Genomic DNA, 57,671 nt, shown 5'->3' on the forward strand with positions numbered 1-57,671 from the left:
GCGAGGGCACGGATTCCAGATGCACCACTACCAGGGAAATGCCGCGGGGCCCGCTTAATGGTTAGCGGTTTGAGCCCGCTTTCTTTTGCCTACTTTTCTTTGCGGCGGCAAAGAAAAGTAGGTGCCCCCCCGCACAGGGGGAACGCTAATAGACCACTAAGAAAACAAGGAAAGGCCAAAAGGCAAAAAACGAAAGTGAGAACGAGCACAACCCACGTATTGATCCTGGCGATACCGCCAATTTCAATCTCAAGCTTAGCGCCGCTAATCGACCCCCTAACGTTAGCAAACGAGATAGACGGCCACGCGCTCTACAGCGTGCAAACCTGCACACCCGACGGCCGCGCGCTTTCGCTCTCGGCGAACGCCTACTACACCCCAGACACGTCGTTAAGCGAAGCGACAACACCAACCGCAACACCCTGCGACTGGCTCATCGTCCTAAGCGACCGCTATGCCCCACCCCAAAACCCCCAACCGCTACTAGCGGCCCTAAACCAGACAGCCCAACGGGCCAAAACCACAACAGGCATCCACCACGGCGTCTGGTGGCTAGCCCAGGCCGGCGCGCTCGCCGGCTACCGCGTCAGCATGAACTGGCAGAGCTACCAGCAATTCGCCGAACAATTCGATAACGTCATCGTCACCCAGCACATCTTCGAAATCGACCGCGATCGCGCCACCTGTGCCGGTGGCCAGGCCACACTCGACTTCATGCTCGCGATGATCGGCCGCGATCACGGCCCCGATCTCGTAGAACGCATCGCAGATTCGCTAGGCGCAGGCGCACTGCGCAACGGCGAAGAACGCCAACGCATTCCCTTCGTGACCGCCCCTGGCGAGCGCCACCCACGATTGAACGAAGCGCTCCAGTTGATGGAAGCCAACGTCGAAGAGCCACTCACCTCCGATGACATCGCCAACCTCGTCGGCATCTCGCGCCGTCAACTGGAACGGCTGTTCCGTCAATACCTCGGCTCGATGCCGGCCAAATACTATCTCGGCCTGCGCCTCGCCAAAGCACGCGCCCAACTGCAGCGCACCAGCAAATCCGTCGTGCAGATCAGCCTCGCCTGCGGCTTCGCGTCCGCCGCACACTTCTCGAACGCCTATCGCGATCGCTTCGGCGTCACGCCGCGTGAAGACCGCCGTAACTGGATCGACCGGCAGACCGGTGCGACCAGCGTAGGCCCAACCGGCCCCACCGCGACCGGCGCAGGCGCAACCGGCCCCGCTGCAACAGGCGCAGGCGCGGCGAGCCCAACCGCGCCCCATCCCGACGAAAGCCCATAAAAAGCGTCGCGTATGCGCAAGACGGATCGCTCGCGGTTTCCTACACTACCGGTACGCCTTTACCCGTAAGAGGATTCGCCATGAACGACCTGCCTGTCACACGCCAGACCTTCGACGAAGTCATGGTGCCGGTGTTTTCGCCCGCCGCCTTCGTACCGGACCGGGGTCTCGGCTCGCGCGTCTGGGACACGCAAGGCCGCGACTACATCGACTTCGCCGGCGGTATCGCAGTGACCGCACTCGGTCATGCACACCCGGACCTGCTGCAGGTCCTGCACGAGCAGGGCGGCAAACTCTGGCACATCGGCAACGGGTACACCAACGAGCCTGTACTCCGCCTCGCCAGACGCCTCGAAGAACTGACCTTCGCCGATCGCGCGTTCTTCGCCAACTCGGGCGCGGAAGCCAACGAAGCAGCGCTCAAACTGGCCCGCCGCGTCGCGTTCGAACGGCATGGCGCCGACAAGGTCGAAATCGTCTCCTTCACGCAGTCGTTCCATGGCCGCACGTTCTTCACCGTGAGCGTCGGCGGTCAACCCAAGTATTCCGAAGGCTTCGGCCCCGTGCCGGCAGGCCTGCGCCATCTCCCCTACAACGATATCGAAGCGGCCCGCGCGGCTATCGGCGCTCAAACCTGTGCGGTGATAGTCGAGCCGATCCAGGGCGAAGGCGGTGTGATTCCCGCCGATCCGGCGTTCCTGAAAGCGCTGCGCGAAGCCTGCGACGCCCACGGGGCCCTGCTGATTTTCGACGAGGTACAAACGGGTGTTGGCCGCAGCGGCTATTTCTACGCGTATCAGGACACTGGCGTAACGCCGGATATCCTGACCACCGCGAAGGCGCTCGGCAACGGTTTTCCAATCGGCGCAATGCTCACCACCCACGCGCTGGCCGCGCATTTTCAGGTCGGAGTGCACGGCACGACGTACGGCGGCAATCCGCTGGGTTCGGCAATCGCAGAGAAAGTCGTCGAACTGGTCAGCGACCCGAAGCTGCTCGAAGGCGTGCGCTCGCGCAGCGAAGTGCTCAAAGGTCATCTCGCGAAACTCGATGAGCGCTTCGGTCTGTTCAAGGAAATTCGCGGCAAGGGTCTGCTGATCGGCGCCGAACTCAACGACGCCTTCAAGGGCCGCGCCAAAGATTTCGTCACCGCCGCCGGGCAGCACGGCGTGATCATGTTGATGGCCGGGCCCGACGTGCTGCGCTTCGTGCCGTCGCTCGTCATGCCGCTCGACGATATGAGCGAAGGCTTTGCGCGTTTGACCCAGGCGGTCGAACAGATCGCCGGCAGCAAGGCCAGAACCGAAGCGGCCTCGCACTAACGTTCCGGCCCCGGCCGCGCAATCATGCGTCACATTCAACAGGAACGACGATGCTCTTCGTACGCCCCAGTCGCTTAGCCGATCTCGATGCGCTCGAACAGATGGCGCGCACCGCGCAACCGGTGCTGCATTCGCTGCCGCGCGAGCGGAGCGCGCTCGAAGCGCGCATCGCGTTGTCGGAAGACTCATTTCGCGCGGAGGTCGACTTTCCCGGCGAGGAGTTCTATCTGTTCGTGCTCGAAGAATCGTCGACCGGCAAGCTGATGGGCACCGCGAGCATCGTCGCATCGGCCGGTTACTCGGACCCGTTCTACGCGTTTCGCAACGATGCGCTGATTCACGCGTCGCGCGAGTTGCACGTGAACCGCAAGATTCACGCGCTGACCATGTCGCATGAACTCACCGGCAAGAGCCGCCTCGCCGGCTACTACATCGACCCGTCGCTGCGTGGCGACAGCGCCGCGCATCTGCTGTCGCGCGCCCGCATGATGTACATCGCCGCGAATCGCCGGCGCTTCACGCCGGAAGTGTTTTCGCTGCTGCTCGGCGTGACCGACGCGGCGGGGGTGTCGCCGTTCTGGGAAGCGGTCGGGCGCAAGTTCTTCGGGCGCGACTTCGCCGACATCGAAATCGAATCGGGTGGCCGCAGCCGCACCTTCATCGCGGAAGTGATGCCCACCTATCCCATCTACGTGCCCTTGCTGCCGGAAGCCGCGCAGCGGGTGCTGGGCGAACCCGACGAAAGGGCGCTGCTCGCGTACGACATTCACCAGGAAGAAGGCTTCGAGACGGATCGCTACATCGATATCTTCGATGCCGGTCCAGTGCTGACCGCACAGGTGGATCGCATTGCAAGCGTGACGCTCGACGAGACCCGCGTGGTTCACGAAAGCGAAGCGGGCGACAACGGCACGACGACGTATCTGGTCGCGCACAACGGCGCGGGCGGCGCATTTCGCTGCATTCTCGCCGACCTCGCCGATCTTCCCGCCGCGAGTCAAGCCGGCGCGCCATTGCCGCCGGCCGCGCGCGCCGCGCTCGCGGTCGTAGCGGGCGACACGGTGCGCTGCGTGCCGCTCTACCGCCCGCACGCGGCGCTTCGCGACCAGGCCGTTTCGGGAGACGCAGCATGATCGTCGTTCGCGTGGTGCAACGTGGCGACGTGGACGCGCTGATGCGGCTCGCGCTGGAAACCGGCCCCGGCCTCACCACCTTCAAGCCCGACCGCGACGCGCTCGCCGCGCGGGTCGAGCGCGCGCGGCGCACGATGGAAGACCGCGCCGAAGCGCATGAAGCCGGTTATTTCTTCGTGATGGAAGACACCGACACCGGCGATGTCGCCGGCGTGTGCGGCATCGAAACTGCCGTGGGTCTGCAGCAGCCGTTCTACAACTATCGCGTGAGCACGGTCGTGCATGCGAGCCAGGACCTCGGCATCTGGACGCGCATGCATGCGCTGAATATTTCGCACGATCTCACCGGCTATACGGAAGTGTGTTCGCTGTTTCTCAGCCCGCGTTACCGCACGAGCGGTGTCGGCGGTTTGCTGTCGCGCTCGCGCTTCATGTTTCTCGCACAGTTTCGCGAGCGTTTTCCCGAGCGGCTCTGCGCGGAATTGCGCGGACATTTCGACGCGCAGGGCACTTCGCCATTCTGGCGCGCGGTCGGCTCGCACTTCTATCAGATCGATTTCAACGCGGCGGACTATCTGAGTTCGCATGGACGCAAGTCCTTCCTCGCCGAACTGATGCCGCGTTATCCGGTGTACGTCGAGTTGCTGCCCGACGATGCGCAGCGCTGCGTCGGCCTCACGCACGACGACACCATTCCCGCGCGGCGCATGCTCGAATTGGAAGGCCTGCGCTATGAGAATCACGTCGATATTTTCGACGCGGGCCCGGTGCTCGAATGCCATATCGCCGACTTGCGCACGGTGCGCGAAAGCGTCGTGGTGCCGATCGAGATTGCCGAGGTGCCGTCGGGCGCGCCGCAAGATGCGCCGCGTTCGCTGGTATCGAACACCTCGCTCGGCGACTTTCGCGTCGGCGTGGCGAGCGGCGTGCCGCGCGACGGCGTGTTCCGGTTGAACGCGGCGGAAGCGGCCGCACTCGACGTGAGCGCCGGCGGCCTCGTGCGCGTGCTGCCGCTGAAACACAAACAAGGATGATCATGAGCGAGCTTTTTATCGACGGCGAATGGGCCGCCGGCACCGGACCCGTGTTCGCGTCGCGCAATCCGGGAACGGGCGCGGTCGTGTGGGAGGGTCATAGCGCTTCGGCGGACGATGTCGAGCGCGCCGTGCGCAGCGCGCGCCGCGCGTTTGCGAACTGGTCCGCCGCGAGTCTGGAAGAGCGTTGCAACGTCGTGCGCCGCTTCGCCGCGCTCGTCACCGAACGCAAGGAAGTGCTGGCCGAAGCGATCGGCCGCGAGACCGGCAAACCGCTGTGGGAAGCGCGCACCGAAGCCGCGTCGATGGCCGCCAAGGTCGAGATATCGATTCAGGCCTATCAGGAGCGCACCGGCGAACGGCGCTCCGCGATGGCCGACGGCACGGCGGTATTGCGCCATCGTCCGCATGGCGTGGTCGCGGTATTCGGTCCGTATAACTTTCCCGGCCATTTGCCGAACGGCCACATCGTCCCGGCGCTGATCGCGGGGAACACGGTCGTGTTCAAGCCGTCGGAACTCGCGCCGGGCGTCGCCGCCGAAACCGTGCGCATCTGGCGCGACGCCGGCTTGCCCGCAGGCGTGCTGAACCTCGTGCAAGGCGAGAAGGACACGGGCATTGCGCTCGCGAATCATCGGCAGATCGACGGCCTGTTTTTCACCGGCAGTTCGGATACCGGCACCTTGTTGCACAAGCAGTTCGGCGGGCGGCCCGAAATCGTGCTGGCGCTGGAAATGGGCGGCAACAATCCGCTCGTGATCGGACCGGTCGCGGACCTCGACGCCGCCGTGCATCACACGATCCAATCGGCGTTTCTGTCGGCGGGACAGCGGTGCACCTGCGCGCGGCGCATCTTCGTGCCGAACGACGGTTTCGGCGAGCGTTTCATGCAACGCTTCACCGAAGTGACCGCGCGTATCCGCGTGGGCGAATACAACGCCGAGCCGCAACCGTTCATGGGCGCGGTCGTGTCGGCGCGCGCCGCGTCACGACTCGTGGCCGCGCAGGATCGCCTGCTCGCCGACGGCGCCACCGCCTGGCTCGACATGAAACAGCGCGACGCGCAACTCGGCTTCGTCACGCCCGCGATTCTCGACGTGACCGCCGTTCAGGACCTGCCCGATGAAGAGCATTTCGGTCCACTCGCGCAAGTCGTTCGCTATGACAGCTTCGAGCAGGCGCTCGAACTCGCCAACGACACCGAATTCGGTCTTTCCGCCGGCCTGCTGGCCGACGACGAAGCGCTCTGGACGCACTTTCAGCGGACCATCCGCGCGGGCATCGTCAACTGGAACCGGCCGACCAACGGCGCGTCGTCCGGTGCGCCGTTCGGCGGTCCGGGTCGCTCGGGCAATCACCGGCCGAGCGCGTACTATGCCGCCGACTATTGCGCGTACCCGATGGCGTCCGTCGAAAGCGCGCAACTGAACATGCCCGCGAGCGTCTCGCCGGGCCTTCTCTTCTAAGGATCGACGATGCAAGCCACTGAAGCGAATTTCGACGGTCTGGTCGGCCCGACCCACAACTACGCGGGTCTGTCGTTCGGCAACGTCGCGTCGCAGAACAACGAGAAGTCGGTCGCGAATCCGAAAGCGGCGGCGCGGCAGGGTCTGCGCAAGATGAAACAGCTGGCCGATCTCGGTTTTCATCAAGGTGTTTTGCCGCCGCAGGAACGGCCGTCGATGCGTCTGTTGCGCGAGCTGGGTTTCTCCGGCGACGACGCCACCGTGATTGCCCGCGTGGCCCGCGATGCGCCCGAACTGCTGGCCGCGGCGAGTTCCGCATCGGCGATGTGGACCGCGAACGCGGCGACCGTGAGCCCGTCGTCCGATACGCAGGACGGCCGCGTGCATTTCACGCCGGCCAATCTGTGCAGCAAGCTGCATCGTGCCATCGAGCATGAATCGACGCGCCGCAGTCTGCTCGCGTTGTTCCGCGACGAGAGCCGTTTCGCCGTGCATGAGGCGTTGCCCGGCACGCCCGCGCTCGGTGACGAAGGCGCCGCGAACCATACGCGGTTCTGCGAGGAATACGGCACCCGCGGCGTCGAATTCTTCGTGTACGGGCGCAGCGAATACCGTCGCGGACCGGAACCGAAGCTGGAGCCAAAGCGCTTTCCCGCGCGTCAGACATTCGAGGCGAGCCGCGCGGTCGCGCATCGCCATGGACTTGCCGAAGCGGCTACGGTATACGCGCAACAGAATCCCGATGTGATCGACGCGGGCGTGTTTCATAACGACGTGATCGCGGTGGGCAATCGCACGACGCTGTTCTGTCATCAACTCGCGTTCGTCGAACAGAACGCGGTGTACGACGAGTTGCGCACGAAGCTCCTGGGCCTGAAAGCCGGCTTCGACGTGATCGAGGTGCCGGACGCGCAAGTGAGCGTAAAGGATGCGGTGACGTCGTATCTGTTCAACAGCCAGTTGCTCACGCGTCCCGATGGCAAGCAGGTGCTGGTGGTGCCGCAGGAGTGCCGCGAGAATCCGCGAGTGGGCGCGTATCTGGATGAACTCGCTTCGCACGCCGGTCCGATCGACGACGTGCTGGTATTCGACCTGCGCGAAAGCATGAGGAACGGCGGCGGTCCGGCGTGTCTGCGTCTGCGGGTCGTGTTGACCGATGCGGAACGCGCCGCGGTCGCGCCGGGCGTGTGGATCGACGACACGCTGTTCGGGCGGCTCGACGGCTGGATCGACAGGCACTATCGCGACCGTCTTGCGCCGGCCGATCTGACCGATCCGCACCTGCTCGCCGAGTCGCGCACCGCGCTCGACGAACTCACGCAGATTCTGGGACTTGGGTCGCTCTATGACTTCCAGCGCTGAGTACGCGATGCCGCTCGACATGCTCGACGATTTTCTGGCCTTCACGCTGGCGGGGAAGAAGCCCGAGCTGGCGCGGCAGGGCGCGTGTGCGAACGGCGTGCGCTGGTCCTGGCTAGACGACGGCATTCTGCTGCTCGCGCCCTCGGCGGTGCAGGAAGCGTCTGCACCGGCGCTTCGCAGCGTGCTGGTTTCCGCCGGTGTGCACGGCGACGAGACCGCGCCGATCGAATTGCTGAATCGGCTCGCGCGCGACATCGCAGACGGTACGGCGCGACTGAACTGCCGTCTGCTGATCGTGCTCGGCAATATCGACGCGATGCGCGACGCGTGCCGCCATCTCGACGACGATCTGAACCGGCTGTTTTGCGGGCGTCATACGCAAGTGCCGCAGAGCCGCGAAGCACCGCGCGCCATCGCGCTGGAGCGGGCGGCGCAGGCATTTTTCGACGGGGCGCCGAACACGCCGGGCGCGCGCTGGCATATCGACATGCACACGGCGATCCGCGCCTCCGCGTTCGAACAGTTCGCGCTGCTGCCGGTCACCGGGGCACCCGTGTCGCGCGCGATGTTCGAATGGCTCGGCAAAGCGCGCATCTCCGCTGTGCTGTTGCATACGACGCGTGGCAATACGTATTCGCAGTTCACCGCGCAGGCTTGCGGCGCGCTGGCCTGCACGCTCGAATTAGGGAAGGTGAGGCCGTTCGGACAGAACGATCTGACGCGTTTCGCGGGCGCGGACGAGGCCGTGCGACATCTGCTGGCCGGGACGAACGATGCGGTGAACAGCACGGCGAACGCCGCGTTGCCGCGCGCGTTCACCGTGGTCGATCAGATCACGAAGCAGAGCGACGCGTTCGAACTACTGGTCGCGCCCGACGTGGCGAACTTCACGCCGTTTGCACGAGGCACGCTGCTCGCACGCGACGGCGCGTATTGCTACACCGTGCGTCACGACGAGGAACGCATCGTGTTCCCCAACGCGCGCGTCAAACCGGGCTTGCGCGCCGGTTTGCTGGTGATCGACACCACCGCGCAGACGCTGGCCGAGCTGGTCTAAGCCGAGCGCGCCGGTCAGCGGCCTGCGGCGGGCCCGGCTTGCGGTTGCTGGCCGAGATAATCGAACACCACCTCGCCTAGGCCGAGCGTCAGATCCGCGATCAGATGACGCGCCTCGACGATTTCCAGCACCGGCAACCCGGCGACCGGCGCTAACGCATGGGGCGCGAGTTGCAGCGCGGCAGGGCCGGTCCATGCGCCTTTTAGCTCGATATCCTGCAGGTAGTAGCGCACCAGTTCGCAGATGCGCGGCGTGCCGTCCACGTGCGGAATTACCTTGAGCAGAAAATTCGGCGCCGCCAGCCGCTTTGTTTGCTGCGCGAGATCGAGTTGCCGGTGTTTGTAACCCATCGTGCCCGTGGCGATGCGCACGGGACCGTAATCGAGCGTGCCGACCAGCGTGTCGGTATGCACCTCCAGCACCGGCTTCGCCAGCTTCTTCGGAAAACCCCACAACTCGCGTCCGCCGGCGATGGGAGGATGATCGTCGAGGTACATCGCCAGCGTATAGCTGCCCGCCACGCCTTCGTACGACACGGGAATCACCTGGCCGCTTTCGGTGTAGTCGCCGAAACCGGTTGAATCGGGCATGCGGATAAATTCGTAGTGCACCAGCGGTTCGCCGACCTGGAGCGGCTCGGGCACCACCGCGCGCAGTTTGTCCGGGTCGGTGCGATAGGTGATGATCAGGAATTCGCGATTGGTGAACCGGTACGGACCCATCGGAAAAGCCGGGCTCGTAACAGGCATGGCGAAGGCATTCGACAACACGCTTTTGACATCCATGGATTTCCCCTGGTGGTGAAGGCGGACGCGCGTTTGCTGCGCTGCATCCAGCGTAGCGCGTCTCGATGACAGGCAGCGCGTCAGAAAAGTCTCGTTTTGTGTGGGACTCCGCTTGCTCCCGTGCAGGGAAAACCGCTAGAGGCCGCAGCATAGCAGGCATAGTTTGCTAAGCTTCCGGCGACCGCCACCAGAATTTGCCGCCGGCTGCAGGCAGGATATAGTCACCCGCATGAAAGATTCACAACTGACAGAGATCGTCGCGAGTTGCGACCAGGAGCCGATTCACGCGCTCGGGCTGGTACAACCGCATGGCGCGCTATTGGCCTTCGATCCGCAAGGCCGGCTGCAGGCGCACAGCGCCGATGCCACGCGCTGGCTAGGCGCGCTGCCGGAACTGGGGCAGCCGGTCTCGGACAAGCATCTGAGTCCACTGTCGCGCCAGACCATCCGGGCCGCACTGGCCGACCGCCAGATCACCATGGACAGCGTCGAGTGCAATGGCGCGGACGGACATCGCTTCGATCTGGTCATGCATTGGTCCGGCGACCTGTTGATCGTCGAATTCGAGCAGCTCGCTTTCAATACGCCACCGGCGTCACAATTCGCGCTGTATTCGCAGCGCGCGATCCAGCGCCTGCAATCCAGTCCGTTCAACGACGCCGTCGGCCTGCTGCAGGCCGCGGCCGAAGCGATTCAGGGCATGACGGGGTTCGACCGTGTGATGGCTTACCGCTTTCTGCCCGACGGCAGCGGTCAGGTGATCGGCGAAGCGCGGCGGGAAGATCTCGTGCCGTATCTGCATCAGCGTTATCCCGCCGGCGATATCCCGCCGCAGGCGCGGCGCCTGTACGTGCTCAATCCGATCCGCCAGATCGCCGCCGTCGACGCGGCGCCCGTCGCAATTCTCCCGCCGCTCAATCCGCAAACCGGCAGTCCATACGACCTGAGCTATTCGGTGCTGCGCAGCGTGTCGCCCATTCACATCGAGTATCTGAAGAACATGGGCGTGGGTGCGTCCATGAGCGTGTCGATCATCGTCGAGGGCAAGTTGTGGGGCCTGTTTGCCTGCCATCACATGACCGCGCACCGGGCCTCGCATGCGGTGCGTCTGTCGTGCACCGTGCTCACGCAGGTCGTCTCGATTCTGGTGTCGCAAGTGGAAGCCCGGCAGCGCTCGGCGCACGATCAGCGGGTGCACGACCTGCGCACGAAGATCGCGCACGAACTGGCGCATGCCGACGATCCGCTGGCCGGTCTGCTGGTGTCGGCCGACGACGTGGCCGCGCTGGTGGACTGCGAAGCAGTGGTCGCGGTGGTGGACCGCGAAGTCATTGCGTTGCGCGGCACGGAACCGCTCGACAAGACCCCGCTATGGGCGCTCGCCGATCACATGGCCGCGAGCCGCGAAGAAATGCTGGTCACCTCCTGCTGGACCGAAGCGTTGCCGGATATCCCACCTATCCTCACGCCCTCCGGCAGCGCCGCCGGATGCCTCGCCATCCAGATGCTCGGCGACGCCCGCATCACGATCGTCTGGCTGCGCGACGAACTGGTGGAGACCATCAACTGGGCGGGGCCGCCGGACAAGGTCGTGGCACTCGGCCCGAACGGTGCACGTCTGACGCCGCGCGGTTCGTTCGAAGTGTGGAAGCAGACGGTGCGCGGCCGTTGCCGCGACTGGACCGACACGCATCAATCCGCCGCGCGCGAACTCAAGGCCGTGCTGCAGGACATCGCATTGCATCGCATGCGCGAAGGCGAGCGGGCGAGAACCACGCTGCTCGCCACGCTCGGTCACGATCTGCGCAACCCGCTGCAGGCCATCAACATGGCCGTGCAGTTAATGGGCCGCGGGCTCGCCTCGTCGAACGATACCGCACGCCGCGTGGAAGGCTCGACGCGGCGCATGCAATCGCTGATCAACTACATTCTGGACGTGAGCCGGATCCGCTCGGGCGTGGGACTCGGCCTCACGCGCGAGCATGTTTCGTTGAAGGGGCTGCTGGAGTCGATCGTCGAGCAGAACCGGCTGGCTCACCCAGGCGCGACGATCTCCACGTTTCTGCCGGACGATCTCGGCGACGTGTTCGTCGACCCCGACCGTTTCAACCAGGCGCTGACCAATCTGATCAGCAACGCGCGTCAGCATGGCGACGCCACGTACCCGATCGAATTGCTGGCCAGCGTGCATCCCGGCGAGAAGCGGGTCGAACTGCGCAATCGTCTGAGCGGCAAGCCTACGGTGTCGTTCGAGCGGCTCATGGATCCGTTCAAAAGCGGCTCGCTGGACAATCCGAACAATCGCGGCGGTCTGGGTTTGGGGCTGTATATCGCGGGCGCGATTATCAAAGGCCATAACGCGACGCTCGACGGGCAGTTCACCGAGAGCGAAGCGGTGATTACGGTGCGCTTGCCCGACGTGGAGTGAAGGTGTCGAAGGGGCGGGATCAGGGTGCGCTCCACGGTGTCGTCAGGTCCAAAGATTGCTGCCGTTCGACGTCAGCCCTCACCCTGAAGGAGCCACCATGCACCTTGTCATCAACGGCACCGACGTCGATGTCGACTTCGACCCGAGGACGTCGCTCCTCGATCTGCTGCGCGAGCAGCGTCATCTTTTCGGCGCCAAAAAGGGCTGCAACCAGGGTGCGTGTGGCGCGTGCACCGTTCTGGTCGACGGCACCCGGATCAACAGTTGCCTCGCGCTTGCCGTCCAGTATCAGGATTGCGAGATCACCACCATCGAAGGGCTCGGCGCGCCGGGCACGCTTCATCCGCTGCAGGCGGCCTTCGTCGAACACGACGGTTTCCAGTGCGGCTACTGTACGCCCGGGCAAATCTGCTCCGCGGTCGGAATGGTGCAGGAGTTGAAGTGCGGGGTGCCCAGCTACGTGAGCGACGACGTGGCCGCGGCGAGCTTCGCGTTGACCGACGAAGAATTACGCGAGCGGATGAGCGGCAACCTGTGCCGCTGCGGGGCTTACAACGGCATCGTCGATGCAATCCAGGAAACGTTCGGCGAGACGGCCACGACGGACGCCAACGCCAATGCGGACGCCGACGCCAATGCGGACGCCGACGCCAATGCGGACGCCAACGCTAACGCCAATGCCGACGCGCGCGAGGTCGCCCAATGAACCCCTTCACCTATGAACGCGCCGCCGACGCGCAGGCAGCGTTGACGCTCGGCGCCCGCCCGGGCGCGAAGTATCTCGGCGGCGGTACCAATCTGGTCGATCTGATGCGCGAGACCATCGAGCATCCGGTCGTGCTCGTGGATGTCACCAGGCTATCGCGCGAGATCGCAGAGACGGACGACGGCGGTCTGCGGATCGGCGCCGGCGTCAAGAACACCGCCGTGGCGGCCGACCGTCTGGTTCGCGAGCGTTACCCGTTGCTGGCCGAGTCCATTCTGGCGGGCGCATCGGCGCAAATCCGCAACATGGCGACGGTGGGCGGCAATCTGTTGCAACGCACCCGTTGCGGTTACTTCTACGACGACGCTGCGCACTGCAACAAGCGCGCGCCCGGCAGCGGCTGCGACGCCCTCGACGGATTCAACCGCATGCATGCGATCTTCGGCGCGTCCGAGGCTTGCGTCGCCACGCATCCGTCGGACATGGCCGTCGCGCTCGCCGCACTGGATGCGATGGTCACCGTCGAGGGCCCGCAGGGCGCCCGCGACATTCCACTCACCGATTTTCACGTGCTGCCCGGCGACACCCCGCAGATTGAAACCGTGCTGGCGGCGGGCGAACTGATCACCGCCGTCACCTTGCCGCCCGACGTGCGTGGCCGGTCCCGTTATCGCAAGGTGCGCGACCGTGCCTCCTATGCGTTTGCGCTGGTGTCGCTTGCCGCGGTGCTGGAAGTGCAGGACGGCGTCGTGAAATACGTCAGGCTCGCGCTTGGCGGCGTTGCCCATAAACCATGGCGCGCCAAAGCCGCCGAAGCGGCCTTGCTCGGCGCACCGGCCACCGAAGCCGCGTTCCGCCAGGCCGCGCAGGCCGAACTCGCTTCTGCGCGCGGGCTTCAAGGTAACGCGTTCAAGATCGGGCTGAGTGAGCGTCTGATCGTCGACACCCTGGTCAAGCTGGCCGCATTGCAGGAGCAACGCTAATGCCTATCCTCAAGGACGCCATGCAGGCGGTGATGAAAAAAGCCATCGCCCTCGCGCCGGACAGTTTCATCCCCGGCGGTCAACCCGATCCGCTGATTCTCCACAAGCACGGGCTGATCGGCGCAGCGGTGAGCCGTATCGACGGCCCGTTGAAAGTGTCCGGTCTCGCGACCTTCGCGGCCGAGTTCCCGATGGACGGAATGACGTATGCGGCGCTCAAGTATTCGTCGGTGGCCCGCGCTCGCATCGCCCTTATCGACACCGCCGCTGCAGAAGCCGCGCCCGGTGTCGTGCTGGTGATGACCTATCGGAACGCGCCGCGTCTCAAGCCGATGCCCGCGTTCATGTCGAAGCCCAAAGCGGCGGGCGGCGACGACGTGCCGATCATGCAGGACGATCAGGTGCACTGGAACGGCCAGCCGGTCGCGCTGGTGCTGGCCGAAACCCAGGAGCAGGCAGACCACGCGCAGTCCCTGATCGAGGTGACGTACGAGTCGGGCAGCGACGGCGTGACCTCACTGGAAGCGGCCAAGGCCCACGGCTTCGAACAAGGCGTTTTTCAGGGCGAACCGCTGAAGCTCGAAGTCGAGGACGCGGAGACCATGCTGGCCGAAGCGCCGCATAAGATCGACGTGGTCTATACGACCCCACGGCACAACCACAATCCGATCGAACTGCATGCCGCGACGCTCGCCTGGCAGGGCGACACGCTGCGCATTCACGACACCGTGCAGGCGGTGGCCCACGAAGCGTGGACCATTGCGCAGGTGTTCGGCATCGACGAGAAGAACGTGCACGTCACGTCGCCGTATGTGGGCGGCGGCTTTGGTTCGAAGACGGTCTGGCAGCACCAGGTGCTCGCGGCCGCCGCGTCGAAACTCGCGCAGCGCCCGGTACGGATCATGTTGTCGCGCGAGGGTGTGTACCGCATCGTTGGCGGCCGCACGCTCACGGAGCAGCGCGTGGCGCTGGGCGCGCAGGCGGACGGCAGCCTCGACGCGGTGATCCACACTGGCACGGTCGTGATGACGCCGCATAACAACATGCCGGAGCCCTTCATCCTGCCGGCGAAAAGTGCGTATGGGTCGCGCAGCTTTCTGCTCGACGTCGAGACCGTCAAAATGAATATGACGGCCAATACGTTCATGCGTGCACCTGGTGAGGCGGTCGGCACGTTCGGGCTGGAATCCGGCATCGACGAACTGGCGTACGCGATGGGCATGGACCCGATCGACTTACGGATCAAAAACGAGCCTGACCAAGACCCGACCAACGGCCTGCCGTTCTCGCAACGCGGCATCGTCGACGCGTGGCAGGCCGGCCGCGAACGCTTCGGCTGGTCGGCGCGCGGCGCGGCGGGCGGCCGGCGCGAAGGCGACTGGTTCATCGGAATGGGCTGTGCGACCGGCACTTATCCCTACTACCGGATGCCGGGCGGCGCGGCGCGCATCACGCTGACCGACGCCGGGCGCGCCACGGTCTGTATCGCCGCGCACGAAATGGGCATGGGAACCTCGACGGCCCAGACCCAGATCGCCGCCGAGCGGCTCGGGCTGAACATGGATCAGATCGACTTCGAGTACGCCGACTCGCGTTTGCCGGGCGTCGTGCTCGCGGGCGGGTCGCAGCAGACGGCGGCCATCGGCGCGGCCGTGATCGCTGCGCATCACAAGCTCGTGAAGGAACTGCTGCGGGTGGCCGGCAACAGTTCGCCACTTTCGGGGCTGTTGCCCGACGAGGTCGGCGGCCGCGACGGCGGCCTGTGCGCGCTGGAAGACGAAAGCCGGTATGAGAGCTACACGGCGCTACTGGCCCGCGCAAGGCAGAAAGAAATCTCGGTCGAAGCCGACGCGCCGATGCCGTTCGAGCTGCAGCACTGGTCGATGCACAGTCACAGCGCGCTGTTTTGCGAGGTGCGGGTCAACGCGATCACGGGCGAGACGCGCGTCAGCCGCTTTCTCGGCTCGTTCGACTGCGGGCGGATCATCAACGCCAAGACGGCGGCCAGCCAGTTTCGTGGCGGCATCATCATGGGACTCGGTCTCGCGCTCATGGAGGAAACCCAGTTCGACGAGAGAACCGGCCGCATCATGAACCCGTCGCTCGCCGACTATCACGTGCCGGTGCATCTCGACGTGCCGGAGATCGACATCATCTGGAACGACGAAGCGGATCCGCACACGCCGATGGGCGCGCGCGGTGTCGGCGAGATCGGTATTACGGGCGTGGGGGCGGCGGTGGCGAACGCGGTGTTCAACGCGACCGGCAAGCGCATTCGCGATCTGCCGATCACGCTGGACAAGCTGATCGGCACGGCCGCGGACTAACGGATGCTCTGAAACCCGGCGTCGGGCAAACACGGGAAACGGGGACTCGTGAAGCGGCGCGATCAACGATCGCGCCAGGCCTTCACATCGTCTCCATTTCCTGCATCTGCCCCAGGCCGAAAAAACGGCCTAACTCCTTGGCCAGTTCGTTCAGCACGCTCATCTCTTTCTGTGAGATGCGGCGCGGCTCCTGCGTGTGAGACCAGTCGCCGTACAGCAGCGCCACCGTCTGCTCGCTGTCGTCGACGACGGGCAACAGCACGAAAGCGCGCGCGTCGTCGAAGCTGCGGCGAAACCATTCGGGGAGCCGCGCGACCATTTTCGGGTCGCGCGCATTCTCGATGAAGATCCCCACCGAGTTCGCGATGGCCAGATGAAACACGTCGGGTTCGAACGCGGAACTGAACGTGAGGCGGGGCAGCGCGGCGTCGATTTTCGGGCCGAGTCCGAGACGTGCCTTGAAGGTGCCGTTGCTATGCTTGACGAACACCACGGTCCGCGCGAAACCCAGTCCGGCGAGGATGGTTTCCGAGGCCATCGCGAGCGCCGGCGCGAGCGGACTGCCTTCGGGCAGATCGCGCAGATCCTGCACGCCGGCCGCTATGCGCGCCTCCGGATTGAGCGCCTGACGCGCAATCGCATCCGCATTCGCGCGTAACTCGACGATCTCGCGCATTACGCCGTCGCCGCCTTCTTCGCGAGCCAGCGCCACGCTCATCTCGAGCAGCACGTCGGGGTCGGTGTTCAGTACGCGGCTGTATTCGTGCGCGAGCGCTGCGATCGCGTCTTCGCGGTCCCGCTCCGGCGTGTTCTGTTGCGTGAGCACGTCCGCAACCGCGGTCGAATAATTGGTGATGGCGCGCAGCCACTGCACCTGGCGCGGCTGCTCCGTGTCTTGCGGATCGTATTCGCCCATGCCGTCGCGGATCATGTCCGGCAAGCGCCAGCGCACCGCGGCTTCGGCGCCGATTTCGTCGAACGTGACGCCCAGCACCAGCACGCAGGCATCGGTTTCGAGCGTGCCGCTGTCGATATGGCGGCGAATCTGGTCCCACTCCGCGTCGAGATAGAACACCACCAGCAGCTTGCCGATTTGCCGCATCAACGTGCAGACGACGGCCTCTTCGCCGGCCCGCAGATCGCCGCGCTCGGTGAGCTTGCGCGCGACGCAACCCGACAGCAGCGTGCGGTTCAATTCGAGTTTCGCGTCGATCCGGCGCGGTGCGCTGTGATGGAAGTGATCGACGATCTTGAGGCCGACCACCAGATGGCCGACGGCGTCCATGCCGAGCACCATCAGCGCGCGCGATACGGTGGTGATGTTGCCGCCGAACGCCATGTACATGGCCGAGTTGGCAAGCCGCAAGACCTTCTGCGTGAGCGCGAAGTCCGACAGCACCACTTGTACGAGCCCGGTGAAGTCGAGGTCGTCGTTATTCATCGCCGCCATGGTGGTGCGCAGCGATTGCGACAGCATGGGGAAATCGCCGCGCTCGCTCATTCGCGTCCAGAGCCGGTCGAGCACCGCCGCCTTTACCATGTGAGTCCCGCCAAAGCCATACGTGTTCCATTGAATGCCAGGCCGCCAACGGGCGGGCTTATCTGGCTGCGTGAACGCCCGGTTTGCATCGCTTAAGCGGCGTGCAGATGAAGCGTACGCGCTTCGAAACGCTGCGCAAGTTCGTCGGAAGGCAACGCCTTGCACACGAGCCAGCCCTGAATATGATCGCATCCCATCTCGGTCAGCATCGCGCGTTGATCTTCGGTTTCCACGCCTTCGGCCACCAGTTCCAGATTGAGCGTCTGGGCCAGACCGACGACCGCGCTAACGATTGCCTGATCGTTCCGGGAGGTTAGCAGATTCTCGATAAAACTCCGGTCGATCTTGAGTTTGGCCAAGGGGAATCGTTGCAGGTAAGCGAGACTCGAATAACCGGTGCCGAAATCGTCGACGGCGAAGCGGATGCCGGTGGCCGTCAGTTCTTCAAGCAGAATCTTGGCTTGGGCCGGCTCGTGCATCAGCAGCGTCTCGGTAATTTCGAAGACGATGCGGCGTGGGTCGATACCGGTCAGCGCGATCGCCTCGCGCACCGAGTCCTTGAAGCGCGGGTCGCGGAACTGCTGCGGCGACACGTTGATGGCCACGTATTGCAGCGAGATGCCGCGCGCATCCCACTGGATCAGTTGCATGCAGGCGGCCTTCATCACCCAGTTGCCGAGGAAGTTGATCAGGCCGATCGATTCCGCCAGTGGAATGAACATGGACGGCGGCACCAGACCGTGCAGCGGATGACACCAGCGGATCAGCGCTTCGACGCCGACGACGCCATGCGTGCTGCTGCGCGTGATGGGCTGGAAGTGCAGCGAGAATTCGCCGTTGCGCACGCCGTCGTAAAGGTCGGCTTCGAGCTTCAGGCGCTCGGCGTCGGCGGGATTGTCGTCCGGCACGTAGAAGGCCAACGTGTTGCCGCCGGCCGCCTTGGCTTGCAGCAAGGCATGGTCGGCCCAGCGCAGCAAGTGTGTGTCGTGACCGCCGTGGTCGTTGGCGTGACGCACGTCCGGATATAGCGCAATGCCGATGCTCGCTGACAGATGCACCTGCTGGCCTTTGAATACATACGGCTGCTGGATTACCGGCAACAGGCGGCGCGCGAGGGTTTCGGCGGCCGCGGCGGCATCGGTGCGATTGGCGGCGGGCTTGACCAGAATCGCGAACTCGTCGCTGGCGATGCGCGCGACCATCTCGTTCGCGCCCGTCACGTTCAGCAGGCGGCGCGCGATGTCGCGCAGCATCTCGTCGCCGGCGTCGTAGCCGAGCGCGCGATTGACGCGCTGATAGTCGTCGATATCGAGCAGCAACAGCGCGACCGGCGTGCCGTGCGTGTCGGCCTGCTGCTGGGCGTCGAGCAGCGCGGGCACGAGGGCCGACTGGTTGGGCAGGTTGGTGAGGCGATCCAGATTCAGCGCCTGGTTCAGGCGCTCCTCGTTGGCACGCCAGGCCGACACGTCGAAGCCGGCGATCGCATAGCCTTCGATGCCGTCGTGATGACCGCGCACCACGCGCAGTTCGACGGTGATCGGATAGGTCAGCGACTTGATCAGGCTCAGCGTTGCTTTCTCGACATTACCCGACAGCGCTGCGCGTTTGAGCAGCGCATCGAGACGCGCCACGTCGGCGGGCGCCACCAGGTCGTGCAGCGTGATGGTCTCGAGATACTCGCGGTGATAACCGATGAAGCGCAGGCTGGCTTCGGAGACGTAGATGAAATGCAACTGGTCGTCGACGTGCGCCAGCAGGTCGACCGCGCCGACTACCTGTTCCAGTTGTGCCGCCCGGTTGGCACCGGGTTGCGGTTTAACGTCCGCGCGCCGGCCGAACGCACGAAGCCGGTCGACGACCGTGCGCAAGGAGCCCCGGCGGGGCGCGGTGATCCTGTTCGCTTCCATGTTTGTCGCTGGGACCTGTGTTCGTCTGCAGGCGGGGCAGTTCGCTCGGCCGCCCGGGCGGACGGCCCGGAAGTACCAGGCCGCTCCATCAGAACGAGATAACGACCTTCATACGAAAATCTTTAGCCGGATCGGTAAAAAACATCCGGTAAGGAAGCCGCTCGCGAAGCCGGTCGATTCGGCTAAAGTGAAACGCTTCGACGTCCGTTAATACGAGTAAATCAGCTGTGGATTGCCAGCAATGCGCACCGCATAATGTTCCCCTTACTCGCACCGATGATCCATGTCTGAACGTCACACTGACAGAGCCGCTTGCCGGCGCATCGAGGTGCCAGATTTATCCGCTGAAGCCGCTGAACGGAATGCGGCTGCGCAGTTTGTCTACCTCGGGCGCCAGCCGATTCTCGATCGCGAAGGCGCGCTCAATGCTTACGAATTGTTGTTCAGGGCCGGCGCGCATAACTACGCCGAAGTCACCGACGACGCTCAGGCCACTGCGCAGGTGGTGGCTCGCGCGATTGGCGGGATCGGCGTGCCGGCGGTGCTGGGTCCGCATCGCGGCTTCGTGAATATCGACCGGGCGCTGTTGTTCAACGACATCGTTCATCTGATGCCGCCCGAGCGCTTCGTGCTGGAGATACTCGAGACCGTGCAGTTCGACGCGCTGCTGGCGCGGCGTTTGTGCGAGTTGCGCCGCGCGGGCTTTCAGGTTGCGCTCGACGATGTGTGCGAGCTCTCGGACGAGTTGATCGCAGTGCTGCCGCATGCCGACATCGTCAAGATCGATTTCCTGCAGACCGATCGCGCGAATCTTCCGGCGCTGGCGGCGGCCGTGCATGCGCATGGCAAGACGCTGCTTGCCGAGAAGGTGGAGACTCGCGAAGACTTCGCGCTCGCGCGCGAGCTTGGCTTCGATCTGTTTCAGGGCTATTTCTTCGCGCGGCCGCAAGTGCTGGCTGCACCGCGCAACCGCTCGCCGCGTCCGGGTTTGCTGCGGCTGCTCGCACTGTTGTCGCGCGATGCCGGCATCGTCGAACTGGAGGCCGAGCTCAAGCTGAATCCGAGTGTGGTCGTGCAGTTGTTGCGGCTCGTCAACTCGGGGGCATTCGGATTGGGGCGCAATATCGCGTCGTTGCGCGAGGCGATCATTGCTACGGGCACGCGGCAGATTTCGCGCTGGGCGCAACTGCTGCTGTATGCCGATGGCGGCGATCTGCCGTGGCGTGCCGACCCGCTGGTGCAACTCGCCGGTACCCGCTCGCGGTTCATGGAGCTGGCGGCGGCCTGGTTGCGTCCCGCCGACGGCGCATTCGCCGATGCGGCGTTCATGACGGGCATCTTTTCGCTGGTGCACGTGGTGTTCGGCAGCACGCCGGATACCGTGCTCGAAAAGCTGGGCCTCGCGCCGCAGATTCGCGAAGCGATCGTGTCGCGGACCGGTGCGCTTGGTATGTTGCTGCGGCTTGCCGAGGTGGCCGGCGAGGGCGCCGATGCCGCGGCGATCGCTCGGGGACCCGAGGCGCCGTCCGGCTTCGCCACGCTGACGCCGGAGGTGCTGGCCGAGTTGAACCTGTCGGCGGCGGCCTGGTTCGGTGCGCATATCGCGGAGGCGGTGGTCTGATCGGCGGGCGCTGGTCTGACAGGCGGACGCTGGCGGCGGGTTGATGCGCGGGCGGCCGGTACGTGGTCCAATAGCGCACGGAAGCGGCGGGCGCCGGGTAGGGCGCCGCGGTCTTCCGGTTGGATCGATCGTGCGCGAGCACTCACGCCTGGAGACATTGCCGATGAAAAAGAGAACGCTCATTCCGGTGGCGCTGGCCGCTGCCGTGTCGCTGGGGGCTGCCCTGTATTCGCTGACGGCCTCGGCGACCCTCAAGCCGGGCGATCCGGCGCCGACCTTTACCACGCAGGCGTCGCTGGGCGGCAAGACCTACACCTATTCGTTAGCCGATGAGTTGAAGAAAGGGCCGGTGGTGCTGTATTTCTATCCGGCTGCGTTCACGACCGGTTGCACGATCGAAGCGCACGAGTTCGCGGATGCCGTCGACGAGTACAAGAAATATGGCGCGACGGTGATAGGTGTGTCGCATGACAACATCGATACGTTGACGAAGTTCTCGGTGAGCGAGTGCCGCAGCAAGTTTCCGGTCGCGGCCGATGCGGAGTCGAAGGTGATTGGCGCTTACGATGCGGGCTTGCCGATGCATGCCTCGATGGCGAATCGCGTGTCTTATGTGATTGCGCCGGACGGCAAGATTATTTACGAGTACACGAGTTTGTCGCCCGAGAAGCATGTCGAGAATACGTTGAAGGCCGTGAAGGATTGGGCGCAGGCGCATAAGCAATAGCGGTGGCTGGTTTGGTTGGTGTTTGATTGTGCGCTGCGGATTTCGCAACAGGTTTTTGCGGATTGTTTGGGCATTGCGCGTGCTAGCCTCGGGTTTTTTATCCCCGTGAGATTGCGATGCCGATTCTGGTTGTGTTGATTGCGCTGGTTGCGCTGGGTTATGGCGCGGTGCGCGGGTTCGAAGCGCTGCGGGCCGGGTTTGGGATGGGCGTGGCTGTTGGGGTGGCGGTGGTGGTGGTTGCGTTGATCGTGTTGGCTGTCGTGGTGTGGTGGCGGCGTCGCCAGGCCGTGGCGCCCAATATTCACGATGGGGATTGGACGCATCAGGTCAGCGGGAGTTGGGGGTCGGTGAGGATGGCCGCCGGCAAGCGGCTGTGTGAGATTCGCCTGGGCGGCGAGTTTGGGGCTTATATCTTTGCCGATCTTCTGGGGGCTGAAGTTCGGGAGGTGGGGGCTGCGTGGCAGCTCGTCGTACAGGTTAAGGACGCTAGGCGCGTCGAGTGGGTGCTGCCTTTGCAAGGCAAGCGGCTGGCTGCTCAGTGGAAAAGGATTTTTTTGTTGGCTGTTGGGCAGAGGCTTTGATGGGCTTGTTTCGTTGCACTGGGCCTTTTCGTTGCACTGGGCCTTTTCGTTGCACTGGCTTTTTGGCCTTTCCTTGCTTTGTTAGTGGTCTATTAGCGTTCCCCCTGTGCGGGGGGGCACCTACTTTTCTTTGCCGCCGCAAAGAAAAGTAGGCAAAAGAAAGCGGCTCACACCGCTAATTCTTAAGTGGGAACCCCAGCATTTCATTGGTAGTGGTGCATCTGGAATCCGGTCCCTCGCGCATTACGCGGTAGTGACAAAGCACTCATCAGCTCCCACTCCGCACTGCGTGCGTCGCGGATGGGTACACCACGGAAGGCGAAAAACCGAGGGGGGGTAGAACGACGCGGGGGCGCGCGAAGCGCCGCCGGAAGAATGACTGCCTTGTCACCTAGGCGAAGTGTGCGAGAGCACGGATTCCAGATGCACCACTAACAGGGAAATGCTACGGGTCCCACTTATAAGCTAGCGGTGTGAGCCGCTTTCTTTTGCCTACTTTTCTTTGCGGCGGCAAAGAAAAGTAGGTGCCCCCCCGCACAGGGGGAACGCTAATAGACCACTAAGACAACAAGGAAAGGCCAAAAAAGCCAGTGCAACGAAAAAGCCAGTGCAACGAAAACGCCCAGTGCAACGCCCCCTCCTTTATCTAGAAAAAACCCCCACAGTCCAAATCCCCAAAACCGTCATCGCAAGCGATGCCCCCACATGCACGATGATCTCCCCGGCGGCCCACCCCAGCCGCCCATCCTGCAACCTCTGCACGACCTCGGCGGAAAACGTCGAGAACGTCGACAACCCTCCCATCAACCCGGTAATCACAAACAACCGCCACTCCGGCGCGAGCTGCGGCGCGCGCGCAAACCCCGCGACCGCCACGCCGATCACATACCCCGCGATGACATTCGCGGCCAGCGTCCCCAGCGGCAAACCTGAAAACAACCCGTTGAGCCGGATCCCAAGAAACCAGCGAAACAGCGAGCCGAGCGCGCCGCCAATAGCGACCGCGAGAATGGACCAGTACATAAAACCCGCAAACAGTGCGTCACAAGAACCGGGCCGTCGAACACAGCAACGCTGCACTTCATCACCCGGGAAATGGCCGGCATCTCGTAACGGACGATGCCAATTCAGCGCGAAAGTCTATCACCGGTCCCAGCGAAAAAAACCGCTCCCAACTCAAGGGAATGCGCCGCATGCGATCACCCCACGCTCTCCCGCTCCGGCGTCGCCGAGATCCGGTGAATCGACAGATCGGCGCCGTTGTACTCGTCCTCCTGATCCAGCCGCAAACCCACGGTCAGGCGAATCGCACCGTACACGAGCGTCCCGCCCAGCGTCGCCACGACAATGCCACCCAGCGTGCCCACCAGTTGCGCGCCGAACGACACGCCTCCCATCCCGCCCAACGCCGGTAGCCCGAAGATGCCCGCCGCCAGTCCGCCCCATGCACCGCACAAGCCATGCAGCGGCCACACGCCGAGCACGTCGTCGATCCGCCAGCGGTTCTGCACGCACGTGAACATCGAAACGAACAGCACGCCCGCGATCCCGCCAGTGATCAACGCGCCGAGCGGATGCATCACGTCCGAACCCGCACAGACCGCCACCAGTCCGGCCAGCGGCCCGTTATAGGTGAAGCCGGGGTCGTTGCGGCCGGCGAACCAGGCCGTCAGCGTGCCGCCCACCATCGCCATCAACGAGTTGACCGCGACGAGGCCGCTGATCTTGTCGATGGTCTGCGCGCTCATCACGTTAAAGCCGAACCAGCCGACCGCCAGCACCCACGCGCCCAACGCCAGAAACGGAATATTCGAAGGCGGATGCGCGGCAATCCCGCCGTCGCGATGGTAGCGGCCATGCCGCGCGCCCAACAGCAACACCGCCGGCAACGCCACCCAGCCGCCGAACGCATGCACCACCACCGAGCCGGCAAAATCGTGGAATGGCACACCGAACACCTGAGTCAGCCAGCTCTGGATGCCAAACCGGTCGTTCCACGCCATCCCTTCGAAAAACGGATAGACGAAGCCGACCAGCACGAAGGTCGCGAACAACTGCGGGTTGAACCTGGAGCGCTCGGCAATCCCGCCCGACACGATCGCCGGAATGGCCGCGGCAAACGTCAGCAGGAAGAAAAACCGCACCAGCGCAAAACCGTTGTGCTCGGCCAGCACGCGCGCGCTGCCGAAAAACTGCACGCCATAAGCGATCGTGTAGCCAATGAAGAAATACGCAATGGTCGATACCGAGAAATCCACCAGAATCTTCACCAGCGCATTCACCTGATTCTTCTTGCGAACCGTACCGAGTTCGAGAAACGCGAATCCAGCATGCATCGCCAGAACCATCGCGGCACCCAGTAAAAGAAAGAGGGTGTCGGTGCCACTTTTCAAGCTTTCCATCGGGTTGTCCCGCTCATGCCAAAAAAGCGGGCATTGAATGCAAGAAGCGGGCCAAAACTGTGCTCAATCGTTGAATTGAGGTGCAAAACCGCACCAGGATGGGATTCTTAAAAATGGCCCATGTTTCAGGAGATTTTGCCTTGCACTTCCATCGACTCTAAACGCACAAATTAAGTGCATTGGTTCACCGCGCAATAAAGCCGTGTTCCAAACATGGGCGAATTATTCGATTTGCTTTACGTTTCAATCGCGCAACCGACCCCGCTTTGTTTTCCGCCACAATCGCCGACATAATGTGCGCTCCCCGCGCATGACCTGCCGGCCACCCCTCCGATGCGCACGCATGAGACTCACCACTAAAGGCCTGTTGCTGATCGCGATTCCGGCCGTCTTCGAGCTGGCGCTTCTGTCCGGGCTGGTTCAGGCCCAGTCCGATGCGCAAGTGGCGGAGCAATGGGCCATCCATAGCGAAGAGGTGTTGCGCCAGACCACGGCGATTCTCGATCCGGTGCTGGGCGAGTCGGTCGCGTTGCGCGGCGCGGTGCTCGCCGACGATGCCCGCTACAACACGCCGGTGACCCTGTGGATGGACGTCGACCGGCGCATCGACCGGCTGGCCGATCTGGTCGCCGACAATCCGCAACAGGTCGCCCGCGTGGTCCAGGTGCGGCAGACCGTGCAGGCCTATCGGCAATGGTCGGACCGCATTCAGGATCTACTGCACGCGGGGCGCCGCCGCGACGTGGTCGAGCGTTTCGGCGAACTCGCGCCGGCCGACGTGCTGGACCGCTTCCGACAGCAGATCGCCGTCTTCCAGACCGAGGAGCGCAATCTCGATACGCAGCGCTCGACCGTCGCCAACGCCGCGCGCGACCGGCAGCAGACGCTCGTGGTCGCCGCCGTGATCGGCTCGCTAGTGCTCGTCGCGCTCGCGGTCTGGTTGTTCACGCGTGGTGTGCGCGGCCGACTCGCGCGGCTCTCCGACAATGCCGGGCGGCTGGTGAGTAATGAACCGCTGGCGCCGATCGGCACGGGCGGCGATGAAATCGCGCGGCTCGATCTGACCTTGCACGAGACGAGCCGGCGGCTGCTCGAAGGCGAGCGTATCCAGGCGCGCTTCCAGGCCGACCTCGCGCGCCGCACCGGCGAACTGGCGCGGATCAACGAGACCTTGCGGCAGCAGACGCAGGAAAACGAAATGTTCATCTACAGCGTATCGCACGACCTGCGCGCGCCGCTGGTGAATCTGCAAGGCTTCTCGAAGGAACTGATTCGCGCGTGCGACGAGTTGCGTGTGGTGCTGCGCGAATCGTCGCTCGGCCAGGAGCCGCGCCAACGTATCGAGCGCGTCGTGGACGAAGACATCGGCGAAGCGCTGCATTATCTGCAGACCGCCGTGCTGCGCGCATCGCACATTATCGATGCGCTACTGCGGCTCTCGCGGGTCGGGCGTGTCGAGTACCGTCAGCAGAAGGTCGAGGTGAGCGAGCTGGTGCCGCGCGTGATCGACGCGATGCGCGGCTCGATCCGCGCACGCGGCGCTCACGTAAGCGTGGGCGAACTGCCGGCCGTGTGGGGCGACCCCACCGCGCTCGAGCAGATGTTCGCGAATCTGATCGGCAATGCGGTGAATTATCTCGACCCGTCGCGCCCGGGGCGCATCGAGATCGGGATTACGCCTGCGCCGATGGGCGTGCACACGCTGCGGATCTTCTACGTCCGGGACAACGGTCTGGGCATTCCGGCGGTGGCGTTGCCGCGCCTCTTCAACGCGTTCCAGCGATTGCACGGCAACGCGACCGCCGGCGAGGGCGTCGGTCTCGCGCTGGTGCGCCGTGTGGTCGAACGGCACGGCGGCCGCGTGTGGGCGGAATCGAAAGAAGGCGAGGGCACGACCTTCTATCTGTCGTTGCCCGAAGCCGCGGCGCGCGCGGCGCAACTGGCCGAAGAGGCGCAGGAACGCGAGGCGGCGCGGGCCGCGCTGACAGCGGCGCCAGCCGATACCGCACGGGGCGGGCAGACGCTGGGCGTGAACGACGCCGGCAGGACTCGCGGTGAGGCGACGACGTCGCAAACCGTCGCCGCGGGAGCCGCGGGAACCGTTGGAGCAAAAGCGGGCGACGCTCGCGTGAAGCCAGGCGTTGCGTCCCGCCGCGGCATCAGTACGCGCTGAAGATGCGTCGCGGTTTGAGCAGTTGCCGGCCGCGAATCGACCAGTAGCAGCCGCAGACGCTCAGAATGGCGATGCCCGCGAGCGTTTCGAGCGGCGCCGGTCGTACCGCGAGCAAGCCTTTGAGGGCGAACAGGCCGTGTGCCGCGATCAGCAGCGCGGCCCACAGTGAGCACGCCGCCTGGATCAGCAGGCGTGTGCCGGCCAGACGCCTTGCGCGGTTTTCGGACGACCAGTTGGCCGGCGTGCGCGCGCAGAAAAAAGCAATCGTTATCAGGACGACGGCGAGAATGACGATCCAGTCGGTCAGTTGCATCGGGAAGCGCTCCAGAGTGAACCGGCGACTATAGAAAAGCCTGGCGCGATGAACTATCGGACTAGTCTCAAATGCAGGGCAGCGCGACGCAACGGCGTATGATGAGCCCGTTTTCGTATGCGGAAGCCGCCAGACGCGGCTCACTCACCACCATGATTGCAACCCTCTCATCGCCGTTATTGCGCCGTGCCGCCGTTATCCTCGTCGTGTTCGGCGCACTGGCGGCTTGCCAGAAGAACGATGCGTCTGCGGGGCAGGTCGCCGGCAAGCTCGACGCCGCCGCCCAGGCCGCCGGTCAGAAAATGGATCAGGCAGCCAGCTACGTCGGCCAGCAGGTCGACGCCACCAAAAACGCCGCCGAGCAGAATCTGCAGTCGGCCTCCGCGCCCACCATCAACATCGATCCCAGTACGCTCGCGTCCACCGCCCAGGCCAATCTGCAAAGTGCGGCAAGCGCAACCCAGGTCCAACTCGGCAAAGCCGCCTCGCTGACAGGGCAAGGCCTGGAGACGGCAGGACGCAAGCTGCAGGAATGGTCGGTGCAAAGTTCGGCTTCGTCGACCAGCGCCACGTCGTCGTCGACGGGTTCTTCCACCGATGCACAGAAGCAGATGGACAAGTAAGCCGTCCCCATCGACCTTTGACAGTCCCATTAAATGTAATTATGATAGTTACACTTTGTCGTTGCCGGACGGGTCGCCGTGAATACCAGTAGCCGGTTTGCTTTCGCGGTGCACGTGCTCGCGTTGCTGTCGCTGCAACAGGGCGTGCCGCTGTCGTCGGAGATGATTGCGGGTAGCGTGAATACCAATCCCGCACTCATCCGCCGTCTGTTGAGCATGCTGGCGGAAGCGGGTTTGACCACGGCGCAGTTGGGCGCGGGCGGCGGTGCCTTGCTCGCGCGCGCGCCGCAAGACATCAATCTGCTCGAGGTATATCGCGCCGTGGACGACGCGCAGCTGTTCGCGCTGCATCGCGAGGAGCCTAATCCCGCCTGTATGGTCGGGCGCAATATCCAGGGCGTGCTGCGCGGTATCGTCGACGACGCGCAGCAGGCCATGGAGGCGTCGCTCGCCGGCCGCACGCTCGCCGACGCCACGGCGGACGTGGTTCGGGCGGAACGGGCGTGGGAACGCAAGCGGCGCTCGCATAAGTAAGCAGCCGCGTCGTAGGGGAAGCGGCAAGGGAAGGGGCGATCGCCCCTCTTTTTTCGACCGTATATGTAACCATGACGATTACATATACGGCCACTTTCAGGAGCATAGGGAAATGAGCAAACAGTTGAAGATCGCACTATTCGGCGCCACCGGCATGATCGGTTCGCGCATCGCGGCGGAAGCCGCGCGTCGTGGGCATCAGGTCACGGCTTTGGTCCGCTCGCCGGAGCGCGTGCCGGCCGACGTGGCGAATCTGCGGGCGCAGCAGGTGGATCAGCTGGATCCGGCGGCAGTGGCGGCCGCGGTGCGCGGTCACGATGTCGTCGCGAGCGCCTATGCGCCGCCACGCGATGCGCTGACCACGGTGAGCACGGCGACGCGCACGCTGGTCGACGGTGTGCGCGCGGCCGGTCTGACGCGGCTCGTGGTCGTGGGCGGCGCGGGCTCGCTCGAAGTGGCGCCGGGCAAACAGCTCGTCGATACCGAAGGTTTCCCGGCCGCCTACAAGCCGATTTCGCTTGCGCAACGCGATTCGCTGGCGAGTCTGCGTGCTGCGACCGACCTCGACTGGACGTTCTTCGCACCGTCCGCGATCATCGCTCCGGGCGAGCGCACGGGTCGTTTCCGCACCGGCGCGACCACACTGATCGCCGATGCGCAAGGCAACAGCCATATCTCCGCGGAAGACTATGCCATTGCTTTCGTCGATGAACTGGAGCAAGGCCGTTTCATCCGCCAGATCGCGACGGCCGGTTATTGAGCGGCGCAGGTCCAGCATCGACCCACGGCTACGGACGGTGCAACCTAACATTCGGTTACGCATGTTAGGTTGCGTGGGATAAAACAGCGGCTACACTGGCGACTCCCAATTTACTGCGGATTGCCATGCAGTCATGCGCGTGGCGGCGCGAGCCCGGGACTGCGCCTGCCATCGGCGCGCAGCCGGCGACTCGCGGCGCTTTTCATCGGCGTTTCCTTGCGACTGGAGCGGGCCCGCGCGGCGGCGCGCTTGCCGCGGCCACTGCCTGGATAGGCCACTGGGCACTCGCGCTCTGCGTCGCGTTGCTGGCGATCGCAGCGGTTCTTCCCGCCAGTGCTCAGGCCGCCGGCACAGGGACGGGCACGAGCACAGGCACACCGGTCATTCCGGCGCTGCAAAGTCTGATCAACAGTGCAACCGCGACGCCGGCTTCGAGCGCTTCGGCGGCCTCGGCGACCGACGCCGCGTCTGCGCCTTCTCCGGCAAGTCAGGCCGAACTCGCGCACTCGCTCGACAGTGTGATCGCCACGCTCGACAACGACCGTCAGCGCACGGCGCTCGTGGCCCAACTCAAGAAACTGCGCGATGTCTCGCAGAACGTCACGGCGGCCGCTCCCGCTGCCAGCCAGCCGAGCCCGGGCTTGCTCGGCGCGATCGCGTCGGGCATCGCGTCGTTCGAATCGGACGTGCATCAGGGCCGCACGCCGCTGCTTTATTGGGGCGGCCGCTTCAATGCCGCCGCCAACGAGCTCTACACGATCGTCTCCGGACAGGGGCAGGAAAGCTTCGGCCGCATCGTGTTTTCGATGCTCGGCATGCTGCTCGGCTGGGGCGCCTGCGCAGCCGGGCTGATCTGTCTGCAGCGCCGGGCGTATCGGCGCTTCGGCGTGGTGATGGACCTGCAGCCCAATCCCACCACCCGCGAGTTGCTGATCTTTGCGGTACGTCGCGTCGGACCGTGGATCGTCGCGTTCCTCGCGGCGCTGCTGTTCGTGCGTGCGATGCCCGATGCGCTCGGCCGCACGCTCGGCATGGTAGTCGCCTATGCGATCGTCGCGGGCGCGGTGTTTTCGGCGATTTGCCTGATCATGTTTTCGCTGTTCGGCTCCGGCCACCGGCGCATTGCGGTGCGGCTCCTGATCGATCATGCGCGCCGTGTGCTGTTCGTGGTCGGCGTGTGCGGCGCGCTTGGCGACGCGGCGGTCAATTACGACGTCGCGCATCAACTCGGTTCGAACCTCGCCGCGCTCGTCTCGACGGCGGCTAACATGACGGCCGCCGTGCTCACCGGCTACTTCGCGCTGGCGTTTCGCCGGCCGGTCGCGCATCTGATCCGCAACCGGCCGTACGAGCAGCGCAACGACCACAAAGCCGCGACCGATGCCTTCGACGTGCTCGCCGCGCTCTGGCACGTACCGGTTCTGGTCCTCGCGACCGCGTCGGTGGTGGCGACGCTCGGCGGCTCCGGGTCGAGCGAAAACGTCCTGCAGATTTCCGTCGTGACCGCGCTGCTGCTGGTGCTGGCGTTCTTCCTGTCGGCCATCGTGCTGCGCGTCACGCGCCCGCGCAGCGCCCGTGCGCGGCGCCGCTCGCCGTATCTCACGCGGCTGCTGCGTTTTTCGGGCACGTTGCTCACGCTGTTCATCTGGCTGTTCTTTTTTGAACTGGCGGCGCGCCTGTGGGGCGTGTCGCTCGCCGCGGTGATCGAAGAAAACGTGGCGGCGCGCGGCATCGCGCATGCGGTGGTGGCGATCATCGCGACGGTGTTCATCGCGTGGTGGCTGTGGATCATGGTCGACACGGCGATCACCGAAGCGCTCAATCCGGCCGGTCCGCGCAACAAGGCGCGCGCGCCGAGCATGCGCGCGCGCACGATGCTGCCGCTGGTGCGCAACGTCCTGCTGGTCTCGATCATGACGATCGCCGGCATCGTCACGGCGGCCAATCTCGGCATCAACGTGACGCCGCTGCTGGCCGGCGCGGGCGTGATCGGTCTGGCCATCGGTTTTGGCGCGCAGTCGCTCGTGACCGATCTGATCACGGGGCTGTTCATCATCATCGAAGACACGATTTCGGTGGGCGACTGGATCGACGTGGACGGCGGTCATGCGGGCACGGTCGAGCACCTGTCCATTCGCACCGTGCGTCTGCGCGACGGGCAGGGCGCGATTCACGCAATTCCGTTTTCGCAGATCAAGATCGTCAAGAACCTGTCACGCGACTTCGCGTATGCGGTGTTCGAAGTGCGCATGGCGTTCTCCGCCGATGTCGATCAGATCACGCAACTGATTCGCGAAGTGGGCGCCGACCTGATGGCCGATTTCCGGTACCGGCGCGAGATGCTGGGGCCGATCGAAGTGTGGGGACTGGACCGCTTCGACCCGAACTGGATGGTCGTGAAAGGGCAGATCAAGACGCGGCCGCTGCAGCAGTGGAGCGTGGCGCGCGCGTTCAACGTGCGGCTCAAACGCAAGATGGATGAAGCCGGCATCGAGATTCCGGTGCCGCAGATGCGGATTTTCACGTCGTCGAAGGATAGCGAGGGCGAGACGTTGCGCGACGACGTTGAGGATGATTTGCAGGAGCATGTCGCGCAGGCTGCTGCGTCTCGTGCGATGCAGCCGATGCAACACGGCGCTTCACAGGCCGCGGCGCAGTCCGCTTCACACGATCCGGCGGCCGCGGCGCTCGACGTGTCGCATGAGCCGCGGCCGGCGCCACCCCCTACGGGCACAGCACCCGTGCCGCCGCAAATTCCGACGGCCGGCGAAGGTGGAAGCAGAAGTTGATGGTGCAGGACAGGACGTTTTACGACGTCCAACGTCGATGCCGGTTTCAGGCAGCGGCAGTTGAAATGGCAGCGGTATCGGCCGCGGGCACGACATCGTTGACGTGCGTGGCGATCCGTTCGCCAGCCACTCCGTACACATGCAGCGAAACAGCAGGCGCCGCGCTACGATTTCCCAGTTGATGAATGCCGCCGCTTCCATCCCGTCCGCCGCGTGCGAACGACACTGCGCCCGTTGGCCGGTCATGCGTTCGAACCGTGCTCGCGTGCTGTCCCGCATCGTCCCATTCGAACAGTGTTTCGCTCAGCATCCCGTCGAGTACCGCATAAGCGCACCACGTGTGGTGGGCGTGCACGGGGCTTCGCTGGCCCGGCATCCACACGAGTGCGGCGATCGCATAGCGGCCGCGCGGGTCGGCGGCCAGCAGATGGCGCTCGTAGTGCTCGGTCGATCCTGCGAAGTGGGCCGGTGCGAGCAGACCGGCGCTAGCCGCACTGCGCGCCAGAGCATCGCGCAGACCGTGTGCGAAAAGGCGCGACGCCGACGCGTCGGCAAACGGCGAGCAGGCTTCGAAGAGCGCGTCCAGCGTGTCGCATAGCTGCGCGAGCGGTGCGCTGCAAAGATCGCGCGAGAGCGGGTTGATGGAGGGAGATGGCGAGTCGAAGGAAAGGGCGTGGCTCATAGTCGTGGAAGAGCGGAGAGGCGGCTCATCGGCAATTTTCGGTAGCCACATTTATACCGGTTTGCCTGGAGAAAGAGTTTCCATATAATTCCCCTCGATGTCTTAAAAGTAGAATAATTTCCTAAAGGGGTGACGTGATGGGAATGGATATCATCGACCGTAAGCTGCTCGAACTGCTCCAGGCAGACGCAACCATGCCGATCGCCGAACTGGCGCAGCGCGTGAATCTGTCGCAAACGCCTTGCTGGAAGCGACTGCAACGGCTGAAAGAGGCGGGCGTGATTCGCGCGCAGGTGGCGCTGTGCGACGCGCGCAAACTCGGGGTCGGCACGACGGTGTTCGTCGCGGTTCGCACTAACCAGCACACCGAAGCGTGGGCCCAAAGCTTCACGCGCGCGGTGGAAGCGATTCCGGAAGTGGTCGAGGTGTACCGCATGAGCGGCGAGACCGATTACCTGCTGCGCGTCGTGGTCTCCGACATCGACGACTACGACCGCGTCTACAAGCTGCTGATCGCCGCTGTGCCGCTCTACGACGTGAGTTCGAGCTTCGCGATGGAGCAGATCAAGTATTCGACGGCGTTGCCGGTGCGGGCGGCGGCGGTGGCCTGAAGAACGTAAAGCACGTAAAGCACGTGAAGCACCTTGAAAAAGGCCGCCGTTCTGGAAACGATTGCAAGCCGGGTGCAAGGCTCATCGGCGTAAAATGCGGCCTTCCAGACAGCTTTCGCGACGCCTCGCGAATCGAGCCCGCCACATGAACAAACCGCCGCGCAAGAAGAACCCGACCTTCGGCATCGCCGTCTTCATCGTGGTCGCGGTGCTGCTGGTTATCGCTACGCTCTTCTACAACGCCATCAAGGACAAGCGCGAGTTCGACAGTCAGAACACGCCGTCGCCGACGCTCTCGTCGGGGGCGGCCGCTGCGGCGGCGGTGACGAGACCCGCTAGCGGCGCGGCGCAGTAACCACGCCGGACATGCCGGGCATCGTTCAGATGGCCGGCAACCGGATCAGGCTGGCATCCTTGCGGATCAACGCGGCGGCGGCCAGCATCTGCTTGCATTGGTGCGCGAGCAATTTCAGATCGTTCACCGCGTCGGCCGGATAATCCGGCGACTTCTCCGTCTCCACGACCATCGTGTCCAGTTCGCGGGTCAGCAGTTTGATCTGCTCGGCCTGATCGGCGGGCGGCGGCGTGCCCGCTTCGGCTTCGGTGAGATAGTCGCGGATGACGCTAAGCGCGCGCTGCAGCGGTTGCAGCGACACGCTGTCCGCCTGTTGCGCGGAGGTGCGCAGCAAGGGCGCGGCCGCGGTGATCTGCGAGGCCAGTACGTGACTGCGCACCAGCAGTCCGTTCAACTCGGGCACGAACTTCTGCGCCGATTTCGGTTCGAGCATCATGCGCTGGAACGCTTGTCCAAGATTGGCGAACGCCACGTGGACGTTCTTGCGGGCAAGGCGATAGCGGTAATCGCGATCGAGCGCGGTAGCCGCTGCCGCGGCAGCGGGCGATGCGCCTGCGACGGCGCGCGCGGGCGTGGGTTGGCTCGCTGTCGTCGTGCCGGGGTTGCCTGCGTTGCCTGCGTTGCCTGCGTTGGAACTCACGGGGCTCGTGACGGCGGCGGTCGTGCTGCCTGGCTCGCCACTGTTTTTGGCGATGCTGGCCGCGTGACTGGCGCCGCCAGCAACATTAGCCGTACCGACTTCCACGCCACGCTTCGCAGTAGCAGCTTCGCTTGCCGGCTCGGCCATCGCCGCCGCCGGCGCCCACGCGCCGGCTTCGGTCACGGCCGCCACTGGCGCCGCCGCCGGCTTGCCGCTCCACCACCAGCTTGCCTCGAGATATTGCCGGGTCGCGCTGATCATGTTGTTCACGAGCTTGCCCATCAGCCGGTATTCCCAATACGGGAACAAATGGCTCGCCGCGATCGCGATCGCACACCCCACCACGGTGTCGATCGCGCGTTCGCCGATGATGCGCATGCTGCCCGGCGCGAGCAGATGGAACATCAGCAGCACGTACGAAGACGTGAACACCACGCTCGCCGTGTAGTTGAACAGCAGCAGGCTGTAGCTCATCACCATCGACGCGAACATCACCACGAGCAGAATGTGCGGTTCCTTCACGAAGATCATCAGCGCGATGCTCGCCGCGCAGCCGATCAGCGTGCCGACGATCCGCTGCCCGTTGCGCTGTTTGGTGAGCGAATAGCCGGGCTTCAGGATGATGACCGTGGTCATCACGATCCAGTACGCGTTGGTGAGCGGCAGAAGCCGCCCGAGCCAGAAGCCGACCGCGACCGCGATGGTCACGCGCAACGCATGACGGAAGCTGGGCGAGGCCATGGTCAGATTCGAGAAGATCTGGCCGAACGGCACCCGCCGGCTCGACACGAAGCGGCTGAGCGCCTGGTCCAGACGCAATTCCGTTTCGGTTGCGCTCGGCTCGCTCGACAGGCTCTTGCGCATCTTGTCGATCAGCCGCGTGGCGCTCCAGATGCGCCGGAAAGTGGACGACACCGCCGAATACGCTTCCGGGTTCTTCACCGGAAAGTCCTGCCGGCGCATGACGTCGATCTCGAACTCGATGGCGCGCAATTCCGCTTTCACGTTGACCCGCGTACGCGGCGCCTGGTTCTGCAGCACCGCGAGCCCGATTTCTTCGAGGTCGGCCGCCGACTTGCGGATCAGATCGCGATAGAACACCAGCAGGTCGGAGCCGCCGAACGTGTTGCGCACCAGCGGGTAATCGGTATGCGCGCCGACGAACAGTTCGTGCAGATCGACCGTATTGATGAACAGGTTGAACAGCATCGCGCGGCGCGGTTCGAGCTTGCCGCGCTTGAGCTTGGGCAGGTTGCGCAACACGATGTCGCGCGCGGCGTCCTGACGCTCCACGGCGGCAATCTGCTTGTCGACTAGGTTGCGATAGCACTCGTCCAGATCGCTATCCAGATCGTAGAAAGCGGCGCGCGCGAGCAGATAGTCGGCGCAAGCGAACACGCTTTCGGCGAGCGCCTGCTGTTCGATGCGATGCATCATCCAGCGGCTCACGAAGGTCGACCAGTAGGTGTACCAGAGTCCGCCGAGCAGGATCCACGACGCGTTGACGAGCGCCTGAATGGGCGTGAAGTGTTCCTCCAGCGTCATGATCATCATGAACAGCGTGGCGAAACTGATTTGCGGCCAGCGGTTGCCGTACACGACGATGAGCGACAGCACGAACGTGAGCGGTACGACGGTGCACCACAGGGCCACCGGGTTGACCGTGGCGAGGCCCGTGGCGAGCGCCGACAGGAAACCGATGACCGTGCAGGCCAGCATTTCGTTGTGCTTGTACTTGAGCGGGCCCGGCATATCGACCACGCACGCGCCGAGCGCGCCGGTGGCGATCGTAAAGCCGAGGTCGCGCTCGTGAAACACGATCAGGCAGAGCATGGCCGGAAGCGAGACGCCGACCGCGATGCGCAGCCCGCCATAGAAGTACTGGCTATAGAGGAATTTCTTTATCTCGACCGAATAGCGCATCGACTGCCTGATTCCATTTACTGAACAAACCGCGGTTCGAAGGGCCAATCCGGAGTCAACCCGGGCTGACGAGTCTAACTGATTTCGTGCCTGATCTGACCTCGTCCATTCGGCCAGGTTCTGCCCTGGTAGCGGCTTTGTTATGCTGTCGCTTCGCTTGTTGCTTCACTTGTCGCTTCACCCGTAGGTTCACTGTCTTTCGCAGTCCGGGCGTTGCGCCCGCGCTGCCCGCTTTCCTTGAAACCCATGCTCCAGCTCTTCTACTCGAACCGCTACGAAACCCTTGTCGGCGCGCTGCTCGACGACCTCGCCCAGGCGCCGTCCGATCCCTGGACCGCGCAGCCGGTGATCGTCCCGAGCGCGGCGGTGCGGCGGCGGCTCGAACTGGACATAGCGGGGCGGCAGGGCATTTGCGCGAACATCTGTTTCGGCTATCTCGCGCAATGGTTGTGGGCGCAAATCGGCGGCGTGATCGACGTGCCGAAACACTCGCCGTTCGCACCCGACCGGCTCGTCTGGCGCTGCTACCGGCTCTTCGGCGAAGCGGACGAAGCGCTGCCGTGGAACGCGTCCCCGCGTCTGCGCACATACCTCGACGCGGCGGACGCGTCGATGCGCTACGAGCTCGCAAGGCGCGTGGCCACCGTGCTCGATCACTATCTGACCTATCGGCCGGAGTGGTTGCAGCAATGGCAAACGGGGGCTTCGATTTTCGCAGGCGCCGAAGCGCGCGAGAGTGGACCCCGGCTCGTCGGCGCGAGTGACGCGGCGCGCGAGGACGAGCGCTGGCAGGCGGCGCTGTGGCGCGCCGTGCTCGCCGAAATGGCCGGCAACGGGGACTACAGAGCGGACGATAACGCGGGCAATCACGCGGGCAATCACGCGGGCAATCACGCGGGAAATAACGCGGGAAATAACGCGGCCGCTCACGGCGGCGCGTCGGCATTGCCACCCGCGTACCGCTTTCTCGACGAGATCGGCTCACTCGACCTCGAAGCCATTTCGAATGCCGGCTGGCCGGAGTCGGTCAGCGTGTTCGCGCTGCCCACCATGCCGCCGTTGCACGTGGCCCTGCTGCGCGCGTTATCGCGCTGGGTCGACGTGCGTCTTTACGTGATGAACCCGTGCCGCGAATTCTGGTTCGACGTGGTGAGCGAGGGGCGCGTCGACGCGCTGGCCGCCGCCGGTCAACTGGACTATCAGGAGGTCGGTCATCCGCTGCTGGCGGAGTGGGGACGCCAGACCCAGGCGCAGTTGCACATGCTGCACGAGTTGACCGAGAGCGCGGCCTCGGGCGAATCCGGCGACTTCGCGGCGAACCCTGAACCGACCTGGCTGGCAGCCGTACAGAACGGCATTCTCGAACTGCGCGCGGAAACTGCGACCGCCGAGGACGAAAGCGAAGATAGCGACGGCTGGCCGCAAGAGCAGGGCATCGAGGTGCACGTCTGCCACAGCCTGTCGCGCCAGCTCGAAGTGCTGCACGACCGACTGCTCGGCTGGTTCGACGAGTTCGACGATCTGCAGCCTTCCGACGTGCTGGTCGCAGTGTCGGATCTGGCCGCAGCCGGCCCGCTGATCGATGCCGTATTCGGCACCGCGCCGCCCGGCGACACACGGCGCATTCCCTATCGCATCACCGGCTTGCCGCCCTCGCAGGCCAATCCGGTTGCGCGCGTGCTGCTCGACTGGCTCGCATTGCCCGAGCGCAGCGTGGGTGCGCCGGATCTGATCGAATGGCTGCGCATCGATGCAATCGCCACGCGCTACGGCATCGACTCGGGCTCGCTCGAAGCCGCGCAGGAGTGGCTGGCGGCGGCCGGCGCGCGGCGCGGGCTTGCGCCGGTCGAACCGATCGGCGAACACGTGCCGGTCGCGCGCCATACGTTCGCCGACGCGTTGACGCGCCTCTATCTGGGCTACGCGATGCCCGATGGCGGCGAGCCCGTCGATGCATGGCTGCCGGTGGAGGGCGCGGACGGTTCGGACGCCGAGTTGCTCGGCCGGCTGTCGCGCTTCGTCGACGACCTCGACAGTTTTTCAGCGCAGTGCGCGCTCGAACGCACGCCGCTCGACTGGACCCAGTTGCTGCTCGAAACGCTGGCGCAGTGCTTCGACGGCGGCGTCGAGTTCGCCGATTCGCTGGCCGCCGTGCGCGACGCGCTCGACAAGATGGGCGACGCGATGCAAGCCGGCGCGCAAGCCGTCATGTTGCCGGCCGCCGTGGTGCGCGTCGCGTTGACCGAAGCGCTCGACGACCCGGCGCGCGGCGGCGTGCCCTGGGGCAGCGTGACGTTCTCGTCGCTCACGAGTTTGCGCGGCTTGCCGTATCGCATCGTCTGTCTGCTCGGCATGGACGACGGCGTGCTGCCGAGTCTCGCGCGCGCCGACGAGTTCGACCTGATGGCCGCGTTCGGCAAAGCGGGCGACCGGCAGCGCCGCGACGACGAACGCAACCTGTTCCTCGACCTGCTGCTGGCGGCGCGCGACCGGCTGTTCATCGCTTATACCGGCCGCAGTATTCGCGACAACGCGCCGTTGCCGCCCGCCGCGCTGGTCGACGAACTGCTCGACCACCTCGCGCGCGTGTCGGCAGGCGAGGACGCGAGTCCGGCGGACATCGCCGGGGCGCGTCGGGCGTTTATCGTCGACCATCCGTTGCAAGCCTTTGCGGCGGAATACTTTCCGACGGCGCAGGAAGCTTTGCAAGCGCAGACGGCACGCGCCGCGTCGGTCGACGCGACGGCGAGCGAACTGTTCAGTTTCGACGCCGACCGCGCGGAACTGGCCACGCTGCTGGCCGCGCCGCAACGTGTGGTGCCCGGGCCGTTTTTCGATCGACCGCTGCCGGCCGACGAGGCCGCGCCGGTCGCATTCGACGAATTCGTGCGTTTCTGGCGACACCCGGCCCGCGCCTTGTTGCGCGACCGGCTGGGCATCGTGCTCTCCGACGCGCAAGGCGAATTGCTGGACACTGAGCCGTTCGAACTCGATTACGCCGGACGCGATGCGCTCGCCGAGCGTTTGTTGCCGGTGCTGCTCGATAGCGGATCCGACGACAAGCTGGACGAAGACGCGATGTTCGAGCGCGTCCGCCGGCTTGCCGCGGCAAGCCCGGAATTGCCGGGTGGCGCGACGGGCGCGGTCTGGCGCACACGCGAGTTGAGCGCGCTGCGTCAACTTGCCGGCAGCGTGCGTCGGGAGATCGCGGCGGGCGTCGAGCGTTTGCCGTTCGCACTGGAGATCGCGCCGCGCTGGCCCGACGCTGCCGCCGTTGCCGGAATCGCAGGCGGCGCGCTCTTCGGCGCTCACGACGCGGCGTTGCGCGAGGGTATCGAGACACCGTTGCAACTGAACGGCACCTTGAATCTGCTGACCGATAACGGGCAAGTGATCTTCCGCTACGCCAAACCCACCGCGCGCGACTACCTGTCCGCGTGGCTAGCGCATCTGGTTTATTGCGCCGCGCTGCCGGATGGCCCGCGACGGACCGTCTGGCATGGCAGCGGCGAGCGTTTCGAACTCGCACCGGTGGCCGCGCCGCTCGACGAACTCGCGCCGCTCGCCGCGTTGTTTCGCGCGGGGCGCAGGTTGCCGCTGCGGTTTTTCCCGCGAAGCGCGTGGAGCCGCGTGAGCGAGAGCGAGTCCGCGGCGCAAGGCGTGTGGATCAACGACCGCGTGCGCGGCGAGTCCGACGACCCGGCGCTGCGCATCGCGTTGCGCGGCACGCCGCTCACGCTCGACGAACCGTTCGGCAGTCTCGCCGACATCGTGTTCAAACCGCTCGTTCAACATCTGCGGAGCGCATCATGAGCGGCGCCTTGCAACATTCGCCGCTGGTCGCCGAGGAACTCGACGTCTTTGCCTGTTTGCTCGACGGCGTCAATCAGATCGAAGCGTCCGCCGGCACCGGCAAGACCTGGAACATTTGCGCGCTGTACGTGCGTCTGCTGCTCGAGAAAAATCTGAACGCGGATCAGATTCTCGTCGTCACGTTCACGAAAGCTGCGACGGCGGAACTACACGAGCGCATTCGCGGGCGGCTCGCGGAACTCGAGCGTGCCATCGATACCGACGACGACGGTGGCGACCCGTTCATCGAGCGTCTTTTCGAAACGACGTTGGCGCCGGAGCGCGGCATTGAACGCGAGGACGCATTGAAAGTGGTGCGTCGCGCGTTGCGCACTTTCGATCAGGCGGCCATCCACACCATTCACGCGTTCTGTCAGCGTGCGTTGCAGGAGGCGCCGTTCGCGGCGGCGATGCCGTTCGCGTTCGACATGGAGGCCGATGACGGGGCGCTTCGTTTCGAAATGGCGGCGGACTTCTGGCGCGAAGAAATCGAGCCGGTCGCGCATGCGCATCCGGCATTTGCAGCGTGGCTGGTCGCCAAACGCGCCGGGCCCGCATCGCTCGACGAGCAACTCGCGCGGCGTCTGAAAAAACCGCTGGCGCAACTGCGCTGGGGTGCGCTCGTCGAGACGGGCGGCGCCGATCCGCAGGCCGGTTTCGCGGTAGCCGCCGCGCTGTGGGAAGCCGAGCGCGAGGCCATCGTCGCATTGCTCGAACAGGTGCAGGACCGGCTGAGCAAGATCAGTCACAAGCCGGAGCACGTGAGTTCGGCGATTGCCGCGTGGAGCGAATACTTTGCTCAGGGCGACAGCCATGCGCCGCCGCCGAAGGCCGCGCTGAAACTGACGGCCGCCGCGTTGAAGAAGGCCACCAAGGTGAAGTTCGAGCCGCCTGCGCATCCGTTCTTCGAACATGCCGAGGAGCTGGCCGCGGCGGTCGTCGCGGCCGAGGCCGCGCAGCGCGCGCGCTGGCTGCTGCTGGTGCAGCGCTGGCTCGACTACGCACCGGCCGAACTGGCGGCGAGAAAGCGCACGCGGCGCGTGGTGTCGTTCGACGATCTACTGTCGAACCTGTATCGCGCGCTGAGCGCTCATGGCTGGCTTGCCGACGCGCTGCGCACGCGCTATCCGGCCGCGTTGATCGACGAGTTTCAGGACACCGACCCGCTGCAGTTCGCGATTTTCAGCCGCATCTTCGCGCCGGCCGGGCCGCTGTTTCTGGTGGGCGATCCGAAGCAGGCGATCTACAGCTTTCGCGCTGCCGACCTGCACACTTATCTGGCTGCGCGCGCGGCGGCTTCCGCGTGCTATACGCTGGCCGTCAATCAACGGTCCACCGCGCCGATCGTCGACGCGTGCAACCGGCTTTTCGAAGCGAATCCTCGGGCATTCGTTCTCGACGGGCTCGACTATCAACCGGTGCGCGCGGGCGAGCGGCGGCGGCCGCCGTTCGCCGATCCCGCCGCGGAGGGCGGCGATTTCCGTCTCTGGCAATTACCGCCGGGCGACGCTGGCAATGCGCTGACCAAACGCGATGCGCAGCGCGCGGCCAGCGAGGCCTGCGCGGCCGAGATCGTGCGGCTGCTACGTGGTGCGCGCGCGGGCAGCGTGACGATTGGCGACGCGCCGCTGTTGCCGGGCAACATCGCGGTGCTGGTGCAAACCCACAAACAGGGCAGCCTGATCAAACGCGTGCTGGCCGCGTGGGGCGTAGGCAGCGTGGAACTGGCCCAGGCGTCGGTGTTCGCGACCCTGGACGCCGAGCAGATCGAACGGGTGCTGGCCGCGGTCGACACACCCGGCGACCTGCGCCGCCTGCGCGCCGCGTTGGCGACCGACTGGCTGGGCCTCGACGCCGCCGCGCTCTGGCGGCTCGAACAGGTGGCCGACGCGCCTCTGCCCGTCGACGACCCCGCGCACGCAGCCGACGCGATGGGTTGGGTCGAGCGGTTTTCGCGCTATCGCACGTTGTGGCACGAGCGCGGCTTCGCGTTGATGTGGCGTACGTTGATGCGCGAACTGCGCATCGCGCAACGGCTGGTGGCGGGCGTGGACGGCGAGCGCCGTCTGACCAACGTGAATCATCTGGCCGAACTCGTGCAGGCGCGCGCGGCCACCCAACCCGGGATTGCGCCGACACTGCGCTGGCTCGCCGCGCAGCGAGAGCAGGGCGGTGGCGAGGATGCGCAATTGCGGCTGGAGTCCGACCGCAATCTGGTGCAGATCGTGACGGTGCACAAGTCGAAAGGGCTCGAGTACGCCGTCGTGTTCTGTCCGTTCCTGAACGACGGTGGGCTGCGCGAGCCGCCGTCGTCCGGTTTGCCGGATGCGCGCGAGTATCACGACGACAGCGGCGACGCGGTGCTCCACTACGGTTGCGACGACGAAGAAGCCGGCCACGCATCGCGCTACGCCGTGCGGGAACAGGCGGCGGAGCGCGCGCGACTCGTCTACGTGGCGCTGACGCGGGCCGTGTATCGCTGCTATCTGGTGGTCGGCACGTATCTGTCGTCCCGCTCCACGAAAGAGTCACGGCGCAGCGTGCTGAACTGGCTGGTGGGCGGCAGCGGTTACGAGTTCGACGGCTGGCTCGCCGAACCGCCGGACGAAGCGGCCTTGTCGGCGAGCTGGCAGGCGCTGCAAGGCGGGTCGGTGTCGTTGCAGGCGTTGCCGGAAGCGACGCAGCGCAGGCCGCTCGAAAGCCTGCACGATGGCGGCGCGCAACGTCAGGCGCGCGCGAGCCGGCGGTCGTTGCGCGATCAGTGGCGCATGGCGAGCTTCAGCGGACTGATCGCGGCCGGCAGTCGCGCCGACGAGGCGCCTTCGCGTACCGAAGAGTTGCGGCCCGATCACGACGAGATTGCCGATACGCTCTCGCCAGCCGCGATACCGCTGGCAGTTCAGCCACCGGTCTATGGCGAGCACGACATCCTCGCATTTCCGCGCGGCGCGGCGGCGGGCGATTGCCTGCACCGGATGTTCGAACTTGCGGACTTTACAGACGCATCGAGCTGGCCGGAGGCGATCCGCGGCGCGTTGCGCGAGCGCCCGGCGCCCGCCGCGCCGGAACTCGCGGCCCGTCTGCCGGCGATGATGCACAACCTGCTCGCCGACATCGTCGCCACCGAACTCGTGCCCGGCACGGGGATGACGCTGGCCAGTCTGAATCCGCGCCGTCGTATCAACGAACTGGAGTTTCTGTTCGCCGCGCCGTCGCTCGACTTTCCGGCCTTGCGCGAACTGCTGGTCGAATACGGGTATCCCGATGTCGCGCTGGAGCCCGGCGTTCTGCGCGGTTTCGTCAAAGGATTCATCGACATGATCGTCGAGCACGATGGACAGTTCTGGATCGTCGACTGGAAGTCGAATCATCTCGGCGACACGGCCGACGCCTACGCGGCAGCGCCGCTCGAAGCGGCGATGGCGAGTCATGCTTATCACCTGCAGGCGCTGCTTTATACGGTCGCGCTGCATCGTTATTTGCGCACGCGGGTGCGCGGCTATTCGTACGACACGCATATCGGCGGGTATCTGTATCTGTTCGTGCGGGGCGTGCGGCCCAAGTGGCTGGACGGCGAACGTCCGGCAGGGGTGCATGCGCGGCGACCCGCGTTCGAACTGGTCGCGCTGCTCGACGCCGCGATGATCGGGGGGGCGTTATGAGCACGTTTGGGCAAGGGTCGGCGCCGCCGCCCGCGATCGACGACATCGGGATCAATCTGCCGGCACCGGCCGATTTCAGCATTGCGCTGGCCGAAGGCTTCGCGCGTCGTATCGGAACCTTGGCGCGGCGCGGCGGTGCGAGCACGGAAGCCGTGAAGTGGGCCGCACGCGGCGCGTTTGCGGCCAGCCGGGCGACGGCCGAGGGGCATGTGTGCATTCCGCTGTCGGTGCTGGCGCAACGGTTCGATACGTCGAGCGCCGCCGCCCGCGCGGCGCTCTTCGCGAGCGGCATGGCGAGCGACGGGACGGGCAGCGCGGCGGCCTTGCGGCCATTGGTGATCGACGCGGAAGGGCGCGTGTATCTGGCGCGGTACTACGACTACGAGCGGCGGCTCGCGCGCTCGCTGGTGGCGCATGCGCGCGTGCGGGAAGCATCGGCGCATGGTGAGGCTTCGGGGTCTTCTGCGGCTTCGGCTGACTCGGCCAGCGCTGATGCATTGCACGAACGGTTGTTGCGTTACTTCGGGCCGGCTCAGGACGACGACGTGGACTGGCAGCGCGTCGCCGCCGTCATGGCGTTGTCGGGGCGGCTGACGATCGTCAGCGGCGGACCGGGCACCGGCAAGACGTCGACCGTGGTCGGCGTGCTGGCCTGTCTGCTGGATGCCCGTATCGATCTGCGGATCGCGCTCGCCGCGCCGACCGGCAAAGCCGCGCAGCGCATGCAGGAAGCGCTGCTGGCTCGCGCAAGCAAACTGCCGCCTGAACTCGCCGCACGGTTGCCGCAGACTTCCTACACATTGCATCGCCTGCTCGGGTCCGGGCCCGGCGGGCGCTTCCGGCATCATCGGGACAATCCGCTGCCTTACGACGTGGTGGTGATCGACGAGGCATCGATGATCGACGTTGCAATGGCCGCGCATCTGCTCGACGCAATTGCGCCGCATACACGGCTCGTGATGCTCGGCGACAAGGATCAACTGGCCGCCGTGGAGGCGGGCGCCGTGTTTGCCGAACTCAGCGCGCGGCCGGCTTTCACGGCGGGCGGTTTGCGGCGCATCGCGGGGGCGCTCGGCATTGCCGAAGCGCGTCTCGAGCGGGCGTTGCCGGACGCGGCGACGAGCGTTCCCGAGTCGTTCGTCGCGCGCGCCGACGACGGCTTCGACGACGATCCAGGCTCCGCGACGGCCGATCTGTTCGCGCGAATCGAGGCGGCGGACGCTCTGGATGCAGCGAACGATTCCGCTTTGGGCGCCGCAGCGTCGCCAAACCCGCTCGCCGATTGCGTCGTCTGGCTGGAACGCAACTACCGGTTCGGTCTCGATTCGCCGATCGGCCGCCTGTCGCTCGCCATTCGCAGCGGCGCGGTGAATGACGCGTTGCAGTTGCTGCAGGTCGATCCCACCGAACCCTGTGCGGCAGCGCTGCATGAAGACGTGCAGGCGGCACTTGCCGAGCGCACCGTCGCGCGACTCGCGGAGGGCTTCGCCGCGTATTCGCGCGCGCTTGCCGACACGCTGGCCGACGGCAACCCGGACCCGCTGCCGCTGTTCGACGTGCTGAACCGATTCCGGATTTTGTGCGCGACCCGCTCGGGGCCGCGCGGCGTCGATCAGATCAATGCGGCGATGGCGGCGCAGGTGCGCCGCGCCGCCGGCGTGACGTTGGCCGTGGGTGCCCAATGGTTCGCCGGTCGCCCGGTGATGGTGACGCGCAACGATTACGCGCTGGGCCTGTTTAACGGCGATATCGGCATCGCATTGCCGGGTGCAGGCGCGGGCGCGAGTGGCTCTCTACGCGTGTATTTCCGCACGGGCGACGGCGGTCTGCGCGCAGTCTCGCCCGCGGCGCTGCCGCCGCACGACACGGCGTTTGCGCTGACCGTGCACAAGTCGCAGGGCTCGGAATTCGATCACGCGGTATTGATGCTGCCGTCGACGTTCAGCCGGGTGCTGTCGCGCGAACTCGTCTACACGGCGATTACGCGCGCGCGGGAACGGGTGGAGGTGATCGGCGCTCGCGCGGTGCTGGCGCAGGCCATTGCCACGCCGACTCAACGCGACTCGGGGCTCGCGGCACGAATTGCGCAGGCATGGGCGGAGGTGTAGAGAGCGTAGCTTAAGCGTGGCGGCGAATTCCGGCGCGCCTATCCGGCCATGCCGTCAGCCCGCGCGGCAGGCGCGGCGCGGCTGCGCAGGACCCGGCGATACCACAGCGTCCACAGCGCAAGGCCGCCGTAAATGCCGTAGCCGACGATGGGCGAGATCACCAGAAACCGTTCGATCGGCCACGTAAGCGCCATCCAGGCTCGCAGCGCGGTTTCGGCAGTCAGGCCGACGCCCCACACCAGCGTCATCAGCCGCATGGCGGCGGCGAGGGCGGGATGCTCGCGCCATAGCGCCTCGAAGTGTGCAGCGCCGCCGGCCATTTCGCGCGCCACGGTGGCGCGCGCGAGATAGAACAGCAGCGGGCGGCGCAGCGGCCACGACAGCAGAAAGGCCACGCCGACCGCGCCGGACACCAGCGATTCGCGCAACAGCAGCATGCGTGGACTGCCGCCCAGCGCCATCGCCAGTACCGATAGCACGATGCCGGCGACCACCATCACGCTCAAGGCGTCGATGCGGCGAAACCGTACCAGCTCGATCACGCTCCAGACGATCGGCGGCACGGCGGAGGCAATCAGCGCGCCAGTTTCGCCGAGCCGCGGCAAGGCAAGCCGGTAAGCCAGCCAGGGCAACAGGAAGTTGACGGCCATCTCCAGCACGAAACCAGGACGAAGCTTCATGGAATTGAGATCACGAGCAAAACGGGCAGTATCGATGAAGCGACTACGCCGCCGCAACCGGTATTGCGCCGGCGCGCTGTGTACACTGGCGCCCCGCACGCCGTTTTTTCAGCCTGATTCCGCGTCATGACATCCCGCTATCCGATCCCGCCGAACGAAATCGAACTCACCGCCGTGCGCGCGCAAGGCGCGGGTGGGCAAAACGTCAACAAGGTGTCGAGTGCGATTCATCTGCGCTTCGACGTCGCGGCGTCGTCGTTGCCGGAAGTGCTGAAAATGCGTCTGCTCGCGCTGTCCGATCACCGGCTCACGCGCCACGGCGTGGTCATCATCAAGGCGCAGGAACATCGTACCCAGGACATGAACCGGGCAGCGGCGCTCGCGCGGCTCGACGAGCTGATCGAAAGCGTCAGCGTGACGCGCAAGCCGCGGGTGGCGACGCGGCCGACTCGTGCCTCCAACCGGCGCCGTCTCGACGGCAAGGCGAAGCGCGGTGAAGTCAAATCCGGCCGGGCGCGGGTAGACGAATGACGCCGTCGGCGGCGGGCATTGGCATGAAGTCGACGCACAGCACGTGCGTGCCGTCGTGGTCGAACGCAATGGCCGCGGTATAGCAGTCCCGGCCGTCCGCCAGCGAATAATGCGGGCCGGTCATCGCGACGCGGCCGGGTGCCGCGAGCGCATGTTTGAAATAGCTGCGGCGCGACCAGTTGCTGCGCGCCTGCGAGTAGAGCGGCGCATGCCGCAACGGCGGTGCGGGGACGGCCGCGGCGGACACCGACGGAACGGTCTGCTCGCCATGATCGTCGGTGATGAACACGCGCCGCGCCTCGCGCAGATGCCAGACCTTCTGCGCGGCGAGGCGCAGGTCGCCGGTCGCACGGAAGGTTTCCGCGGCCGCCTGCACCGCCTCGGCAAAGCCGTCGAAACCCAGCCGCTGGTGGCCGGCGTGCGCGCGTTCGTAGTCGGCGAATTTGCTCCACATCGACTCGATCAGCGCCGGCACTTTGGCGCAGGCTTCGTGGACCGAACGCTGCGGCTGACCGAGCCAGAATCCCTGCACGAAGTCGACGTCGGCCTGCATCAGGATCATCAGCTCCTCGTCGGTTTCGACGCCTTCGGCCAGCACCAGCGTGCCGGACTGATGCAGCATCGCGATCAGGTGGCTGATCATCGACTGATCGCCTTCGCCTCTCCCCGCGCGCGCAATCAGCGAGCGGTCGAGCTTGACGATGTCCGGACGGAAGCGCCACACGCGGTCGAAATTCGAGAAGCCGGTGCCGAAATCGTCGATGGCGATCAGGAAATCGCGCGGCTGCGAGGCGCCCAGCATGCTCGCGACGGCGGACTCGTCGTCGGCGGGCTGCTCGAGCACCTCGATCACGATGCGCTCCTGCGGCAGCCCGAAATGCGCGGACAGCTCGTCGATGAACGGCCGTTGCGGCCAGCCGGTCTCGAACACCTGCGGCCGCGTGTTCAGAAACAGCCAGCCGGTGGCAATGCCTTGCTCCATGAAGTTGGCGACGTGCAGGCAACGCGCGATGCGGTCGAGCTCGCGTGCGTCGGCGGGCGAACGGGCGCCCGCGAACAGCACGTCGGGCGTGACCGGCAGGCCGACGGGATCGGTGGCGCGCAGCAGGCCTTCGTAACCGACCACGCACTGATGCGTGACCGACAGCACCGGTTGGAACACGCTGTGCAAGGTCAATGCGCGCCACGTCGCGATCCAGCCGGACTCGGTGCGCACGAGACGCGGGAGTAGCCCGCCCAGAGTCAGTTCGCTAACGGAGGGCATAAGGGCGGACATGAGAGCGGACATAGCGGGCGGGGAGCAGGGGGCGATCGGTCCGGTCAGGCGACTCGTCGCGCCGTGGAGACACCGCCCAGGTATCGGGATAGCCGGGCGGATAGCGTGCGGGAACGCAAAAAGCGATACCAGCCATGCTGAACTCCGGCGGATTGGTCAAACGAGTCTAGCAGTCCGGAAATCGCGTGAATGTGCGCGGTGTCACAGAGGCGGGACAGGAATGAGTCGCTTTCAACCTGCGGCGCCCTCGCGGTGCCCCGGTGCACGGCCTGCCGCGGGGCGGGGTATGCTGCTGCTCTTTCTAGATCAGGAGATTGTAAATGTCCGAAATCGCAGTGGTCGCCATTACGGTCGCGAAGCCAGGCTTCGAAGAGCAGGTGCGTGAAGCGCTCGAAGGCCTCGTCGGCCCGTCGCGCCGAGACAAGGGCGTGCTTCAGTACGATCTGCATCGCGACGTGGAAGAGCCGCGACGCTTCGTGTTCGTGGAACGGTGGGAAAGTCAGGAGGCGCTCGCGGCCCATGCAAAGGCGGAGCACCTGCAGGCTTTTAAAAAGGTCGTGGCCGACTGGGCCGAACACTCCGAGATTCGCGTGGTATCGAAAATCGCCTGAGCGGCCCCGGCCCGGTGATGCGTTTTTAGTGCGTAGCTTGCGGGACGTCGAGAATCAGAATGATGGTCCAGTCGGCGTCGCCGTCGTGATGATACTGGCGCTCGGCGACGATAAACGGCTGTTGCTTGCCGTCCGGGCCGAGAAACAGCACGTCGCCTTCCATCGGCAGGCACTCGACCGGGGGTAGCGCCAGAAATGCTTCCTGACCGCCGCGCGGCATCAGTTTTTCGATTTTGCGGGACGCTGCTTCAGTCCATTCGATATCTAGCTGGATATTGCTCATGCTGTCCTCCGCACCAGGGTGCGCACGGGTTAGGGTTGTCCGGCTGGGCGCCGGTCGGTGCGCGACTTTAGCATACCGTCGGCGAGCTGCCGGCCGACGGTTTCCGCTTCCTTTGCCGGGGCGCCGCATGGGGTGAAACGCACGGTAAAAAGCCGAAACGGGCAGCGCCTGTTTCGGCTTTTTACCATTCTGGGTACCGCCGTGTTTTACCGCCGTGTTTTACCGCTGTGTTTTACCGCTGTGTTTTACCGCTGTGTTTTACCGCTGTGTCGTACCGCTGTGTCGTACCGCCGTGTCGTATCGACGCGGCCCGAGACCGTACCCGGCGACGTGCTCAGGAACTGGCGGCGTCCGGCTTCGCCGCCTTCTTGTGATGCGGCGCCATCTTGTGATGCTTCGGCGCCATGGCCGGGGTGCTGTCCATCGCTTGCTGACCGTTTTGCAAATCTTGCGCGCGCTGTTCGACGTCGGCCGCCTTGGCCGGGTCGGTGCTCATCATGATGCCGTTGTCTTGCGCATACGCCGCACCGGCTACGGCGCTGAGGGAAACCAGGATTGCCAGGGACACTTTCTTCATCGCTACCTCCGCAGAGTGGTTTATGGACCCAATCGTTGTCGCCCAGTGGGAGCGGCAATGAGCTCTGAGCAGCAAAATCCGCTCCAGCAGCCGAATCGTTGCATGCGGTGCGACGGGTTATGCCCCTGATGCGGCTAAAACCAGCCTATCGCCCGATATACGTGGAATTGCGCAATGCCGACCAGTTCGTGCAGGGCAATTTCCGCGCTTACCAGGTTGTAGGTATGCGGCAGCACGCCGAGGCGCGCGTGTCGCACGCTCGATATCAGCGGCTGCGGCGTGAGGCCGAAGCGCTGGAAGTCGAGCATCGCGCGCGGCATCTGATAAGCCGAAGTGACGAGGATCAAACTTTCGTAGCGCGAACGTTCGAGGATCGCGGCGACGTTGCGCGCGTTCTCGTACGTGGTGCGGCTGCGATCTTCGAGCACGATGTCCGCGCGCGCCACCTGCCGTTTCAGCAGATAGGGCAGGTAAGTCGCGGCTTCGGTCGCCGGATGCTCCTGCGGATTCCCGCCGCTGACGATCACGTGACATTCGGGCGCCGCGCGCTTGCAGGCGGCGTAATTCTCGGCGCTGGCATCGATCCGCCTGATGACATCGAGTGGGGGCACCAGAACGTTGTCGTCGTTATAGATGGTGCCGCCGCCCAGCAGGATGATGGCGTTACTCGAGGCGAACGTGGGCGTGCGAGTCTGCTGGCCGGGCTGCGCGAGATAGAGCAACGGGACCGTCAGCCAACCGGCTGCGAGCAGCCAGAAAAGGGCGAAGGCGGAGAGGGCGAGAGGGCGGCGGGCGCGTTTCCAGAGCACGATTGCTACAAAAAAAAGCGCTAATAAAGTGAATAGAATCAATTTAAATGGGGTAACGTATGACTTTCGGGACGAATCTACGGGCCTGCTATCGCGCCGCAGCGGTTGCATCGTCGGCTTGCAGACAGAACGCTAACATGCCGTTCATACGGGGGTTCGGAAAATGAGACCAGGCAGCACATGGCGGAATTCGATGGCACGCAGGCCATCAGCTTCCAGCCACGGGCGGGTGCCATGCGCGTCACTGGTGGCGCGGTGATGTGTTGGGCATAGATGTGTCATAGCTGCACTTTAAGAAAGAAGTGAGATGACCACGTATTCCAACGAAGCGGTACTTGAAGCGCTACGGCGGGCGCAATACCGCCAGGTTCCTTGGGCCCGACGACCGGGCGTCTTCCAATATCTTCGTGCATTAGGCCTGATGGATACCGTTCGTCAGCGCACCGTCGCACCGGCGCCCGGTTTTCATGCGCCTGTCGACATTGCGGTGCTCACGGACCGCGGCAGAGCTGAATTTGCCCGGCTCGCTCACGACGAGCGTCTTCTAAGCTGGACAGCACAGCGCATGAACGACTACGTGCTGGCCAACGCCGAAACACGCCCCACGGTGGCGCTGGAAGTTCGGCCCTAGTTTAGCGGCCCGATGACTCGAGGTACGATGCTCCGGCCGCTTCGGCGGTCGGTGGCATCATTCGCAGTTCCGCTTTTCCCTCTCTTTCGAATAAACCCCTCGCGCGAACGTATCCGTCCGTGTCACCGCGACAGGGGGAATCGTCGCAGGCCAAAAAAAAGCCCGTATCGCGAAGATACGGGCTTACCGGAATTACTACTGCCACGCTGTGCTAATGGCGTTAATTCAGACTAGCCTCGCGCGTCGTGGTTCCCAAATTATTGGATTCCGTCGCAACCTCTCGCCCGAGCCGAGATGCTGCGGCGACGCCAGGTCGTCGTCTGAATCAGTTGGTAACAATATTGCGTTCGCGACCTGCGGCTTAGCGTCGCCGGCTTGGCTCCTCGCGCTGGGGTTCCGGCCGTGTTCTCACGTTACTCGCGATGTCGCCGCGTAAATCGCCGCGCGGAGTAGGCGGCGTGAAATCGCGACTGCGCGCGCTACTTTGTTGCCAGGCTTCCATACTCGCCGCGCGGTCCGGTCGCCAGTTCCATCCTTGTGGGCGCTCCTGTGCGAGCACCGGTGCGGCTATCGATGAAACGACAATGCCGCACAGAAGCAGTGACATTGGTTTCATGCTGCGCTCCCGTCAAGCCGTGGAATTTCGGGCCTGTTTGCATACGCCTAAGGTATGCCGTCTGACGAAAGCACGCTGTAAGTAATAGTAAATGGTTGTTTCATCCACGCCGAACGCGCCGCTTCAGGAGTCTGAAGCGGCGTATCGACCAAGGCATGGAGGGAAGCGACGACTGCATAGGGCGCGCCGCAAAGCGGTGCCCACGACGGGTCGGCTGCACGCCCGGAAACAGACGCGGATCAGCCGCTTGCAGGCCGGGCGCCCGAAGGCACCCGGCTACGGATTTCCAAACTGGAAATCCGGCTAAATTAAAACTCAGGCCATCTTGACCGGAGCGCGCCACGATTCCGGGTTGGTCCAGAACGCGCCACGCAGACGGTCACGGCTCGGCGGTGCCGGCGGTTTCGCTGCCGTCGCGCCAATCCGGCCGCGCAGCGAAACTTCACGGCCGCTCGTGCCGAGACGCTTGACTATTTCGGCGAGCGTACCATCTGCCTGCCATTCGTCGAAACGACGGCGGCAAGTCGGCGGCGACGGGTAGCGGCCCGGCAACTTGGACCAGCCTTCACCGGTGGACAGTACCCAAAGCACCGCGTTGACGACCGCGCGCGCTTCGACACGAGGCCGACCGCGACGTTCGCTCCGTGCTGGCTCCGCACAGAACAGCGCCTCGACCAACGCCCACTCGTTATCTCTCAAATCGTCGAACAGCATCATGTTTCACCTCAGCGAAGCTAACTCCGGTGCGCTGCCCCGCGCCGCGCACTCTCCATGCACTCGAAGGCGAGTGCCAAGGAGGGTCGGGCTTGTCACGGTTTGCTCTCTACAGCTGAAAGTCCGTGGCGCCGACCCTTGTGAAGAGGGAAATGCAGGAAGTATGCCAACAGCAGTCCAACCGGCTGAAAGCCCCGTGACAGCGGGGCAGCGCGGGCGCTAGCTAGGGGCGTATAAGAATCCAAAAAACCCATCTCGCAAATCAGGACAATCACCAATCTTGTGCAATCAGGCCCGTCCACCGTGCGTTTGCGCCTTATTGCTGCATCGCAGCGATGGTTCGGAAAATAGTGCCGGGCCGCCATTTCGCCTTACAATGCGCATCAAATTGCGTCATTGATGAGGCCGGTAAATGAATGTCACGCTGCGTCAACTAAGGGTTTTCATCGAGGTGGCCCGATTGCAGAGCTTTAGCCGAGCCGGGGATGAAATTGGCTTGACGCAATCGGCGGTGAGCCGCTGCGTCCGCGAACTGGAAGGGGAGCTCGGCCTGAAACTCGTCGACCGAACCACGCGCGAAGTTCAGCTGACCGATGTCGGCGGCAATCTGGTGTCGAGCGTGTCGCGCCTGCTGACGGATCTGGACGACGCGCTGCGGGAAATCCGTGAAATCGGCGAGCAGCGGCGCGGACGGGTGGTCGTCGCCGCCAGCCCGACGGTTGCGTGCCGGCTGATGCCGGGCATCGTGGCGACCTGTGGGCGCGACTTCCCGTACATCACGCTTGGGTTGCGGGACGACGTGCAGAGCGACGTGGTGCGCAAGGTCAAGTCGGGGGAGGTCGATTTCGGCGTGATCATCGGCCCGTTTGCCGCCGACGATCTGCTGAGCGAACCGTTGATGACGGACTCGTTCTGCGTGATAACCCGCCAGGACCACGCGCTGGCCGCGCACGAGCAGGTGAATTGGGTCGACCTCGACGGTCAGCCGCTCGTCATGCTCGACCGCGCGTCGGGCAGCCGGCCGATCATCGACGCCGTCATGCAGGACCATGGCGTCAACGCGACCGTGGTACAGGAGTTGGGGCATTCCGCGACCGTGTTCGGACTGGTCGACGCGGGTGTCGGCGTGAGCGTGCTGCCGTGGCTGGCCTTGCCGCTGCCGGCTGGCACGTCGCTCGTGGCCCGCCCGCTCGTGCCGCGCGCAGAACGCACCGTCGAACTGGTGAGGCGGCGCGACCGGTCCTTGTCCCCGGCGGCCGAAGCCGTGTGGGGGCTGATCCGGCAGCTGCCGGCCCGCGCCGAGGACCTCGACTGAGCCCGTGCCTGCTGGCGGATATATCCGCTTCAGATTGGTGCGCCCTGCACCTGTGCCCGGACAGATTCCCGTCACTCCGGCGATCTCGCCTTCGGCCGAACGGAGCGCCGCGCTAAACTGTCGCGGCTTGTTTCCGCTGATTTCCGCTGATTTCTTCTATTTCTTCTGTCTGGACGCTTTTGATGCGCGATTTGGATCCTTCAGTATCATCCCCTCCCAACGCGCGCGATGCCGTGCGGGCGCTGCGCCCGTCGCAGATTCGCGAAGTCGCCAATGCGGGTTTCGGCGTCGCCGATGTGTTGCCGTTCTGGTTCGGCGAGTCCGACCGGGTCACACCGGCCTTCATCCGCGACGCGGCGAGCGCCGCACTGACCGCGGGCGCGACCTTCTACACTCATAACCTCGGCATCGCGCCGTTGCGCGCGGCGCTGGCGGACTACGTGAGCGATCTGCACGGCGCGACGACGTCGGATCACATTGCCGTAACGAGCGCGGGCGTGAATGCGCTGATGCTTGCGGCGCAGCTCGTGGTGGGAGCAGGCGACCGCGTAGTCGCGGTGACGCCGCTATGGCCGAATCTGGTCGAAATCCCGAAGATTCTCGGCGCGCATGTCGAAACCGTCGCGCTGGATTACGGCAAGCACGGCTGGCAACTCGACCTCGACAAACTGCTCGCGGCATTGACTCCCGACACGCGCATGCTGCTCGTCAACTCGCCGAACAACCCGACTGGCTGGGTGATGAGCCGCGACGAACAAAGCGCCGTGCTGGCGCATTGCCGGCGGCACGGCATCTGGATCGTCGCCGACGAGGTCTACGAGCGGCTTTACTACGCGGACACCACGCCCGACACCTCGGGCACGGCGTCGCGCACGGCGCCGTCGTTCCTCGATCTGGCCGCGCGCGACGAACGCGTGATCTGCGTGAACTCGTTTTCGAAAGCATGGTTGATGACTGGCTGGCGGCTCGGCTGGATCGTCGCGCCCACGGACCTGATGGACGACCTCGGCAAGCTGGTGGAATACAACACGTCGTGCGCGCCCTCGTTCGTGCAGCAGGCGGGTATCGTGGCCGTCCAGCAAGGCGAGCGGTTCACCCAGGAACTGGTGCGCGACCTGCGAAGCTCGCGCGATCATCTGGTGCGGGCGCTGTCGGACGTGCCGGGTGTGGACGTGAAGGCGCCGCATGGCGCCATGTACCTGTTCTTCTCGATGCCGGGCGCGTCGCGTAGCCTCGAACTTTGCAAGGCGATGGTCCGCGAAGTCGGGCTGGGTGTGGCGCCGGGTAGCGCGTTTGGGCCGCAAGGCGAAGGTTTCGTGCGCTGGTGCTACGCCTGCGACACGGCGCGGCTGGATGCAGGTGTCGAGCGCCTGAAGCGGTTTCTCGCGCAGCACGGCGCGGCGCGCTGAAAACCGTGGCGCGCTGAAACTTTGAGTTGCGCCTCGTGGGGCATCGATCCCGCAAGGCCTGGGCGGGGGACCGCATGCTGAGGCGCGGGTATGCCGCATCGGCCATCTGGCTAACCCCAGCTCGTCAACTCGCGTGCCAGGGCACGCCGGTCAAGGAGCAGCCGGGAGCGTAGCGGTCGTCCGGCGGGGATTTCGTCTTTACGCACAGATTGTTTTTGCGTAATATGGCGCTCAGTCACGCGATTCCTTTCAGGAATATCGCTGCTCCGTCCGGCTGGGTTTGGCTCGAAGCCTGTTTTGCCCGCTTCTGCCTCTTTTGCCTCCCCCCGGTGCGTGCTCCCATCAATATGACCGATCAGATTCGGGCGAGCGCGTCTTCAGTTCCACATCGTCTGTTTGATCCGGTTCTTTGACCCTAACTCATAAGGTCGACCTGGCTGCATGAATACCCAAGAGGCGAAGATCGTCCTCGAGACTGCCTTGATCTGCGCGCAGGAGCCGCTCAAGCTCGGCGAGCTGCGCAAGCTCTTTGCCGACAGCGTGTCGGCAGACACCGTTCGGACGTTGCTCGAAGACCTCAGGCAGGACTGGTCTGGGCGCGGTGTGGAGCTGGTCGGGCTGGCGTCGGGCTGGCGGTTTCAGAGTAAGCCCGCGATGCGTTCGTACCTGGATCGTCTGCATCCCGAGAAGCCGCCGAAATATTCGCGCGCGGTACTCGAGACGCTGGCAATCATTGCCTACCGGCAACCGGTCACGCGCGGCGATATTGAAGAGATTCGCGGTGTTACCGTGAATACCCAGGTGGTCAAGCAACTCGAAGATCGCAGCTGGATCGAAGTGATCGGCCATCGTGACGTACCGGGTCGTCCGGCACTGTATGCGACCACGCGCCAGTTTCTCGACGACCTCGGCCTACGGGCGCTCGACGAACTGCCGCCGCTGGCCGATCCGTCGGCGCAGTTGAATGCAGACCTGCTCGGCCAGCACGCTATCGAATTCACCGAAATCGAAGCAGCGGCGGTTCCGGGCGCGGCAGCGCAGTTCGCAGGGGCACCTGAAGAAATTTCGGGAACGGAAGAGCCTGACGTTATCCAAACCAGGGTCGCAGGGGAATTTGAGGGCGAACGGGCATCCGGACAGCAACACGACTTAGAACCGGCGGCGGCCTTCGTTCCAGTAACACCGGCCGATTCCATCGGAACCGATAGCACCGTTAGCACCGTTAGCACCGTTGCAACGGGCACCCAGGACTTCCCGGCTGATATGCCGCACCTGGAAGTGGCAGAGCAAGTGGCAGTGGAAGCGGCTGCAATCGCGGCGCCGCAGAATCACGCCGACGAAGCAACCGGCGGCGCTGCGCAAGCCGGTAACGCCCAGACCGCACTGAATCACGATCCGGCCACCCAGGCCGATCCGGTACTACCCGCGCACGACTCTGGCGTACTCCGCAATCCGGAGCACGCCGCCGAGCCGAATTCGACCACGGCGGCCCACGACGATCCCGAAGACGAAGATCGCCGCGATGCCGCGAAGGACGCAGGCATTCTGACCGACGACGAATCCGAGTCGCGCAGCGCCTGACGTAACCGAACTATTTTTTTTGCCGCGTCCGCAAGAGGCGCGCGCGACCTGACATTTTGAGGTTGTTTTGACACATACCCACGACACCGATTCGTCCGAATCCGAGCGCGCTGTGACGTCGCCGCGTGCCGACGAAACGCGCACCACGCAAGCGTCGTCAGGCGAGGGCGAGCGCCCGGCGCAGACCACGGAAGCAGACGGCGACGACCGTCCGCGCCGCGGCCTGCGTCGCGGGCCACGCAGTCTGATCGCGCGGCGTCGCGCCGGCGCGAAGACGAAGGATGGCGCACCGGCGCTAGGTGCGCCGGTCGTGGCCGAAGCACCGCCCGACGGTGAAGTGGTCGCGCAGGTGCGTATGCCACGCAAGGACGCCGGCGCGAAGGGCCAAGGCGGTCGCCGTAATGCGGGTGGGGCGAAGCGCGAAGGCGGTCAGCGAGAAGGTGGTCAGCGCGACGGCGGACCGCGCGAAGCGGGGCCACGCGAAGGCAATCGCGGCGAGCGTCAGCCGCGCGCAGGCGGCCAGCGTCAACAGAACCGGCGCGGCGGCGAGGCCCCGACGGCCGTGGCAGCCGAAGCCGGTCAGGACGACCTGTTCTCCTATGTGACTTCGCCGGCTTTCGATGCGGACAACAGCGCCACCGGCGGCGTACGTGCGCCGATGCTGCGCCGTGGCAAGCCCGCCGCGCCCAAGCGCGTGCTGGCCGCCGACGACGACGCGCCGAAACTGCACAAGGTGCTGGCCGAAGCCGGCATGGGTTCGCGCCGCGACATGGAAGAGCTCATCATCGCCGGTCGCGTCTCCGTGAACGGCGAGCCGGCGCACATCGGCCAGCGCATCATGCCGACCGATCAGGTGCGCATCAACGGCAAGCCGGTCAAGCGCAAGCTCGCCAACAAGCCGCCGCGCGTGCTGCTGTATCACAAACCAACAGGCGAAAT

The 57,671-nt window shown here is 65.0% G+C and carries 45 protein-coding genes and 1 pseudogene (1 of these 46 running past the window's edge); 31 read left to right on the top strand and 15 right to left on the bottom strand.

The genetic code is table 11. The features are described 5' to 3' along the window. Positions 1-195: 195 nt before the first annotated feature. The 7 genes from FQ746_RS30435 (at position 196) to astE (ending at position 8,667) form a co-directional block, all read left to right on the top strand. Positions 196-1,293, top strand: a complete 1,098-nt coding sequence (locus tag FQ746_RS30435) for a GlxA family transcriptional regulator (RefSeq protein WP_260854223.1) — start codon at positions 196-198, stop codon at positions 1,291-1,293. A gap of 80 nt (positions 1,294-1,373) precedes the next feature. After that, on the top strand, positions 1,374-2,615 hold the full coding sequence (locus tag FQ746_RS30440) for an aspartate aminotransferase family protein (RefSeq protein ID WP_144113530.1): 1,242 nt from the start codon (positions 1,374-1,376) through the stop codon (positions 2,613-2,615). A 50-nt stretch (positions 2,616-2,665) separates the two neighbouring features. Beyond that, positions 2,666-3,748 (top strand): arginine/ornithine succinyltransferase subunit alpha, encoded by a 1,083-nt coding sequence (gene aruF / locus FQ746_RS30445; protein WP_144113531.1) that lies wholly within the window; start codon positions 2,666-2,668, stop codon positions 3,746-3,748. Beyond that, positions 3,745-4,782, top strand: a complete 1,038-nt coding sequence (astA, locus tag FQ746_RS30450) for an arginine N-succinyltransferase (protein WP_144113532.1) — start codon at positions 3,745-3,747, stop codon at positions 4,780-4,782. The genes aruF and astA overlap by 4 nt, the downstream gene beginning before the upstream one ends. A 2-nt stretch (positions 4,783-4,784) precedes the next feature. Then, positions 4,785-6,248 (top strand): succinylglutamate-semialdehyde dehydrogenase, encoded by a 1,464-nt coding sequence (gene astD, locus FQ746_RS30455; protein ID WP_144113533.1) that lies wholly within the window; start codon positions 4,785-4,787, stop codon positions 6,246-6,248. A gap of 9 nt (positions 6,249-6,257) precedes the next feature. Beyond that, entirely contained in the window at positions 6,258-7,610 is a 1,353-nt protein-coding gene (astB, locus tag FQ746_RS30460; RefSeq protein WP_144113534.1) for an N-succinylarginine dihydrolase, read from the top strand. Then, the gene (gene astE / locus FQ746_RS30465) at positions 7,594-8,667 is read left to right on the top strand and encodes a succinylglutamate desuccinylase (protein WP_186310879.1); all 1,074 of its coding nucleotides are present in this window, start codon (positions 7,594-7,596) and stop codon (positions 8,665-8,667) included. The genes astB and astE overlap by 17 nt, the downstream gene beginning before the upstream one ends. Positions 8,668-8,681: 14 nt before the next feature. On the opposite strand, the gene FQ746_RS30470 is transcribed toward astE, so the two are convergent. Next, positions 8,682-9,452, bottom strand: coding sequence for an acetoacetate decarboxylase (locus FQ746_RS30470; RefSeq protein ID WP_144113535.1), 771 nt, complete (start codon positions 9,450-9,452; stop codon positions 8,682-8,684). A gap of 229 nt (positions 9,453-9,681) precedes the next feature. On the opposite strand from FQ746_RS30470, the gene FQ746_RS30475 reads away from it, so the two are divergent. The 4 genes from FQ746_RS30475 to FQ746_RS30490 all read left to right on the top strand — a co-directional run bounded on the left by FQ746_RS30475 (position 9,682) and on the right by FQ746_RS30490 (position 15,896). Then, positions 9,682-11,880 carry a GAF domain-containing protein gene (locus tag FQ746_RS30475; protein ID WP_144113536.1) on the top strand — a complete coding sequence of 733 codons (2,199 nt, stop codon included), beginning with the start codon at positions 9,682-9,684 and terminating at the stop codon, positions 11,878-11,880. 97 nt (positions 11,881-11,977) lie between these two features. Then, complete coding sequence (locus tag FQ746_RS30480; RefSeq protein WP_144113537.1) at positions 11,978-12,586, top strand: 2Fe-2S iron-sulfur cluster-binding protein; 609 nt, start codon at positions 11,978-11,980, stop codon at positions 12,584-12,586. Beyond that, positions 12,583-13,569 (top strand): FAD binding domain-containing protein, encoded by a 987-nt coding sequence (locus FQ746_RS30485; RefSeq protein WP_144113538.1) that lies wholly within the window; start codon positions 12,583-12,585, stop codon positions 13,567-13,569. Before FQ746_RS30480 ends, FQ746_RS30485 begins: the two co-directional genes overlap by 4 nt. Beyond that, positions 13,569-15,896: a xanthine dehydrogenase family protein molybdopterin-binding subunit gene (locus FQ746_RS30490; protein ID WP_144113539.1), complete on the top strand. Its 2,328-nt coding sequence runs from the start codon at positions 13,569-13,571 to the stop codon at positions 15,894-15,896. Before FQ746_RS30485 ends, FQ746_RS30490 begins: the two co-directional genes overlap by 1 nt. A gap of 82 nt (positions 15,897-15,978) precedes the next feature. On the opposite strand, the gene FQ746_RS30495 is transcribed toward FQ746_RS30490, so the two are convergent. Both FQ746_RS30495 and FQ746_RS30500 read right to left on the bottom strand, forming a co-directional pair. After that, a complete protein-coding gene (locus FQ746_RS30495) occupies positions 15,979-17,436 on the bottom strand; it encodes an HDOD domain-containing protein (RefSeq protein ID WP_144113540.1) in 1,458 nt (485 codons plus the stop codon). A 92-nt stretch (positions 17,437-17,528) separates the two neighbouring features. After that, a complete protein-coding gene (locus FQ746_RS30500) occupies positions 17,529-19,343 on the bottom strand; it encodes a putative bifunctional diguanylate cyclase/phosphodiesterase (RefSeq protein WP_144113541.1) in 1,815 nt (604 codons plus the stop codon). A 283-nt stretch (positions 19,344-19,626) separates the two neighbouring features. Between FQ746_RS30500 and FQ746_RS30505 the strand changes: the two genes are divergently transcribed. From FQ746_RS30505 to FQ746_RS30515, 3 genes are all read left to right on the top strand, one after another. Continuing rightward, positions 19,627-20,964: an EAL and HDOD domain-containing protein gene (locus FQ746_RS30505; protein ID WP_144113542.1), complete on the top strand. Its 1,338-nt coding sequence runs from the start codon at positions 19,627-19,629 to the stop codon at positions 20,962-20,964. Between the two features lie 163 nt (positions 20,965-21,127). After that, a complete protein-coding gene (locus FQ746_RS30510; protein ID WP_144113543.1) occupies positions 21,128-21,691 on the top strand; it encodes a peroxiredoxin in 564 nt (187 codons plus the stop codon). A gap of 116 nt (positions 21,692-21,807) precedes the next feature. Continuing rightward, positions 21,808-22,272, top strand: a complete 465-nt coding sequence (locus FQ746_RS30515) for a hypothetical protein (protein WP_144113544.1) — start codon at positions 21,808-21,810, stop codon at positions 22,270-22,272. Positions 22,273-22,914: 642 nt separating this feature from the next. On the opposite strand, the gene crcB is transcribed toward FQ746_RS30515, so the two are convergent. Beyond that, a complete protein-coding gene (gene crcB, locus FQ746_RS30520; protein ID WP_144113545.1) occupies positions 22,915-23,295 on the bottom strand; it encodes a fluoride efflux transporter CrcB in 381 nt (126 codons plus the stop codon). A 176-nt stretch (positions 23,296-23,471) separates the two neighbouring features. Next, entirely contained in the window at positions 23,472-24,674 is a 1,203-nt protein-coding gene (locus FQ746_RS30525) for an ammonium transporter (RefSeq protein WP_144113546.1), read from the bottom strand. Between the two features lie 343 nt (positions 24,675-25,017). Here FQ746_RS30525 and FQ746_RS30530 point away from each other — a divergent pair, with 343 nt between their 5' ends. Continuing rightward, positions 25,018-26,847, top strand: coding sequence for a sensor histidine kinase (locus FQ746_RS30530; protein ID WP_144113547.1), 1,830 nt, complete (start codon positions 25,018-25,020; stop codon positions 26,845-26,847). On the opposite strand, the gene FQ746_RS30535 is transcribed toward FQ746_RS30530, so the two are convergent. After that, on the bottom strand, positions 26,834-27,160 hold the full coding sequence (locus tag FQ746_RS30535) for a hypothetical protein (RefSeq protein WP_144113548.1): 327 nt from the start codon (positions 27,158-27,160) through the stop codon (positions 26,834-26,836). The genes FQ746_RS30530 and FQ746_RS30535 overlap by 14 nt on opposite strands. Before the next feature lie 152 nt (positions 27,161-27,312). Here FQ746_RS30535 and FQ746_RS30540 point away from each other — a divergent pair, with 152 nt between their 5' ends. From FQ746_RS30540 to FQ746_RS30555, 4 genes are all read left to right on the top strand, one after another. After that, a complete protein-coding gene (locus FQ746_RS30540) occupies positions 27,313-27,783 on the top strand; it encodes a hypothetical protein (RefSeq protein WP_144113791.1) in 471 nt (156 codons plus the stop codon). A gap of 78 nt (positions 27,784-27,861) precedes the next feature. Beyond that, the gene (locus FQ746_RS30545) at positions 27,862-28,317 is read left to right on the top strand and encodes an Rrf2 family transcriptional regulator (RefSeq protein ID WP_144113549.1); all 456 of its coding nucleotides are present in this window, start codon (positions 27,862-27,864) and stop codon (positions 28,315-28,317) included. 112 nt (positions 28,318-28,429) lie between these two features. Beyond that, entirely contained in the window at positions 28,430-29,077 is a 648-nt protein-coding gene (locus tag FQ746_RS30550; protein WP_144113550.1) for an NAD(P)-dependent oxidoreductase, read from the top strand. Positions 29,078-29,202: 125 nt separating this feature from the next. Beyond that, positions 29,203-31,866 (top strand): mechanosensitive ion channel family protein, encoded by a 2,664-nt coding sequence (locus tag FQ746_RS30555; protein ID WP_144113551.1) that lies wholly within the window; start codon positions 29,203-29,205, stop codon positions 31,864-31,866. Between the two features lie 46 nt (positions 31,867-31,912). Here the strand turns inward: FQ746_RS30555 and FQ746_RS30560 are convergent, their stop codons facing one another. Further along, positions 31,913-32,548: a cysteine dioxygenase family protein gene (locus FQ746_RS30560; RefSeq protein ID WP_144113552.1), complete on the bottom strand. Its 636-nt coding sequence runs from the start codon at positions 32,546-32,548 to the stop codon at positions 31,913-31,915. Positions 32,549-32,685: 137 nt separating this feature from the next. Here FQ746_RS30560 and FQ746_RS30565 point away from each other — a divergent pair, with 137 nt between their 5' ends. Next, positions 32,686-33,159: an Lrp/AsnC family transcriptional regulator gene (locus tag FQ746_RS30565; protein ID WP_144113553.1), complete on the top strand. Its 474-nt coding sequence runs from the start codon at positions 32,686-32,688 to the stop codon at positions 33,157-33,159. 145 nt (positions 33,160-33,304) lie between these two features. Further along, positions 33,305-33,514, top strand: a complete 210-nt coding sequence (locus FQ746_RS30570; protein ID WP_144113554.1) for a hypothetical protein — start codon at positions 33,305-33,307, stop codon at positions 33,512-33,514. A 25-nt stretch (positions 33,515-33,539) separates the two neighbouring features. Here FQ746_RS30570 and FQ746_RS30575 read toward each other — a convergent pair whose 3' ends face one another. Next, complete coding sequence (locus FQ746_RS30575; protein WP_144113555.1) at positions 33,540-36,077, bottom strand: FUSC family protein; 2,538 nt, start codon at positions 36,075-36,077, stop codon at positions 33,540-33,542. A 246-nt stretch (positions 36,078-36,323) separates the two neighbouring features. On the opposite strand from FQ746_RS30575, the gene FQ746_RS30580 reads away from it, so the two are divergent. From FQ746_RS30580 to FQ746_RS30590, 3 genes are read left to right on the top strand one after another with little or no spacing between them, the layout of a single operon-like run. Then, a complete protein-coding gene (locus FQ746_RS30580) occupies positions 36,324-39,890 on the top strand; it encodes an exodeoxyribonuclease V subunit gamma (protein WP_144113556.1) in 3,567 nt (1,188 codons plus the stop codon). Then, positions 39,887-43,591 (top strand): exodeoxyribonuclease V subunit beta, encoded by a 3,705-nt coding sequence (recB, locus tag FQ746_RS30585; protein ID WP_144113557.1) that lies wholly within the window; start codon positions 39,887-39,889, stop codon positions 43,589-43,591. The genes FQ746_RS30580 and recB overlap by 4 nt, the downstream gene beginning before the upstream one ends. Beyond that, positions 43,588-45,699, top strand: a complete 2,112-nt coding sequence (locus FQ746_RS30590; RefSeq protein WP_144113558.1) for an AAA family ATPase — start codon at positions 43,588-43,590, stop codon at positions 45,697-45,699. The genes recB and FQ746_RS30590 overlap by 4 nt, the downstream gene beginning before the upstream one ends. A gap of 38 nt (positions 45,700-45,737) precedes the next feature. Here the strand turns inward: FQ746_RS30590 and FQ746_RS30595 are convergent, their stop codons facing one another. Next, positions 45,738-46,379, bottom strand: coding sequence for a VC0807 family protein (locus tag FQ746_RS30595; RefSeq protein ID WP_144113559.1), 642 nt, complete (start codon positions 46,377-46,379; stop codon positions 45,738-45,740). Between the two features lie 126 nt (positions 46,380-46,505). Here FQ746_RS30595 and arfB point away from each other — a divergent pair, with 126 nt between their 5' ends. Next, on the top strand, positions 46,506-46,910 hold the full coding sequence (gene arfB, locus FQ746_RS30600; protein WP_144113560.1) for an alternative ribosome rescue aminoacyl-tRNA hydrolase ArfB: 405 nt from the start codon (positions 46,506-46,508) through the stop codon (positions 46,908-46,910). Here arfB and FQ746_RS30605 read toward each other — a convergent pair. Then, the gene (locus FQ746_RS30605; protein ID WP_144113792.1) at positions 46,879-48,174 is read right to left on the bottom strand and encodes an EAL domain-containing protein; all 1,296 of its coding nucleotides are present in this window, start codon (positions 48,172-48,174) and stop codon (positions 46,879-46,881) included. The two genes, arfB and FQ746_RS30605, sit on opposite strands and share 32 nt — an antisense overlap. A gap of 332 nt (positions 48,175-48,506) precedes the next feature. Between FQ746_RS30605 and FQ746_RS30610 the strand changes: the two genes are divergently transcribed. Beyond that, positions 48,507-48,797: a putative quinol monooxygenase gene (locus FQ746_RS30610; protein ID WP_144113561.1), complete on the top strand. Its 291-nt coding sequence runs from the start codon at positions 48,507-48,509 to the stop codon at positions 48,795-48,797. 25 nt (positions 48,798-48,822) lie between these two features. On the opposite strand, the gene FQ746_RS30615 is transcribed toward FQ746_RS30610, so the two are convergent. The 3 genes from FQ746_RS30615 to FQ746_RS30625 all read right to left on the bottom strand — a co-directional run bounded on the left by FQ746_RS30615 (position 48,823) and on the right by FQ746_RS30625 (position 50,508). Further along, positions 48,823-49,080, bottom strand: coding sequence for a hypothetical protein (locus FQ746_RS30615; RefSeq protein WP_007182306.1), 258 nt, complete (start codon positions 49,078-49,080; stop codon positions 48,823-48,825). A 334-nt stretch (positions 49,081-49,414) separates the two neighbouring features. Next, a complete protein-coding gene (locus FQ746_RS30620; protein ID WP_144113562.1) occupies positions 49,415-49,657 on the bottom strand; it encodes a hypothetical protein in 243 nt (80 codons plus the stop codon). A 134-nt stretch (positions 49,658-49,791) separates the two neighbouring features. Continuing rightward, positions 49,792-50,508 carry a YdcF family protein gene (locus FQ746_RS30625; RefSeq protein WP_260854235.1) on the bottom strand — a complete coding sequence of 239 codons (717 nt, stop codon included), beginning with the start codon at positions 50,506-50,508 and terminating at the stop codon, positions 49,792-49,794. A gap of 265 nt (positions 50,509-50,773) precedes the next feature. Between FQ746_RS30625 and FQ746_RS30630 the strand changes: the two genes are divergently transcribed. Continuing rightward, positions 50,774-51,097: a hypothetical protein gene (locus FQ746_RS30630; protein ID WP_144113564.1), complete on the top strand. Its 324-nt coding sequence runs from the start codon at positions 50,774-50,776 to the stop codon at positions 51,095-51,097. A gap of 361 nt (positions 51,098-51,458) precedes the next feature. Here FQ746_RS30630 and FQ746_RS35385 read toward each other — a convergent pair whose 3' ends face one another. Both FQ746_RS35385 and FQ746_RS30640 read right to left on the bottom strand, forming a co-directional pair. Beyond that, on the bottom strand, positions 51,459-51,713 hold the full coding sequence (locus tag FQ746_RS35385) for a hypothetical protein (protein ID WP_144113565.1): 255 nt from the start codon (positions 51,711-51,713) through the stop codon (positions 51,459-51,461). Between the two features lie 318 nt (positions 51,714-52,031). After that, a pseudogene (locus FQ746_RS30640) lies at positions 52,032-52,427 on the bottom strand (transposase); the annotation flags it as partial. A 412-nt stretch (positions 52,428-52,839) separates the two neighbouring features. Here FQ746_RS30640 and FQ746_RS30645 point away from each other — a divergent pair. The 4 genes from FQ746_RS30645 to rluB form a co-directional block, all read left to right on the top strand. Then, complete coding sequence (locus FQ746_RS30645) at positions 52,840-53,742, top strand: LysR family transcriptional regulator (RefSeq protein WP_144113567.1); 903 nt, start codon at positions 52,840-52,842, stop codon at positions 53,740-53,742. Between the two features lie 182 nt (positions 53,743-53,924). Then, positions 53,925-55,151: a pyridoxal phosphate-dependent aminotransferase gene (locus FQ746_RS30650; RefSeq protein WP_144113568.1), complete on the top strand. Its 1,227-nt coding sequence runs from the start codon at positions 53,925-53,927 to the stop codon at positions 55,149-55,151. A 441-nt stretch (positions 55,152-55,592) separates the two neighbouring features. Next, the gene (scpB, locus tag FQ746_RS30655) at positions 55,593-56,732 is read left to right on the top strand and encodes an SMC-Scp complex subunit ScpB (RefSeq protein ID WP_144113569.1); all 1,140 of its coding nucleotides are present in this window, start codon (positions 55,593-55,595) and stop codon (positions 56,730-56,732) included. A 67-nt stretch (positions 56,733-56,799) separates the two neighbouring features. Next, positions 56,800-57,671, top strand: partial view of a 23S rRNA pseudouridine(2605) synthase RluB gene (rluB, locus tag FQ746_RS30660; RefSeq protein WP_144113570.1) — the beginning only. The gene runs 1,048 nt beyond the window's last position; the window shows 872 of its 1,920 coding nt (coding positions 1-872); its start codon is at positions 56,800-56,802; its stop codon lies beyond the right edge, outside the window.

The sequence above is a fragment of the Paraburkholderia sp. BCC1886 genome (assembly GCF_900996245.1).
Taxonomy (GTDB): domain Bacteria; phylum Pseudomonadota; class Gammaproteobacteria; order Burkholderiales; family Burkholderiaceae; genus Paraburkholderia.

What these genes read in the sequence shown, in the direction of transcription:
- FQ746_RS30440 (WP_144113530.1), top strand. Translation starts at nt 1,374, where the DNA reads ATGAACGACCTGCCTGTCACACGCCAGACCTTCGACGAAGTCATGGTG.
- aruF (WP_144113531.1), top strand. Translation starts at nt 2,666, where the DNA reads ATGCTCTTCGTACGCCCCAGTCGCTTAGCCGATCTCGATGCGCTCGAA.
- astA (WP_144113532.1), top strand. Translation starts at nt 3,745, where the DNA reads ATGATCGTCGTTCGCGTGGTGCAACGTGGCGACGTGGACGCGCTGATG.
- astD (WP_144113533.1), top strand. Translation starts at nt 4,785, where the DNA reads ATGAGCGAGCTTTTTATCGACGGCGAATGGGCCGCCGGCACCGGACCC.
- astB (WP_144113534.1), top strand. Translation starts at nt 6,258, where the DNA reads ATGCAAGCCACTGAAGCGAATTTCGACGGTCTGGTCGGCCCGACCCAC.
- astE (WP_186310879.1), top strand. Translation starts at nt 7,594, where the DNA reads ATGACTTCCAGCGCTGAGTACGCGATGCCGCTCGACATGCTCGACGAT.
- FQ746_RS30470 (WP_144113535.1), bottom strand. Translation starts at nt 9,452, where the DNA reads ATGGATGTCAAAAGCGTGTTGTCGAATGCCTTCGCCATGCCTGTTACG.
- FQ746_RS30475 (WP_144113536.1), top strand. Translation starts at nt 9,682, where the DNA reads ATGAAAGATTCACAACTGACAGAGATCGTCGCGAGTTGCGACCAGGAG.
- FQ746_RS30480 (WP_144113537.1), top strand. Translation starts at nt 11,978, where the DNA reads ATGCACCTTGTCATCAACGGCACCGACGTCGATGTCGACTTCGACCCG.
- FQ746_RS30485 (WP_144113538.1), top strand. Translation starts at nt 12,583, where the DNA reads ATGAACCCCTTCACCTATGAACGCGCCGCCGACGCGCAGGCAGCGTTG.
- FQ746_RS30490 (WP_144113539.1), top strand. Translation starts at nt 13,569, where the DNA reads ATGCCTATCCTCAAGGACGCCATGCAGGCGGTGATGAAAAAAGCCATC.
- FQ746_RS30495 (WP_144113540.1), bottom strand. Translation starts at nt 17,436, where the DNA reads ATGGTAAAGGCGGCGGTGCTCGACCGGCTCTGGACGCGAATGAGCGAG.
- FQ746_RS30500 (WP_144113541.1), bottom strand. Translation starts at nt 19,343, where the DNA reads ATGGAAGCGAACAGGATCACCGCGCCCCGCCGGGGCTCCTTGCGCACG.
- FQ746_RS30505 (WP_144113542.1), top strand. Translation starts at nt 19,627, where the DNA reads ATGTCTGAACGTCACACTGACAGAGCCGCTTGCCGGCGCATCGAGGTG.
- FQ746_RS30510 (WP_144113543.1), top strand. Translation starts at nt 21,128, where the DNA reads ATGAAAAAGAGAACGCTCATTCCGGTGGCGCTGGCCGCTGCCGTGTCG.
- FQ746_RS30515 (WP_144113544.1), top strand. Translation starts at nt 21,808, where the DNA reads ATGCCGATTCTGGTTGTGTTGATTGCGCTGGTTGCGCTGGGTTATGGC.
- crcB (WP_144113545.1), bottom strand. Translation starts at nt 23,295, where the DNA reads ATGTACTGGTCCATTCTCGCGGTCGCTATTGGCGGCGCGCTCGGCTCG.
- FQ746_RS30525 (WP_144113546.1), bottom strand. Translation starts at nt 24,674, where the DNA reads ATGGAAAGCTTGAAAAGTGGCACCGACACCCTCTTTCTTTTACTGGGT.
- FQ746_RS30530 (WP_144113547.1), top strand. Translation starts at nt 25,018, where the DNA reads ATGAGACTCACCACTAAAGGCCTGTTGCTGATCGCGATTCCGGCCGTC.
- FQ746_RS30535 (WP_144113548.1), bottom strand. Translation starts at nt 27,160, where the DNA reads ATGCAACTGACCGACTGGATCGTCATTCTCGCCGTCGTCCTGATAACG.
- FQ746_RS30540 (WP_144113791.1), top strand. Translation starts at nt 27,313, where the DNA reads ATGATTGCAACCCTCTCATCGCCGTTATTGCGCCGTGCCGCCGTTATC.
- FQ746_RS30550 (WP_144113550.1), top strand. Translation starts at nt 28,430, where the DNA reads ATGAGCAAACAGTTGAAGATCGCACTATTCGGCGCCACCGGCATGATC.
- FQ746_RS30555 (WP_144113551.1), top strand. Translation starts at nt 29,203, where the DNA reads ATGCAGTCATGCGCGTGGCGGCGCGAGCCCGGGACTGCGCCTGCCATC.
- FQ746_RS30560 (WP_144113552.1), bottom strand. Translation starts at nt 32,548, where the DNA reads ATGAGCCACGCCCTTTCCTTCGACTCGCCATCTCCCTCCATCAACCCG.
- FQ746_RS30565 (WP_144113553.1), top strand. Translation starts at nt 32,686, where the DNA reads ATGGGAATGGATATCATCGACCGTAAGCTGCTCGAACTGCTCCAGGCA.
- FQ746_RS30570 (WP_144113554.1), top strand. Translation starts at nt 33,305, where the DNA reads ATGAACAAACCGCCGCGCAAGAAGAACCCGACCTTCGGCATCGCCGTC.
- FQ746_RS30575 (WP_144113555.1), bottom strand. Translation starts at nt 36,077, where the DNA reads ATGCGCTATTCGGTCGAGATAAAGAAATTCCTCTATAGCCAGTACTTC.
- FQ746_RS30580 (WP_144113556.1), top strand. Translation starts at nt 36,324, where the DNA reads ATGCTCCAGCTCTTCTACTCGAACCGCTACGAAACCCTTGTCGGCGCG.
- recB (WP_144113557.1), top strand. Translation starts at nt 39,887, where the DNA reads ATGAGCGGCGCCTTGCAACATTCGCCGCTGGTCGCCGAGGAACTCGAC.
- FQ746_RS30590 (WP_144113558.1), top strand. Translation starts at nt 43,588, where the DNA reads ATGAGCACGTTTGGGCAAGGGTCGGCGCCGCCGCCCGCGATCGACGAC.
- FQ746_RS30595 (WP_144113559.1), bottom strand. Translation starts at nt 46,379, where the DNA reads ATGAAGCTTCGTCCTGGTTTCGTGCTGGAGATGGCCGTCAACTTCCTG.
- arfB (WP_144113560.1), top strand. Translation starts at nt 46,506, where the DNA reads ATGACATCCCGCTATCCGATCCCGCCGAACGAAATCGAACTCACCGCC.
- FQ746_RS30605 (WP_144113792.1), bottom strand. Translation starts at nt 48,174, where the DNA reads ATGCCCTCCGTTAGCGAACTGACTCTGGGCGGGCTACTCCCGCGTCTC.
- FQ746_RS30610 (WP_144113561.1), top strand. Translation starts at nt 48,507, where the DNA reads ATGTCCGAAATCGCAGTGGTCGCCATTACGGTCGCGAAGCCAGGCTTC.
- FQ746_RS30615 (WP_007182306.1), bottom strand. Translation starts at nt 49,080, where the DNA reads ATGAGCAATATCCAGCTAGATATCGAATGGACTGAAGCAGCGTCCCGC.
- FQ746_RS30620 (WP_144113562.1), bottom strand. Translation starts at nt 49,657, where the DNA reads ATGAAGAAAGTGTCCCTGGCAATCCTGGTTTCCCTCAGCGCCGTAGCC.
- FQ746_RS30630 (WP_144113564.1), top strand. Translation starts at nt 50,774, where the DNA reads ATGACCACGTATTCCAACGAAGCGGTACTTGAAGCGCTACGGCGGGCG.
- FQ746_RS35385 (WP_144113565.1), bottom strand. Translation starts at nt 51,713, where the DNA reads ATGAAACCAATGTCACTGCTTCTGTGCGGCATTGTCGTTTCATCGATA.
- FQ746_RS30645 (WP_144113567.1), top strand. Translation starts at nt 52,840, where the DNA reads ATGAATGTCACGCTGCGTCAACTAAGGGTTTTCATCGAGGTGGCCCGA.
- FQ746_RS30650 (WP_144113568.1), top strand. Translation starts at nt 53,925, where the DNA reads ATGCGCGATTTGGATCCTTCAGTATCATCCCCTCCCAACGCGCGCGAT.
- scpB (WP_144113569.1), top strand. Translation starts at nt 55,593, where the DNA reads ATGAATACCCAAGAGGCGAAGATCGTCCTCGAGACTGCCTTGATCTGC.